Genomic DNA, 57192 nt, shown 5'->3' on the forward strand with positions numbered 1-57192 from the left:
GAGGTGCTGGAAGTGGGCGCGGCGGGGCTGTGTGCGCAGCGGGGTCCGGCGGACGGGGGCGCCGAACGCTTGCGCGCCGCGCTCACCGCGACGGGCGACGCGCCGCCGGCCGAGTACCGCAGGCACGACACCCTGCTGCACCTCACGCTCGCCGAGCTGTCGGGGTCGGCGACGCTGCGGGCGCAGTACGCGTCGGTGCGGGCGCGCGTCAACGACCTGCTGGACTGCGTCCCGCTGCTGGTGCGCAACCTGGAGCACTCGCAGCGGCAGCACACCGCGCTGGTCGAGGCGGTCCTCCAGGGGGACGCGGACGCCGCGCGGGAGACGATGCGCGAGCACTGCTCGGGGACGGCGGCGCTGCTGCGCGGCTTCCTGTCCTGAGCGGAAGCGAGCCGTCCGCCTCTGATGGTATGGACAAAGACCTTTGATGGCCGGTACCGCGGCCGGAAGGAGACGGCATGAAGCCGCTTATCGGCATCAGCACGTATCTGGAGGAGTCGGCCGCGTGGGGCCCGTGGCGGATGGAGGCCGCGCTGCTGCCCGCGGGCTACCCGGCGCTCGTGCGACGGGCGGGCGGCCTGGCCGCGATGCTGCCGCCGGGCGACCCGGCCACCGCGCCCGAGGTCGTGGCGCGGCTCGACGGCGTGGTCATCGCGGGCGGCCCCGACGTCGAACCCGCACAGTACGGCGCACGGCCGCACCCGCGCACGGGCCCGCCCGCGCGGGAGCGCGACGCCTGGGAGCTGGCGCTCATCGGCGCGGCGCTCGACGCGGACAAGCCGCTGCTGGGGATCTGCCGGGGCATGCAGTTGCTGAACGTGGCGCTGGGCGGCTCGCTCGCGCAGCACATCGAGGGCCATGTCGGCGAGGCTCCGGGCCGGTTCGGCGCGCACCCGGTCATCCCGCTGCCGGGCACGCGCTACGCGGGCCTGGTGCCGGGCGAGTTCGGCGTGCCGAGCCGGCACCACCAGTCGGTCGACCGGCTCGGCGCGGGCCTGACGGCATCGGCGGTCGCGGCGGACGGCACGGTGGAGGCCGTCGAACTGGCCGGGAAGCGCTGGGTGGCGGGCGTCCAGTGGCACCCGGAGATGGCGGACGACACACGCGTCATGGCGGACTTCGTCCGCGCCGCGACGCCCTGACGCGCCGCGGTCAGCCCAGCGCTGCCCGCAGCGCCGCAGGCGCGTCCGTCAGGGACGGGCCGTACCAGGTGAGCATCCGGCCGTCGACCAGCGCGGCCGGCAGTCCAGGGAACGCCTCGGGGCCGTCGTCCGCCGTGAAGCGGTACGGCTCGTCGGGCAGCACGACCAGGTCGGCGCCCGCGCCGCGCAGCGCGTCCAGGGGGACGCGCGGGTAGCGCTCCGTGTGGTGCTCGTAGGCGTTGCGGACGCCGAGACGCGCGAGCAGGTCCCCGGCGAAGGTGTCGCGGCCGAGCACCATCCAGGGCCTGCGCCACACCGGTACGATCGCGCGCCTGGCGCCGTGCGGCGACGATGGTACGGCGTCCCAGGCCGCCCGCGCCCGGTCGAGCCAGCCCGGCGCGGCGGCGAGGCCGCATCCGTCCAGCAGTACGCGCGTGAGCTCGGTGAACGCCTGGTCGAGGGTTCTGACCTCGGTGACGAGCACGTCCGCGCCGCCGGCGCGCAGCGCGGCGAGGTCGGGGGCGCGGTTCTCCTCCTCGTTCGCCACGACGAGGTCGGGCCCCAGCGCGAGCACCGCCTCGACGTCCGGGTTCTTGGTGCCGCCGATGCGGGTGACGTCGAGCCCCGCGGGGCGCACGCACCAGTCGGTGGCGCCGACGAGCAGGCCCGGCGCGCTCACCGCGATCGCCTCGGTCAGCGACGGGACGAGCGAGACGACTCGGGGCCGGGCGCGGCGGGCGGGCTCCACGCCGCTCAGCGGTCCCGGTCGAAGGTCGCGTCGATGTGCTCGGCGACGGCGACGACGAGGACGCGGGTGCCCGGCTCCGTCGTGCGCCAGCGGTGCCGTACACCGCCGGAGAGGTACAGCGTGTCGCCGCGCTCCAGCCGGTACGCGCGGCCCTCGGCCTCGACCTCGGCGGCCCCGTCGGCGATGTACATGATCTCGTCGTTGCGGTGCTGGTACTCGCGGCCGGTGTCCTGCTCCCCCGTGTACTCCTTGGCGGCGAGCTGGTGGCCGCCGCGCACCACCCGCCTGATACCCGCTTGCGTGGTGCCGCTCTCGCAGTCGCCGCGCACGACGTCGACGGTGCGCGCGGAGTCCGCCGCGGCGCGCAGCGCGGCCTGCGTCGTCTCCAGGGCGTCGGCGACGCGCTCCAGGGAGCGGGTGCTCGGACGGGCGCGCTCGTTCTCGATCTGGCTGAGGAAGGGCACGGAAAGGCCGCTGCGCGCGGCGACCGCCGCCAGCGTCAGCCCCAGGGACCTGCGCCGCCTGCGGACGGCGGCGCCCACTCTGAGCGCTTCCTTGTCGTCCATGTTCGGGCTCCCTCCCGGCCGGAGTGCCATCCTCTCAGAGGGAGGGCCCCGGCAGGGCGTGTGCCCGGCCGCTGATACGGAACCGCAAGAGGGGTGAGCACCGTCACATCGGGTGCTCACCCCTCTACGCCGTGTTCACGGCCTCACGTCGGGCCGCCGCGTCCGGTTACATCGGGGCCATCTTGTCCACGATGCCCGGGTGCTTGGAGACCCACGCGTTGACCGCGTCCTCCGCGTGCGCCGTGCCACCGGCCTTCTGGATCTGGTTCTCCAGGTCGCCCAGCTGCGAACGGGACATCTTCCAGTTCTTCAGCCACTTGGTGAGCTGCGGGTACTGCTGCGGGAACTTCTTGGTGGCCACCGTGGTCAGGTTGTCACCGGTGCCGAACGCCTTCTTCGGGTCGGCCAGCCGTGTCAGGTTGTACGCGCTGTAGGCCCAGTGCGGCGACCACAGCACGACCGCGACCGGCTTCTTCTTCGCGTAGTCCCGCTTCAGCTCCGAGAGCATTCCGGGCGTGGAGCCGTTGACGACCTTGTACTCCTTGTCGAGGCCGTAGGACGGCAGCACCTTGTTCTTGAGGATGTTCATCTCCTCGGTGCCCGGCTCGATCCCGATGATCTGGTTGCCGAATTCCTTGCCCTTGCCCTTGAGGTCGCTGAACGACTTGACGCCCTTGACGTAGCTGGGCACCGCGACGTCCAGCGAGGTGGGCCCGTACCAGTAGCCGATCTTGGTGAGCTGGTTGTGGTACTTGTCCCAGTAGTGCTTCTGCGCGTGCGGCAGCCAGCCGTCGAACTGGACGTCCAACTGGCCCTGGGAGAGGGCGGTGTACATCGGGCCCACGTCGAACTGCTTGAGGTTCATCGTGTAGCCGCGCTGCTTGAGCACGGCCTTCCACAGGTAGGTGGCGGCGATGTCCTCTTCCCAGGGGAACCAGGCCACGTTGAGCGGGCGCGCCGCCTCCTTGGCGACGGCCGCCTGGGCGTCCTTGTTCTGCTTCGGGACCGGGACCCACTTGTCGAGCACGCCCGGGTTGGCCTTGAGCCAGATCTTGACGGCCTCCAGCTCGTGGCCGGTACCGGACTTCTGGATCTGTGCCTCAAGATCGCTGAGCTGCTTCTCGCTCATCTTGAAGTTCTTGATCCACTTGGCGACCGTCGGGTCGTCCTGGCTGAAGCCCTTGCGGGCGATCATGTGGATGCTGTCGCCCTTGCCCCAGGCGTTCTTGGGGTCGGCGAGCTTCGTCAGCTTGTACGTGCTGTAGGCCCAGTGCGGCGACCACAGCACGACCGCGATGGGCTTCTTCTTCGCGTAGTCGCGCTTCAGCTCCGACAGCATGCTCGGCGTGGAGCCGTTGGTGACCTTGTACTCCTTGTCGAGGCCGTACGCCTTGAGGACCTTGCTCTTGAGCAGGCCCATCTCACCGGCGCTCGGCTCGATGCCGATGATCCGGCCGCCGAACTCGGCGCTCTTGCCCTTGAGGTCGGACATGGTCTTGACGCCCTTGACGTAGCTGGGGACCGCGATCTCCAGCGACGTCTGGTCGTACCACTTGCCCATGTCCTCCAGCTGGCTGCCGTACTTCTTCCAGTACGCGGCGTGGGTGGTGGGCAGCCAGGAGTCGGTCTGCAGGTCGATCTGGCCGTTGGCCTGGCCCTGGTAGAGCGAGCCGGCCTCGTACTGCTTGACGTTGACCTTGTAGCCGCGCTCCTGGAGCATCTCCTGCCACAGGAAGGTCGTGGCGATGCCCTCGTCCCACGGGATGTAGCCCATGCTGATGGACTTGCCGTGGCCCACGTTCGTCGAGTTGCCCGAGGTGGCCGTGTTGGCCGTCGAGCCGTCGGACCCGCCGAAGAGGCCGAGGCCACCCGCCACGAGGGCGAGGACGACCACGCCGGAGAGCGCGACGACGGGCTGCGGCCTGTGCTGGAAGATCTTCATCCCCTTGGCACTGCCGGCCAGCTCCCTGGCCTTGGCGAGGGCGCGGCGGCCGAGCGGCGAGACCTGCTGGCCGAGCGCGCCGGTCATCCGGTCCAGGTAGATGGCGAGGATGACGATGGAGATGCCGGCCTCGAAGCCGAGGCCGATGTTGACGTTGCCGATGGCCTGGAAGACGTCGCCGCCGAGGCCGCCGCCGCCGACCATGCCGGCGATGACCACCATGGACAGGGCCAGCATCACGTTCTGCGTGACACCTGCCATGACCGTCTGCATGGCGAGCGGCAGCTGCACGCGCAGCAGGGTCTGGCGGGGCGGCGTGCCGAACGCGTCTGCCGCCTCGACGAGTTCCTCGTCGACCTGCCGGATGCCCAGCTCGGTCATGCGCACGCCGGGCGGCAGCGCGAAGACGATCGTCGCGATGATGCCGGGCACGACGCCGACGCCGAAGAAGATGACGCCCGGGATCAGGTAGACCATGGCGGGCATGGTCTGCATGAAGTCGAGGATCGGCCGGAAGATCGAACTGACCGTCTTCGACTTGGCCGCCCACACGCCTAGCGGCACCCCGATGACCAGGGTGAGGACCGTCGCGACGAGCACGAGCGACAGCGTCTGCATCGAGTGGTCCCACAACTCGATGGAGTCGATCAGCGCGAAGCCGACGAACGCCAGGATGCCGGCGGTCAGGTTGCGCAGCCACCAGGCGATGACGGCGAGTATGCCCGCGAGCAGAAGGGGCTGGGGGGCCGACAGGACGTCGAATATCCAGCTGTAGAGGTGGTTGACGAGCCAGGAGACGGCGTCGAACAGCCACGACAGGTTGTGCTGGAGCCAGTCGACGGCGCTGTTGACCCAGTCGCCCAAAGGAAGCCTAGGCACTGGCCACCGCCTTGCCCTCGGTGCCCGCCGCAGCGGCACCGCTGCCCGGCGCCGCTGCGGCGTCGGTCGGCGTCATGGGCTCGCCGAGCACGGCGAGCAGCCGCGCCCTCGGTACAACGCCCACGAGCGCGCCGTCCTCGCCGGTGACGGCGACGGCGACGCCGCTGGTCGAGCACGGCGTGAACAGCTCGATGATCGGCGTGTCCTCGGACACGGTCGCGGGCGCGGCCGCGAGGACGTCCTCTGCGGTGCGCAGCGTGCGGCCGTCGTCCGCCTTGCCCCCGAAGGCGGTCTCGGGCTCGGCCATGATGGCGCCGGCGGTGAGCACCCTGGACCGGTCGACGTCCTGCGTGAAGGAGGCGACGTAGTCGTTGGCCGGGGTGACGAGGATGTCCTCGGCGGTCCCCTGCTGGACGATCTCGCCGTCGCGCATCACGGCGATGCGGTCGCCGAGGCGCATGGCCTCGTTGAGGTCGTGGGTGATGAAGACGATGGTCTTCTTCAGCCGCTTCTGCAGGGTCAGCAGCTGGTCCTGCATGTCGCGCCTGATCAGCGGGTCGAGCGCGCTGAACGACTCGTCCATGAGGAGCATGTCGGCATCGGTGGCGAGCGCGCGGGCCAGGCCGACGCGCTGCTGCATGCCGCCGGACAGCTCGTCGGGCCAGGACTTCTCCCAGCCGCCGAGCCCGGTCATCTCCAGCGCCTCACGGGCGTGCTCCTCGCGCTCCTTGCGCGGCTTGCCCTGGACTTCGAGGCCGTAGGCCGCGTTCTCCAGGACGCTGCGGTGGGGGAAGAGCGCGAAGTGCTGGAAGACCATGCTGATCTTCGTCGAGCGCACGTCGCGCAGCCCCTCCTTGGACAGGGCCGTGAGGTCCTGCCCGTCGAAGAGGACACGTCCCGACGTGGGTTCGAGCAGCCCGTTGAGCATCCGCAGCAAGGTGGACTTGCCGGAGCCCGACAAGCCCATCACCACGAAGATCTGCCCCGGCTCGACCGTGAAGGATGCGTCGATGACCGCGGCGGTCGTACCGTCGGCGCGAAGCTCCTCGCGGCCTGAGCCGTTCTGGAGCTTCGTCACGGCTTCATCTGGTCGTCTGCCGAAGACTTTGTACAGGTGTTCGGCTTCAAGCCTGGACACATAAACCTCACGAGTCGAACGGAGAAAACGGCCCACCACCCCCGCCGGGCGGGCCGTGGAGCGGCACGGGTTCGGCCCTCTGACCCGCTGCGGCGTGGTGAAGAGTGCGGGGCGGGTCCGCTCCGCATGCGCGTCTGCCCTCACTTGTACATACCAAACTTTTATGTGAACTACGTCACATCGTCTCGGCGTGTCGCCGTTGCCTGTGGGATGAGGCGTGTGTCAGTGGCCTACGGCATCATCGGCGACGTGACGCGACGCCTGATGCTCCTCGACACCGCCTCCCTCTACTTCCGTGCCTACTTCGGCGTGCCCGAATCCGTGCGCGCGCCGGACGGGACGCCGGTCAACGCCGTGCGCGGCCTGCTCGACTTCATCGCCCGCCTCGTGCAGGACCACCGCCCGGACTCCCTGGTGGCCTGTACGGACGCGGACTGGCGCCCGCAGTGGCGCGTCGACCTGATCCCCTCGTACAAGGCGCACCGGGTCGCCGAGGCGCACCCCGGTGGCACCGACGAGGAGGAGGTCCCCGACACGCTCTCGCCGCAGGTGCCGGTGATCGAGGAGGTGCTCGACGCCCTGGGCATCGCCAGGGTCGGCGTGCCCGCGTACGAGGCGGACGACGTGATCGGCACGTTCACCGCGCGGGCCACGGGCCCGGTCGACATCGTCACCGGCGACCGCGACCTCTACCAGCTCGTCGACGACGCGCGCGGCGTGCGCGTGCTCTACCCGCTCAAGGGCGTGGGCACGCTCCAGGTGACGGACGAGTCCTTCCTGCGGGCGAAGTACGGGGTGTCGGGCGCCGGGTACGTGGACCTGGCCCTGCTGCGCGGCGACCCGAGCGACGGGCTGCCCGGCGTGCCGGGCATCGGCGAGAAGACGGCGGCGAAGCTGCTGGACGCGTTCGGCGACCTGGCGGGGATCATGGCCGCGGTCGACGACCCGCGCTCCCGGCTCACCCCCTCGCAGCGCAAGCGGCTGCACGAGGCGCGGGCGTACGTGGCGGTCGCGCCCGAGGTCGTGCGCGTCGCGTCGGACGTGCCGCTGCCGGACACCGGCGTCGCGCTGCCTCAGCGGCCGTGCGACGCCGAGGCGCTGGAGGCGCTGTCCGAGCGGTGGGGGCTCGGGGGCTCGCTCACCCGGCTCCTTGCCGCCCTGAGCCGATGAGGTGTTAAGTTAGGCAAGCCTAACCGATTTCGACCAGGGGAGATGGCCGTGGCGGAGGAACAGCGCCGTAGGACGCCGAAGGCCCACGAGGCACGGGTCGTGCGCACCGAGCGGCTCACCCCGCACATGGTGCGGATCGTGGTCGGCGGCGAGGGACTCGCCTCCGTCGCCTGCGGCGAGTTCAGCGACCACTATGTGAAGGTCCTGTTCGCCGCGGAGGGCGTCGCGTACCCGGAGCCGTTCGACATGGCCCGCATCCGCGAGGAGTTCCCTCGCGAGCAGTGGCCCGCCACGCGTACGTACACGGTGCGGGCGTGGGACCCGGACGCACTGGAGATGACGCTCGACTTCGTGGTCCACGGCGACGAGGGCCTGGCCGGCCCGTGGGCGGCGCGTGCCGTGCCGGGTGAGACGGTGCGCTTCCTCGGCCCGGGCGGCGGTTACACGCCCGACCCCGAGGCCGACTGGCACCTGCTCGCGGGCGACGAGAGCGCGCTGCCCGCGATCGCGGCCGCGCTTGAGCGTGTCCCGTCCGGCGTTCCGGTGCACGCGTTCGTGGAGATCGACGAGGCGGCGGAGGAGCAGAAGATCGCCTGCCCCGACGGGGTGGACGTGACGTGGCTGCACCGGGGCGGGCGGCCCGTGGGCGAGGCGCTGGTGGCTGCCGTGCGCGATCTTGACTTCCCCGCGGGCGACGTGCACGCGTTCGTGCACGGTGAGGCGGCCTTCGTCAAGGACCTGCGCCGGCATCTGCGCCACGAGCGGCAGGTGCCCAGGGAGCGGCTGTCCGTGTCGGGGTACTGGCGCAGCGGCCACACGGACGAGGCGTGGCGCGCCGTCAAGCGTGAGTGGAACGCGGCGGTGGAGCGGGAGCAGGAGGGCGCCGCCGGCGCCTGAGCCCGCGGCGGCGCCCGAGCCGCGAAACGCGCGCAGCCCCGGCGCGGCCCGTCGGCCCGGACGCGCGGGTGGCGGCAGGATGCCGTGCATGACCGTTTCGGTGGCCCTGTTCACCTCCGACCTGCGCGTGCACGACCAGCCGGTGCTGCGCGCCGCGCTCCGCGCCGCGGACCGGGTGGTCCCGCTGTTCGTCCTCGACCGCGGCATCGCGCGGGCCGGGTTCGACGCGCCCAACCGGCGCGCCTTCCTGGCCGACTGCCTCGCCGCGCTCGACGCGGGTCTGCGGGAGCGCGGCGGACGGCTCGTCATCCGTACGGGTGACACCGCGACGGAGGTGCGCCGGGTGGCCCGTGAGACCGGCGCGCACGAGGTTCACGTAGCGGCCGGTGTCAGCCGGTACGCGCTGGAGCGCGAGGGGCGGCTGCGCGAGGCGCTGTCGGGTGCGGACTGCGAGCTGCACGCGCACGACGCGGTCGTCACGGCCCTGCCGCCCGGCCGGGTGACCCCCTCGTCCGGCGACCACTTCGCGGTCTTCACCCCCTACTTCAGGCGCTGGCGGGAAGCGGGCGTGCGGGACGCGCTCGGCGCGCCCCGTTCCGTCGACGTGCCGCCCCTCGACGGTGAGGCGCTGCCGCGCCGCGACGCGGTGTCCGGCGTCTCCCCCGGCGTCCCCGAGGGCGGCGAGACGGCGGCGCGCGCGAAGCTCACGGCGTGGCTGCGCGACGGCGTCGAGGACTACGAGGACCGCCACGACGACCTGCCGGGCGACGCCACGTCACGCCTCTCCCCCTACCTGCACTTCGGCTGCCTCTCGCCCGTGGAGTCGGTGCACAGGGCGCGGCGCAAGGGCGGCCCGGGGGCGGACGCGTTCGTACGGCAGCTGGCCTGGCGCGACTTCCACCACCAGGTGCTCGCGGCGCGGCCCGCGGCGTCCTGGTCCGACTACCGTGAGCGCGGGGACCGGTGGCGCGAGGACGCCGGCACCGAGGCGGCGGTCGAGGCGTGGCGGCAGGGCCGCACGGGCTATCCGATCGTGGACGCCGCGATGCGGCAGCTGCGCCACGAGGGGTGGATGCACAACCGGGGCCGGCTGCTGGTGGCGAGTTTCCTCACCAAGACGCTCTACGCGGACTGGCGCACGGGCGCCCGGCACTTCCTCGACCTGCTCGTCGACGGCGACATCGCCAACAACCAGATGAACTGGCAGTGGGTCGCGGGTACGGGCACGGACACCCGTCCCAACCGGGTGCTGAACCCGCTCGCGCAGGCGCGGCGGTTCGACCCGCGTGGCGCGTACGTGCGCCGCTGGGTGCCGGAACTGGCGGCCGTCGACGGCGCGGCGGTCCACCAGCCGTGGCGCCTGCCGGAGCGGGAGCGCGCCGCGCTGGAGTACCCGGATCCTGTGGTGGACCTGGCGGAGGCCCGCGACCGCTTCCTGCGAGCGCGCAAGCCCTGACGGCCTTGCGGCTCGGCACCGCTCCCGCGAGAGCCCGCCCGGGCGTGACGGGCCCGCCCCGCCGGGGCACCCGGCAACCGAAAACGGCCGACCGGCGAAGCCGGCCACACACCGCGGCAGGCCGTGGCCGCGGCACACCGGCGGACCGTTGGAGGCCGCCGCGACGGGCGGCACGCCAACGGGCCGCACCGAGGCCGACACGACAGCGACAGGCCGCGGCCGCTGCCAGACAACCCGCCCCGGGCGCTGCCCCCGCGGGCGAACGAACACCGGTCCTGGCCGCCGCCCCGGGGCGTTGCGGCGCTGGTCGAGCGGCGGAGCCGGCCGGACACCACAGGGCCGACTGCCCAGTGCCCGGCACGAGCGGCGCCCTGCGGGCGGCCTGGCACGCCAACGGGCTGCACCGAGGCCGACACGAGAGCGACAGGCCGCGGCCGCTGCCAGACAACCCGCCCCGGGCACTGCCCCCGCCGGCAAACGAACACCGGTCCTGGCCGCCGCCCCGGGGCGTTGTGGTCCTGGTCGAGCGGCGGAGCCGGCCGGACACCACGGGGCCGACTGCCCAGTGCCCGGCACGAGCGACCCTGCCGCGGCAGCGGGCAACACCGGCGGACACACCGGGACGCGGCCCGGCACGCCGCGCGGCCCGGCACGCCACGCGGCTCGCGACTCGCGGCTGCGGCTCGCGGGGGTCAGGTGACCGAGCTGTACGCCACCACCCCGCGCCGTATGCCGTCGATCGCGCGGCGCGCGTTCCTCGCGACCGTGCTGCCGTCGGACGTGGGCGCCGCGGCGGCGATCTGGCCCAGTACGTCGATGACCTGCTTGCACCAGCGCACGAAGTCGCCCGCGGGCATCTCCGCCTCGCGCAGCACCTCGTCGAGCCCGCGCCCCGACGCCCACGCGTACGCCGGCCATGCGAAGCCGAGGTCGGGCTCGCGCTGGCCGACGCCCTCCGCCTGGTTGATGCCTAGGTCCTCCTCCAGGGCGTCGAGGCGGCCCCAGATGCGCACCATCTCGCCGAGCGCCGCCTTGGCCGGGCCCGACGGCGTCTTCGGCACGACCGCGTCGTCGCTCTGGCGCGACTCGAAGACCAGCGCCGAGACGCACGCCGCGAGCTCCGCCGGGCCGAGGCCCTCCCACACGCCGTCGCGCAGGCACTCGCTCGCCAGCAGGTCGAGCTCGCCGTACAGGCGTGCGAGCCGCCGCCCGTGCTCGGTGACCTCGTCGCCCCGCAGGTAGTCGAGTTCCGTGAGCAGCGCCACGATGCGGTCGAACGTCCGCGCGATGGTGTTCGTGCGGCCCTCGATGCGCCGCTCAAGCTGGCGCGTGTCGCGCGTCAGGCGGTGGTAGCGCTCCGCCCACCGCGCGTGGTCCTCGCGCTCGTCGCACCCGTGGCACGGGTGGGCGCGCAGTGCGGTGCGCAGGCGGATGATCTCCCGGTCGTCCGCCGCCGCGGCACGCTGCCTGCGGTGGCGCTCCGGCACGATGTGCCCCGCCTTCGTGCGCAGCGCGGACGCCAGGTCGCGCCGCGACTGCGGGGAGCGCGCGTTGAACGACTTGGGAATGCGCATCCGCTCCAGGGGCTCGACCGGCACCGGGAAGTCGATCGACGCCAGCCGCTTGACCTGCCGCTCCACCGTCAGCACCAGGGGTCTGGGGCCCTCGTGGTACTCGACGCCCGCGTGTCCCCGGTGCCCGTTCGCGCGGCCCGCGGGCACCCCGGGGTCGAGCACCAGCGCGAGCCCGGCGAACTTGCCCGTCGGCACGTGGATCACGTCACCGGGCCTGAGCTTCTCCAGCGAGGTGGCCGCGGCGGCCCTGCGCTGCGCCGCGCCCTGCTTGGCCAGCTCGTTCTCGCGGTCCTTCAGCTCGCGGCGCATGCGCGCGTACTCCTCGAAGTCCCCGAGGTGGCACGTCATGCCCTCGCGGTAGCCCGCGAGGCCCTCCTCGTTGCGCTGGACCTGACGGGAGATGCCGACGACCGACCGGTCGGCCTGGAACTGCGCGAACGACGTCTCCAGCAGCTCGCGCGAGCGGTGCCGGCCGAACTGGTGGACCAGGTTGACCGCCATGTTGTACGAGGGGCGGAAGCTGGAGCGCAGCGGGTAGGTGCGGGTGCCGGCGAGGCCCGCCAGCGCCCCCGGGTCCATGCCGCGCTGCCACAGCACCACCGCGTGGCCCTCGACATCGATGCCGCGGCGCCCCGCGCGCCCCGTGAGCTGCGTGTACTCGCCGGGCGTGATGTCCGCGTGCTGCTCGCCGTTCCACTTGACGAGCTTCTCCAGGATCACCGTGCGGGCCGGCATGTTGATGCCGAGCGCCAGCGTCTCCGTCGCGAACACGGCCTTGACGAGGCCGCGCACGAAGAGCTCCTCGACGACCTCCTTGAACGTCGGCAGCATGCCCGCGTGGTGGGCGGCGATGCCGCGCTCCAGGCCTTCGAGCCACTCGTAGTAGCCGAGGACGTGCAGGTCCTCCGACGGGATCGAGGACGTGCGCTCCTCGACGATCTCACGGACCGTCGTGCGCGCCTCCTCGTCGTTGAGCCGGAGGCCCGCGTACAGGCACTGCTGCACGGCTGCCTCGCACCCGGCCCTGCTGAAGATGAACGTGATCGCGGGGAGCAGGCCGTCCGCGTCGAGGCGCTCGATGACGTCGGGGCGCGACGGCGTCCAGATACGGGTGCGCCGCCTGCGCTCCCGCTCGCGGTCGGCCTCGCGGACCATCTTCCCGCGGCGCCGCTCGCGCGGGTTGTACGTGCGCTGGTTCTCCATCCTGGCCATGCGGACCAGGTCGGGGTTGACCTCGCGCTTGCCCTGACCGCGCCCGCCGTGGTCGGTCTCCTCCTCGAAGAGGTCGTACATGCGGCGCCCGGCGAGCACGTGCTGCCACAGCGGGACGGGGCGGTGCTCGGAGACGATGACGGCCGTGTCGCCGCGTACGGTGTCCAGCCAGTCCCCGAACTCCTCGGCGTTGGACACGGTCGCCGACAGGGACACCAGCGTGACCGACTCGGGAAGGTGGATGATCACCTCTTCCCACACGGCGCCCCTGAACCGGTCGGACAGGTAGTGCACCTCGTCCATCACGACGTATCCGAGGCCGTTGAGCGCCTGGGAGCCCGCGTAGAGCATGTTGCGCAGGACCTCGGTGGTCATGACGACCACCGGCGCGTCGGCGTTCACGCTGTTGTCACCGGTGAGCAGGCCGACCTTCTCGGGGCCGTAGCGGCTCACGAGGTCGGCGTACTTCTGGTTGGACAGCGCCTTGATAGGCGTGGTGTAGAAGCACTTGCGGCCCTCCTTGAGGGCCAGGTGCACGGCGAACTCGCCGACGATGGTCTTGCCGGATCCGGTGGGCGCGGCGACCAGCACGCCCTTCCCTGCCTCCAGTGCCTGGCACGCCTCGATCTGGAAGGGGTCGAGGCCGAACTCGTACATCTCACGGAACGGGGCGAGCGCTGTGGCCTGCACGGCGGCGCGGATGCGGGCGGCGGCGTAGCGCTCGGCGGGAGAAAGGTCCTCTGTCATCTCGCTCACGAGCCTACCCGGCGCCTCCGACACTCACCTCGGTCTTTTGTGCGGGCGCACGGAGGCGGCCCGGGCGCGCCGTGACGCGCGTGAGGCCGGAGCCGCGGGGCTCCGGCCTCACAGAACGCGTGGCGTCCCGGGTGCGTCAGGTGACGTCGTCGTAGCCGTTGACCCGGTGGGTGCCGGCCGCGTCGGCCTGCTCGGGCAGCGCCGGCGTGGCGACCGGCTCCACGGTGTCCGTGTCCTCGGGATCCAGGTCGAGGTCGGAGGCCTCGTCGTCGGCCGGCCCCGCCTCCTCGATGCGGCGCTTGCGCCGGTCGTTCGCCAGGGCGACGAAGCACGCGGCGAAGTACAGGACCCAGATCGGGCCGGCGAGGACCAGCATGGACAGCGGGTCGGTGCTGGGCGTGGCCACGGCGGCGAACACCGTGATGCCCATGATCATGATCCGCCACCAGCCGATCATGCGCTTGCCGGAGAGGATGCCGACGAAGTTGAGCATGACGAGCAGCAGCGGCATCTCGAAGGAGAGGCCGAAGACGACGACCATGCGCGTCACGAGATCGAGCAGCTCGTCCAGCGGCAGCAGGTTGGCGACGTGGTCAGGCGTGAAGCCGAGGAGCACCCTCGCGGTGGTCGGCAGCACCTCGTAGGCGAAGAGGGCGCCGAGGAAGAAGAGCGGCACGCCGCTGCCGACGAAGGCGAGGGCGTACTTCTTCTCGTGCCGGTGCAGGCCCGGCGCGACGAACGCCCAGAGCTGGTACAGCCAGACCGGTGACGCACACACGACGCCGGCCATCAGGGACACCTTCAGCGCCAGGGAGAACGGCGCGATCAGGCCGTCCATCGTGACGTTGGCGCACGCCTCGCCCTTGGTGCGGGCGAGCGAGGTGAAGTCTCCCTTGCAGCCGACCGAACCGAGGATCGGGTTCGTGAAGAAGTTGATGATGTCGTTGTAGAAGTACGCGGCGACGCACGCGACGACGATGATGGCCAGGAGGCCCTTCGCCAACCTGTTGCGCAGCTCACGCAGGTGTTCCACGAGAGGCATGCGCCCCTCGGGATCCTGCGCTTGCGTACGGGCGGACTTGGCCAACCCACTTCCCCATCTCGTGCGGCGGACTCACGCGTGCGGCGTGTCCGCTCCGGCCCCTGGTGTACGCGGTCAGCGCTGCGTGGTCTCCGACGGCTCGGTGACCGGGCGGGCGGTGGTGGCGTCGCCGGGGGCGGCCTTGATGGTCCGCTGGACGTCCTGGCCGTCGTTCGGCGGGTCGGCGGGGGCGGTCTTGCCCTGGTCGGACTTCATCGCCTTGGCCTCGCTCTTGAGGATGCGGGCCGACTTGCCGAGGGAGCGCGCCATGTCCGGGAGCTTCTTCGCACCGAACAGCAGGACGATCACGACGAGGATGAGAATGATCTCGGGGGCGCCGAGCCTTCCGAACATAACTGGTTACCTTCTCACCGAGGCGGCATGGGGGCCTGCGTCACACCGCACGGACGGGTGCCCGACCGGTGTCCTACGCAGGGATCGTAACGCCCAGGGGTGAATCCCAGGCAATCCCTGTGCGGATTTCCACGCGCGGCCCACGCCTCGCTCGCTGGGCCACGAAGGCCAGCGTACCTGCCGAACCTGCGTTGCAGGAGGGGGCGTAGCCGACATACCCCGTCTACCGCAGCGCCTCCCCCGACGCGGCGAGCCGGCCCGCGGCGCGCTCCAGGTCCTCGGCGGCCCGGGTGACGCGCTCACTCGTGCGGGCCACCTGGTGGCCGAGGCGCCGCACTTCGAGGAAGACGCGGACGGCGAGGACGCCGAGTACGGCGATCCCGCAGAACCCGAGGGCGACGGCGAGCATGGGCCAGAGCATGGGCAGAGCCTAGTGGATCGGCTCAGCCCCGCCCGCCAGGGCCGTCGGCGGTGTGCAGGCGCAGTGTCCTGACGCCGCCCTGGGTCAGCAGCTCCACGATCCGCCGGCCCGCCGGCTTGCGTATGGACGCGTCGCACCGCGGGCAGCTGAACGAGTAGGTCGTGGTGCGCCTGCTGGCGCCGATCGCCAGCAGGAACGCGTCCCCCGGCAGTTCGAAGCCGGCGCGGCACTCGGGGCAGGCGACCTTGAAGCGTATGGGGGCGACGGCCGTGAGCCCGTACTCCGGCTCCGAAGCGCCGTCCGGGGGTGCGGGCAGGTCGGAGGCTCCGGGCGTGGGGGGCATGGTCCAGGTCTCCTCAGGCTCGGCCGGCGGCGCCGGGTTCCGCGGACGCCTCGTGGGCGGCGGGCGTGTCAATGGCAGCGGGGGCTTCGTATGCGGCGGCTGCGTCGTAGGCGGCGAGCGCGTCGCGGGCCGCCTGCCGCGCGCTGTCCGCGAGGTCGGGCGGGGAGACGATGCGCCCCTCGCCGCCGAGCCGCAGCGCGAGGCGGCGCAGCGACGCGGGCGCGGGGGTGCGCAGCGTGATGCGCAGGCCGCCGTCGGGGAGTTCCTCCGCGCTGTCGTGGGGGTAGTACTCGGCGACCCAGCGGCCGCCAGGACCCACCTCGACCACCACCTCGGGGTCGTCGGCCGACGGCTGGACGAGACCCTCCGACAGGTCGCGCGGCTCGATCTCAGGTGGCGCCGACACCGCGTCGAGCAGCTTGATCTCGGCGACCCTGTCGAGCCGGAAGGTGCGGCGCGCCTCGGAGAGGCGGCACCACGCCTCCATGTAGGTGTGGCCGACGGCGAACAGCCGGATCGGGTCGACCTCGCGCTCCGTCAGCTCGTCACGGGCCGGCGAGTAGTAGCGGAGCCACAGCCTGCGGCGTTCCGAGATGGCCCGGTCGACGTCGGCGAAGACGCCGCCCTCTGACTCGAACGTCACCGAGAGGCGTGAGCTCGCGCCCGCCGCCTCGCCCGCCGCGGCCTCCAGCTTGGCGGTGGCGCGCAGCAGCGCCTGCTTGTCGCCGTCGCGCAGCCCCGGCAGGGTCGCGACGGCCCGTGCGGCGACGAGCAGCGCGGTGGCCTCGTCGGCGGCGAGGCGCAGCGGCTCGGCGACGTCGTCCGCGTTGTGCCACCAGATGCGGTCGCCGTCGGTGTCGATGTCGAGGAGGTCGCCGCCGCGGAAGCTGGTGCCGCACATGGGCAGGACATCCAGGTCGGAGATGAGCTCGTCCTCGCTGATGCCGAAGGCCCTGGCGACGTCGGAGACCCGGGCACCGGGCCGCTCGCGCAGGTAGGTGACGAGCGACAGCATCCTCCTGGTCCTGTCGATGGCGTTCGCGTTGGTGGTGGCCATGTGAACCCGCCCCTTCAGCCCTTGGCCACGGCGCGCAGCCGGTCCACGACGTCGGCCCGCAGGTCCGCGGGCTCCTGCACGACCACGTCGGGGCCGAACTCGACGAGCCACGCGTCGAGTCCGTGCCCGTACGGGATCTCCAGCTCGTCCCAGCCGTCGACGAGCGCGCGCGAGGTGAGCGCCTTGGCCCGCAGCGGGTAGCCGCAGCCGGCGCGCAGCCGGATCAGCGCCGACCTCGTCGCGGTCTCCCCCGCCCAGGTCTCCACCGTCTCGCGGACCGTCGAGGCGTCGGGCACGGGCGCGGTGAAGGAGCCGGCCCTGGAGCGGACCCTGCCGCTGATCCGGGAGAGCCGGAACACCCGCTCGGCACCGCGGTCGCGGTCGAACCCGGCCAGGTACCAGTGACCGCGCCAGCACTCCAGCGTCCACGGCTCGACCTGGCGCTGCTCGGTGTGGGCCGCGCTGGACTTGCGGTAGTCGAAGACGACGGGGCGCCGGTCGCGGCAGGCGAGCATCAGCGGCTCGAACGCAGCCTCGTGCGCGGGGATGCGCGGTTCGAGCGCGCTGTGCTGCGCCTCGTAGGCGTCCTCCGCCTCGGGCATGCCGGCCGCGCGCAGCTTCTGCAGGGCGCCGCTCGCCGCGCCCGCGAGGCGCGCCTGCTGCCAGACGCGGGCGGCTACGCCGAGAGCGGCCGCCTCCTCGGCGTCCAGGGTGATGGCGGGCAGCCGGTTGCTGTCCCTGCGGGCGACGTAGCCGGTGTCGCCGTCGAGCCCCTCGACCGTCTCGATGACGAGGCCGAGTTCGCGCAGGTCGTCCTTGTCCCGCTCGAACATGCGGTTGAAGCCGTCGTCGGATCCGGCTTCCAGGTATGCCTCGATGGAGCCGCGCAACTCGCGCTTGCTGAGGGGGCGCCTGGCCCCTAGCAGACACAGCGCCAGGTTCATCAGCCGCTCCGCCTTGGCAATGGCCATCGACGCCCTTTCGTGTGGTCCTGTGCCGGTCGACGGTACCGCCCCCGGGTCACCGGGGAAAAGCCGAGGGCCCGCGCCGACCGGCGCGGGCCCTCGGGTGAACGCAAATGATCAGACTGCGACCAGATCGCATACGAAGATCAGCGTCTCGCCGGGCGCGATGCTGCTACCCGCGCCCCGGTCGCCGTAGGCGAGGTGGGCGGGAATGGTCAGCTGCCGGCGTCCGCCGACCTTCATGCCCTGCACGCCCTTGTCCCAGCCGGCGATGACCTGGCCCGCGCCGAGCTGGAACTGCAGCGGCTTGCCGCGGTTCCAGGAGGCGTCGAACTCCTCGCCGCTGGAGAACGCGACGCCGACATAGTGGACGGAGACGTAGTCGCCGGCCTTGGCCGTGGCGCCCTCCCCCTCCCAGAGGTCCTTGATCTCCAGGTCAGCGGGCGGCTCGCCGCCGGGGAAGTCGACCTCGGGCTTCTCGTTCTTCACTGAAGTGCTCCTCGCACGGTGTACTCGGGACCCGGTAGTTGATGGTCCGCTGAACCTGCCAAGTCTTACAGGCCGGTGCGCTGCCGTCCTACTTCGCCCCGAGGATGTCCACCACGAAGACGAGGGTCGAGTTCTTCGGCAGGTCGGGGCTGGGCGACTGGCTGCCGTAGCCGAGGCTCGGCGGGATCACCAGCAGGAGGCGGCTGCCGACCTTCTGGCCCACGACGCCCTGGTCCCAGCCCTTGACGACCGCGCCGGTGCCGATGCTGGTGGCCAGCGGGACGCCGGTGTTCCACGAGCTGTCGAACAGCTTGGCCTTGGTCTTGCCCTCGTTGGGCTTCCACGCCGCACCGCTGTACTGGATGTAGACGGTCTGGCCCTTCTTGACCGTGGCGCCCTTGCCGGGGATCAGCACCTTGTCGACGAGGTCCTTCGGCGGGTCGGCCTTCGGCACGGAGATGGTCGCGGGCGCCGCCTTGTCGGCGTTGACCTGCGGCAGGGACTTCGGGACCGACGCCTGCGACCCGGACACCTTGTTCGGCAGGGTCTTCTTGACGTCGAGCACGAAGACGAGGGTGTCGGTGCCCTTCACGCCGAGCTGCTGGTTGCCCTGGCTGCCGAACGCCGCGGACGGCGGGGCCACCACCAGGACGCGGCTGCCGACCTTCTGGCCCACGACGCTCTGTGAGAAGGCGGGGATGATGCTCTTCGAGCCGGCGGGCACGAGCTGCGGCGCCGCGCCCTTGTCGTACGAGCTGCCGAGTTCCTTGCCGCCCCACACCTTCACGGTGAAGTCGGCCATCACCAGCTGGTTTTTCTTGATCGCAGGCCCGGAGCCCTGGGAGAGGGTGTGGACGACGAACTTCCCGGTCGGCTTGGACGACTTCGGGACGCTGATGTCGGCCTTCTTCCCGGCCGATCCGGTCACGGTGGGCATCGGGCTGTCGGAGGAGACCGGCTTGGGCGGTGCGGGTGCGGACGCGCTCGGGCTGGGCGCAGCCGACGACGCCGCATCGTCCTTCTTCTTGGAGTTGTCGCCGCCGCAGGCAGCGGTCAGCACCAAGGCCGGCACGATGAGCAGGGCTGCAAGACTGCGTCGCACAGTGTGTCCTCGTGGGGGTAGGTGGTGTTGTTCCGGTGGCGGCCCACTCTACGACTCTTGCCCCACCTGTCATTCCCCCATCAGGCGCGTGGGCCCCGTACGCACTCGTACGGGGCCCACGCGGCCGGGGCGGTGACGAGCGGGCGCCGTCACATCCCCGCGATCAGCTTCTCCACCCGGTCGTCCACGGAGCGGAACGGGTCCTTGCACAGCACGGTGCGCTGCGCCTGGTCGTTCAGCTTCAGGTGCACCCAGTCGACGGTGAAGTCCCGCCGCTGCTCCTGCGCCCTGCGGATGAAGTCGCCGCGCAGCCGCGCCCGCGTGGTCTGCGGCGGGACCGACTTGCCCTCGAAGATCCGCAGGTCGTTGGCGACACGCGCGGCCTGGCCCTTCTTCTCCAGCAGGTAGTAGAGCCCGCGGCGGCGGTGGATGTCGTGGTAGGCGAGGTCTATCTGCGCGACCCTCGGGTGCGACATGGTCATGTTGTGCTTGGCCCGGTACCGCTCGATGAGCTTGTACTTCATGACCCAGTCGATCTCGGTGGCGATCTTGTCGAGGTCCTCGGTCTCGATCGCGTCGAGCGTGCGGCCCCACAGCTCCAGCACGCGGTCCACCGTGCCGGTGCGGATGTCGCGGCGCTCGACGAAGTCGACGGCCTTCTCGTAGTACTCGCGCTGCACCTCGAGGGCGGACGCCTCACGCCCGCTGGCCAGGCGCACCTTGCGCCGGCCCGTGATGTCGTGGCTGACCTCGCGGATCGCCCTGATCGGGTTCTCCAGGGTGAGGTCGCGCATCACGGTCCCGGCCTCGATCATGCGCAGGACCAGGTCGGTGGCGCCGACCTTGAGGAGCGTCGTCGTCTCCGACATGTTCGAGTCGCCGACGATCACGTGCAGCCTGCGGTAGCGCTCGGCGTCCGCGTGCGGCTCGTCGCGGGTGTTGATGATCGGCCGTGAGCGCGTCGTGGCCGAGCTGACGCCCTCCCAGATGTGCTCGGCACGCTGGCTCACGCAGTAGACGGCTCCGCGCGGGGTCTGCAGCACCTTGCCCGCCCCGCACAGCAGCTGGCGCGTGACGAGGAACGGGATGAGGATGTCCGCGAGCCGGGAGAACTCTCCGTGGCGGGCCACGAGATAGTTCTCGTGGCAGCCGTAGGAGTTTCCCGCCGAATCGGTGTTGTTCTTGAAGAGATAGACGTCGCCCGCGATTCCCTCCTCGTGCAGGCGCCGTTCCGCGTCGACGAGCAGGCCCTCCAGAATCCGCTCACCGGCTTTGTCGTGCGTGACCAACTCGGTCACGTTGTCGCATTCCGGGGTGGCGTATTCCGGATGCGAACCGACGTCGAGGTAGAGGCGGGCACCGTTGCGCAGGAACACATTGCTGCTACGGCCCCATGACACGACACGGCGGAAGAGGTAGCGCGCCACTTCGTCAGGTGACAGTCGGCGCTGTCCCCTGAACGTGCACGTGACGCCGTACTCGTTCTCCAGCCCGAAAATGCGGCGGTCCATGTCTGAACATTACGCCTGATGGCCTGTGCTGAAACCGTGTTCGGGCGCGTCACTTGGATCATTTTCCGATCGGGCCGCCGCATTGCCGTCCACGTGCCTGCCTGCGAGTACCCGCGGGGTGGCGGCCAGCACGAGCAGGGCGCAGAGCCCGGCGGCCCCCGCGACCGCGAAGCCGGCGGACGTGCCGGCGTGCTGGGCCACGGGGCCCGCGACGCCCGTGCCGAGCGCCGAGCCCACCCCGAACGTCGTCACGAGCCACGAGAAGGCCTCCGTGACGGTGCCGGCCGGCGCCTGCCGGTCCACCACGATGAACGCGCACGCGAGCGCGGGCGCCAGGAAGACTCCGGCCAGCATCGACAGCAGCGTCATGGTGACCGGTCCCGGCGTCAGCACCAGCGGCAGGTAGCACACCGCGAGCAGCACCGCGATCACCCGGAGCCTGCGCTCCGGCGCACCCGTCCAGCGCCGGGCGCCGTAGACCGCGCCGCCGACGAGGGCGCCGAGGCCGAGCGCCGCCATCAGCCATCCGTAGACGGACTCGCGGCCCTGGTCGTCCGCGTACGCCACCCCCGCGACCGTGATCGAGCCGAGCGCGGCGCCGACGAACAGGAACGCGCCCAGCAGCGCCAGCAGCCCGGGAGAGCGCAGCGCGCCGAGCCAGTGGGCCTGCCGTTCGGCGGAGCGCCAGGCACGTGAGGGGCGCGAGACCACCACGGACAGGGCGCCCAGCACGCCCACGGCGTTGAGCACCAGCAGCGCCGCGGCCGGGGAGCGCGCCGCGACGAGGGCGGTGACCAGCAGGGGGCCGACCGTGAACATGACCTCCTGGGCGACGGCGTCAAGCGCGTACGCGCGGTGCACACGGTCCTCGCGGCCGAGCACGCTGGGCCACAGGGCGCGCAGTCCGCCCTCCAGCGGCGGGGTGCACAGGCCGGCGACCGCCACGGCGGCGAACGCCGCCGCGGGCGATCCTGTGCCCACCGCGACGAGCAGCGCCATGCCGAGCGCCGATACGAGGGCGGCGGGCAGCTGGACCCGGGGTTGCCCGTACAGGTCGACGGCGCGGCCGAGCAGCGGCTGGCCGACGGCGTTGGCGAGCCCGTACACGGCGGCGAGCGCCCCGGCGACGCTGTAGCTGCCGCCGTCCGCCCGCGCGAACAGCACCACGGCGATCGGCGCCGTGGCGTTGGGCAGCCGGCCCACCAGCGTGCCGCCGAGCAGCCTCGCGGCGTGCGGCGCGCGCAGCAGCTCCAGGTATCCGGTGGCTCCCACGGCCTCGGCCCTCCCCTGGTGTGCGTCACGCGGTCGTGTGCCGCGGGCTGACGTGTTACGTATAACGAACCCGTCCATACGTACCATGAGCGCCGGCGTCCGGTCCACCGGCCGGCGCGGGAGAGGAGCGCCATGACCCAGCACGCCGCCAGGCCCACCAGCAAGGACGTGGCGCGCACCGCGGGCGTCTCCCAGGCCACGGTCTCGCTCGTGCTCGGCGGCAAGTGGCGCGGCCGCGTCTCGGAGCGCACGGCCGGCCAGGTGCGCGACGCGGCCGGCGCCCTCGGCTACCGTCCCAACCTGGCCGCGCGCAGCCTGCGCCTGGGCACGACGGGCACGGCGCTCCTGGTCGTGCCGGCGCTGACCAACGAGTTCTTCGCGCGCGTCTACACGGGCGCCGCCGCCGTGGCCGCGGCGCACGGCTTCGGGGTGGTCCTCTACCCGTCACCCGCCGGGGTCGGCCCGGCCGTGAGCCCCTTCGACCCGGGACGCACCGCGCTCGACGGCGTCATCGCGTCCTCCATGGCGGCCGACGCCCCGGCCGCCATCCGCGGCAGCCGGCTGCCGCTGGTCATGCTGGACAGCGACCCGGCGGCGCCGGGCCCCGCGGCCTGCGTCAACCTCGACATCGCGGACGGCATGCGGCAGGTCGCCGCCCATGTGCTCGGCCTCGGCCACCGCGAGGTCCTGCACCTCGGTTCGGCCGTGCCGTCCTGGACGTTCGACGTGCGCGCCGACGCGCTGCGGCGTGCCGTGCGCGCGGCGGGCTCGCGGCTGCGCACGGCGCGCTCCGCGCTCGACGTGACGGCGGCCCGCGAGGCCGTCACCGCCGCTCTCGCGGGCCCGCAGCCCCGTCCGACCGCGATCGTGTGCGACGACGACATCCTGGCCGCGGGGGCCTGCAAGGCGCTGCGCCGCCTGGGCCTGCGCGTCCCCGGCGACGTGTCCGTCACCGGGTTCGACGACCTGGCGCTCGCCACCGCAGTCGAGCCGGAGCTCACCACGGTCCGCCTGCCGGCCGAGCGCGTCGGCGAGCGCGGCATGGAGGCGCTGCTCGCCGTGCTCGACGGCCGCGGACCCGAGACAGGCGACCTTCCGGTACGCCTCGTGGTGCGCGGCTCGACGGCGGCCTCGGCGCGCTGAACCATCCGCGGTCACACCGGTGCCCCGGCCGCACGGGGCGGCCGGGCACCGGTGGCAGGGCAGTCGCTACGCGTCGTCCTCGGGGGCGGCGGAGCCCGCGTCCTTCGGCTCCTCGCCGTCCGGGGTGTCCGCGGGCGCCGTGGCTGCGCCCTCCTCCGCCAGCAGGCGGGAGAGCCGTGCCCCCACGATCCGGCGGAACTTGCGCTGCTGCGGCCGCGTGCGGTCGAGGACGGCCACTTCCAGGCGCTCGGCGGGGATCTCCCGCTCGCCGCCGTTGGTGTCACGCGACAGCGCCTGCACGGCGAGCTTGAGAGCCTCGGCGAGCGTCATGCCGTCGCGGTGGCGCTGGTCCAGGTAGGAGCTGATCTGCTCGGAGCTGCCGCCCACCGCGACGGAGCCGTGCTCGTCGACGATCGAGCCGTCGTGCGGCAGCCGGTAGATCTGGTCGCCGTCGGGCGTCGCGCCGACCTCGGCGACCACGAGCTCGACCTCGTAGGGCTTCTCGCCGGCGCTGGAGAAGATCGTGCCGAGTGTCTGGGCGTAGACGTTGGCGAGTCCACGGGCCGTCACGTCGTCGCGGTCGTAGGTGTATCCGCGCAGGTCGGCGTAGCGCACACCGCCGATGCGCAGGTTCTCGTACTCGTTGTACTTGCCGGCGGCCGCGAAGCCGATCCGGTCGTAGATCTCGCTGAACTTGTGCAGGGCACGGGACGGGTTCTCGCCGACGAAGACGATGCCGTCGGCGTACTGGAGCACGACCAGGCTGCGGCCCCGCGCGATGCCCTTGCGGGCGTACTCCGCCCGGTCGGCCATGGCCTGCTGGGGTGAGACATAGAACGGCGTCGACACCGGCTATCCGTCCCTTTCTGTCAGTGGCTGATTCACTCTCACAGCGGTCGATTCACAGCAGCGCGGCGCGCGGTCCGTCGGGCTGTTCGAGCCGGTGATCGAGGACGGCGCGGGCGATCGCCGCCATCTCGTCCTCGGACAGGCGCCTGAAGCCGTCCTCCGTGATCACCGTGACGACCGGGTAGATCTTGCGCGCCACGTCGGGCCCGCCCGTCGCCGAGTCCTCGTCCGCCGCGTCGTAGAGCGCCTGCACGACCAGCGTGGTCGCCTGCTCCTGCGTCAGGTCGTCGCGGTAGAGCTTCTTCATGGCCCCGCGCGCGAAGACCGAACCCGAGCCGGTGGAGGCGTACCCGGTCTCCTCCGACCGGCCGCCCGTCACGTCGTAGGAGAAGATGCGGCCCTTGCCGCGGTCCACGTCGTAGCCCGCGAACACCGGCACGACGGCGAGGCCCTGCATCGCCATGGCCAGGTTGGACCTGATCATCGTGGAGAGGCGGTTGGCCTTGCCCTCCAGGGAGAGCTGGGCGCCCTCGACCTTCTCGAAGTGCTCGAGCTCCAGCTGGAAGAGCTTGACCATCTCCACGGCGAGCCCGGCCGTGCCGGCGATGCCCACCGCCGAGTACTCGTCCGCGGGGAAGACCTTCTCGATGTCCCGCTGGGCGATCATGTTGCCCATCGTCGCCCGCCGGTCTCCGGCGAGCACCACGCCGCCGGGGAACGTCACCGCGACGATCGTCGTGCCGTGCGGCGCCTCGACGGCGCCCTGCAGCGGCGGCAGCGAGCGCTTGCCGGGCAGCAGGTCCGGCGAGTGGTCGCCGAGGAAGTCCATGAACGAAGAGGACCCCGGCGTCAGGAAGGCAGCTGGTAGACGCCCGGTGTCACGAGTATTGGCTTCCACGCGTTTCCCTCCAGATGTGCGGCGGCACGGCGCAAGGCGTCGTGATCGGCTCCCCAGGTGCCGCCTGCCGCATTGCAGTTGAAGCACAGTACGCCACGGACCCTACCCGTCCCCGGGCGGTGATCCACCAGCGATTCGGGAAGGCGAGGGGTGCTGCCGGCAGCGGGAGCACCCCTCCTGCGGCCCCTGCGTCCGTGTGACTACTGGCCGCCCTTTTGCACGAAGCTGCGCACGAAGTCCTCGGCGTTCTCCTCAAGGACGTCGTCGATCTCGTCCAGGACGGAGTCCACGTCGTCGGAGAGCTTCTCCTGACGCTCCTTGAGGTCCTCGGAGCCCTGCGCGTCCTGTGCCTGCTCCTCGGTCTCCTCCGTGGAACGCGTCGCCTTCTGCTGGCCGCCGTCGGTGTCCCTGGTCGCCATTTCCCTCACCCCGCTCGGTTCGCCCCGCTCGATGTGACCTTCGTTGCTCTCAAGATCAGACCCTATCCGCAGGATCCGGAGAAGGCCCCGTTGTCGTACAACGCCGGGGGCCTGCCTCCATGATTCCCTGCGGCGGGCCCTTTCAGCCCTTTTCAGTGCCCGGACAGCACCCGGACCAGGTCTTCCGCCGTGCGGCAGCGGTCCAGGAGCTCCTTCACGTGAGTACGTGTACCGCGCAACGGCTCCAGGGTGGGGACGCGCTGCAGCGAGTCCCTGCCCGGCAGGTCGAAGATGACCGAGTCCCACGAGGCCGCCGCGACGTCCTCCGCGTACTGGTCGAGGCACCGGCCCCTGAAGTAGGCCCTGGTGTCCTCGGGAGGGTTCGTCCTGGCCCGCTCGACGTCCTGCTCGTCCAGCAGCCGCTTCATCTTCCCGCGGGCCGCCAGGCGGTTGTACAGGCCCTTCTCGGGGCGCACGTCGGCGTACTGCAGGTCGACGAGGTGCAGCCGGGCCGCGTCCCAGTCGAGGGAGTCCCTGCGCCGGTAGCCCTCGAGGAGCTCGCGCTTGGCCACCCAGTCCAGCTCGCCCGACAGGCTCATCGGATCGCGCTCCAGGCGGTTGAGCGTGTCCTCCCAGCGGCCGAGCACGTCGCGCGTCTGCTCGTCCGCATCGGCGCCGTACTTCTCCTCGACGTACTTCCTCGCGAGCTCGAAGTACTCCATCTGGAGCTGCACGGCCGTCAGTGTGCGGCCGCTGCGCAGCGTGACGAGGTGGTGCAGCGAGGGGTCGTGCGAGACCTCGTGCAGGGTGCGCACCGGCTGGTCGACCGCGAGGTCGACGTTGATGAAGCCGTCCTCGATCATGGCGAGGACCAGGGACGTCGTGCCGAGCTTGAGGTACGTCGAGATCTCGGAGAGGTTCGCGTCTCCGATGATCACGTGCAGCCTGCGGTAGCGCTCCGCGTCCGAATGCGGCTCGTCGCGCGTGTTGATGATGGGCCGCTTGAGCGTCGTCTCCAGGCCCACCTCGACCTCGAAGTAGTCCGCACGCTGGCTGAGCTGGAAGCCGTGGTCGCGGCCGTCCTGCCCGATGCCGACGCGGCCGGCGCCGGTGACGACCTGGCGGGAGACGAAGAACGGCGTCAGGTGGCGCACGATGTCCGAGAACGGGGTCTCGCGCCGCATCAGGTAGTTCTCGTGGGTGCCGTAGGAGGCGCCCTTGTTGTCGGTGTTGTTCTTGTACAGGTGGATGGGCTGGGCGCCCGGCAGCTGGGCCGCACGCTCGGCGGCCTCCGCCATGATGCGCTCCCCCGCCTTGTCCCACAGCACCGCGTCGCGCGGATTGGTGATCTCCGGCGAGCTGTACTCCGGGTGGGCGTGGTCGACGTAGAGGCGCGCGCCGTTGGTCAGGATGACGTTGGCCAGGCCGATGTCCTCGTCCGTGAGCTGGCTCGAGTCGGCCGTGTCCCTGGCGAGGTCGAAGCCGCGGGCGTCCCGCAGCGGGTTCTCCTCCTCGAAGTCCCACCGCGCGCGCCGTGCGCGGTGCATCGCCGCCGCGTAGGCGTTGACGATCTGGGACGAGGTGAGCATGGCATTGGCGTTCGGGTGGCCGGGCACGGAGATCCCGTACTCCGTCTCGATGCCCATTACTCGCCGTACGGTCATGCGGCCCTCCTTGCCCGGCGGCGGCGCCCCCTGGGGGCGTGGCGCTCAGGTACCGAGCCTAGAGCGCCGCGGGCCTCGCGGGGAGATCATTCGATACGTCGGCCTGGTGAGATGGTACTTCCGGGTAAAGCAACCGGCTGCGGATGCCCGGGGGGACATCCGCAGCCAGGTCCTCGTCCTACAGGTACTGACCGGTGTTCGCCACCGTGTCGATGGAGCGCCCCGTGTCGGCACCCTGCTTTCCGGTGACGAGGGTGCGGATGTAGACGATCCGCTCGCCCTTCTTGCCGGAGATGCGGGCCCAGTCGTCGGGGTTCGTGGTGTTCGGCAGGTCCTCGTTCTCCTTGAACTCGTCCACGCAGGCCTGGAGGAGGTGGGAGACGCGGATGCCCTTCTGGTCGTGGTCGAGGAATTCCTTGATGGCCATCTTCTTGGCGCGGCCCACGATGTTCTCGATCATGGCGCCGGAGTTGAAGTCCTTGAAGTACAGGACTTCCTTGTCCCCGTTGGCGTACGTCACCTCGAGGAAGCGGTTCTCCTCGGACTCGGCGTACATCTGCTCCACGACGGTCTGGATCATCGCGTGCACCGCCGCGTCGGGCGAGTCGCGGTGTTCCGCGAGGTCGTCCGCGTGCAGCGGCAGGGAGGCCGTGAGGTACTTGGCGAAGATGTCCTTGGCGGCCTCCGCGTCGGGGCGCTCGATCTTGATCTTCACGTCGAGCCGGCCCGGGCGGAGGATGGCCGGGTCGATCATGTCCTCGCGGTTGGACGCGCCGATGACGATGACGTTCTCAAGACCCTCCACACCGTCGATCTCGGCGAGCAGCTGGGGGACGATGGTGTTCTCCACGTCCGAGCTGACACCGGAACCGCGGGTGCGGAAGAGCGATTCCATCTCGTCGAAGAAAACGATGACGGGCGTGCCCTCGCTCGCCTTCTCCCTGGCGCGCTGGAAGACGAGCCGGATGTGGCGCTCGGTCTCACCGACGTACTTGTTGAGGAGTTCCGGGCCCTTGATGTTCAGGAAATAGCTCTTGCCGGCCGGCCGGCCTGTCACCTCGCCGACCTTCTTGGCGAGTGAATTCGCCACGGCCTTCGCGATGAGCGTCTTTCCGCATCCGGGCGGCCCGTAGAGCAGAATGCCCTTCGGCGGCCTGAGTTCGTGTTCCTTGAACAGGTCGGGGTAGAGGTACGGGAGCTCGACGGCGTCACGGATCAGCTCGATCTGCCCGCCGAGGCCGCCGATCTTCTTGTAGTCGACGTCCGGGACCTCTTCGAGGACGAGCTCCTCGACCTCGCTCTTCGGGACGACCTCGTAGACGTACCCGGAGCGCGGTTCGAGCAGCAGGGCGTCGCCCGGCCTGATGGTGAGGTCCATCAGGGGCTCGGCGAGCCGTACGACACGCTCCTCGTCGGTGTGGCCGATGACGAGGGCGCGCTCGCCGTCCTCAAGGATCTCCTTGAGGGTGACGATGTCGCCCTGGCGCTCGAACTCCATGGCCTCGACCACGTTGAGCGCCTCGTTGAGCATGACCTCCTGGCCGCGCCTGAGCTCGTCGAGCTCCACGCCTGGGCTGACGTTGACGCGGAGTTTGCGGCCCCCGGTGAAGATGTCGGCCGTGTCGTCCTCGTTCGCTTGCAGGAAGACACCGAAACCGGCGGGCGGCTGCGCCAGCCGGTCGACCTCCTCCTTGAGGGCCACGATCTGGTCGCGGGCCTCACGCAGCGTATTGGCGAGCCGCTCGTTCTGCGCGGACACGCCCGCCAGGTTCGTCTGCAGCTCGACGATTCTCTCTTCGAGGATCCTCGTGTGCCGCGGAGAGTCGGCGAGCTTGCGGCGCAGGACGGCGATTTCCTGCTCAAGATAGGCAACCTGGCCTGCTGGGTCCTCGGACCCCCGCCCGGGCCGGATGCCGCGGTTGATGTCGTCGTCGTGGGCTGCCACGGTCCTCACCTCCTCCAAGGGGAGCTGGACGCTTCCTGACCCTACCTGGGTGGGTGATGATTGAAACCCCTAGATCACAAAGACTGAAGGGCTCTGTCCGATCTTCACCCTTGCGCTCTCCCTCACGCCAGGCAAATACCCACCCTGCGACGTCGGAAAGCGGCCGGTTGTATCGTCGAAGTGTTCAACACCCGCCATGACTGGCGCGACTTGTTCCACCAGGGTCGCACGGCGGCACGGCGAGACGCAGGAAACGGCAGGAGAGATGAGCGTGCAGCAGGATGCCCCGACCGACGACCTGGCGACCCAGGGGCCGCTGGAGGTCTGGATCGATCAGGATCTGTGCACGGGCGACGGCATCTGCGCGCAGTACGCGCGCGAGGTCTTCGAGCTCGACATCGACGGCCTGGCCTACGTGAAGAGCGCGGACGACGAGCTGCTGCAGGAGCCGGGTGCGGCCACGCGCGTGCCGCTGCCGCTGCTGCGCGAGGTGGTGGACTCGGCGAAGGAGTGCCCGGGCGAGTGCATCCACGTGCGCCGCGTGGCGGACGGCGTGGAGGTCTGCGGGCCCGACGCGTCCTGAGGGCCGCGCCTGCTCGGGGCGCGGGTTCCGGGTGCGCCGGCTCAGACGCTCTTGCCGCTGCTCTGTTCGCTGCGGACGAACACCTTGTTGCGCCAGACCCACGAAACCCTGTCCTGGACGTCGGGGCAGCACCTCGGCACGTTCTGGTCCGAGTAGCCGAGCAGGGTCGCGAGCACCGCGCCGTTCTTTATCGTGAACTGCTTGCCGACGGTCTCGCCCGCGTCCGCGCTCAGGAGCGTCGCCACCACGCGCGGGGCGCCCGCCCGGGTCCGGGTCAGGACGTAGATCGCGCTCGGTGGAGTCCCGGACGCCGAGTCGCACCGTACGGCGGCCACGGTCTCGCGCACGCCGTCGCCGTCGAGGTCGCCGCTCGCCTTGGCCGTGACCACCGTGCCCACGGGGCCGCAGTCCAGCGGGAAGCGGACGGCCGACGGGTCGGGGGGCGGCAGCCTGCGCGCGTGCGAGGGCGCAGCCCGGCTGATCGGCGGCCCCTGGCCCTGTGAGCCCGATGCGTCACCCGGCTGGACAAGACCCGCGAGTGCGAGCACACCGGCCATCGCGGTCGCCGTGGCGAGCCAGTGCAGGGGGGTGGGCCTGGTGTGCGCGAGATCCGGGAGCTCGGCGGGGTGCACGCCTAGTGTCTCCTGTTGCGGGGGGGTGCTGGAGAAGCCGACTGCGGGCGGGAGACAGCATCGTGCCACACGTCACACGGCGGCGGAACAGCGGGGTCGGGCCCCGGGGAGAACGGTGGGCGGCCGGCCGCGGTACGCGGCGGCGGCAGGCCGCCCCGAGGGTCAGCGCGAGCCGCTGCCCGGCCCCTCGTAGTCCTCGCCGTACGCGCCCTTCGCGGGGCGGCGGCGGCGCAGCGGCGGCTCCACGCCGTCGGCGAGGCGGCGTGCGGTGACGAGGAAGCCGGTGTGGCCGATCATGCGGTGGTCGGGCCGCACGGCCAGGCCCTCGACGTGCCAGTTGCGGATCATGGACTCCCAGGCGGCCGGCTCGTTGAACGTGCCGGACTCCCGGATGGTCTCCACGGTGCGGGCGAGCTGCGTGGTGGTGGCGACGTACGCGATGAGGATGCCGCCGGGCACCAGGGCCTTGGAGACGGCGTCGACGCACTCCCAGGGGGCGAGCATGTCGAGGATGACGCGGTCGACGTCGGTGTCGGACAGGTTGTCCTGGAGGTCGCCGACCGTCAGCTGCCACGCGGGGTGCGGGCCGCCGAAGTAGCGCTCGACATTGCCGCGCGCGATGTCCGCGAAGTCCTGCCTGCGCTCGTAGGAGTGCAGCATGCCCTCGTCGCCGATGACCCGCAGCAGGAAGCTGGAGAGGGAGCCCGACCCCACGCCCGCCTCGACGACGCGCGCGCCGGGGAAGATGTCGCCGAAGGCGAGGATCTGGCCCGCGTCCTTCGGGTAGACCACGGCGGCGCCGCGGGGCATGGACAGGACGTAGTCGGGGAGCAGGGGGCGCAGCGCGAGGTAGGCGACGTTTCCCGTGGTACGGACAACACTGCCCTCGGGAGCACCGATCAGCTCGTCGTGCGGGAAGGAACCCTTGTGGGTGTGGAAGTTCTTCCCGGCTTCGAGCGTGAACGTGTAGTGGCGTCCCTTGGGGTCGGTGAGCTGGACCTGGTCCCCGACCTTGAAGGGCCCGCGTCGGCGGGCGGCACCGGTCGGTTCGGACATGTGCTCAGCCTATCGGGTTCCGGCGGGGCCCCTGCCCGCCCGGCGGGGGTCCGGGGTCACTGGGGCCTGCCCATGGCGGCGACGAAGGCGCGCTCGACGTCGGCCGTGGACAGCACGCCGTAGATCGAGCCGGTCTCCTCGACGACGAGGTACTCGGTGGCCGGGGTGGCCTTGAGGCGGTCGAGCAGCACCTCACCCGCGAGCTCGGCGGGCACGGTCATGCCGTCGGAGAGGTCCTGGGTGAGGGTGCTGACGGCGACCCAGGGGCGCCGGTGCTGGGGCACGCCGACGATCGACGCCTCGCGGACGATGCCCGTGGGCGCGCCCTGGCCGTCCACGACGACGAGGGCGCGCGCGCCCGCCTCGTTGGCCCTGCGCAGCGCCTCGGAGAGCGGGGTGTGGGACTCGACGGGCACGGCGCGCCTGGTCAGCGTGCGGGCCTTGAGGCGCGGCAGGTGCTCGCGCAGCCGCGCCATGCGCAGGCTGTTGCCGGCGCCGGTCCAGATGATGGCGGCCAGCACCGCCGCGATGAGGGCGTCGGTCACGGTCTCGACGCCGCTCAGCCCGCCGCCGTTCAGCCCGCCGCGGCCGAGCAGGGGCAGGCCGATCAGCACGACGAGGACGACCACGGCCAGCAGCCTGCCGACCCACACGGCCGCGATGGTGCCGCTCATGGGCTTGCCGGTGATCTTCCACACGACGGCGCGCAGCATGCGGCCCCCGTCGAGCGGCAGCCCCGGCAGGAAGTTGAAGACCGCGACGAGCAGGTTCGAGACCATCAGGCCCGCGAGCAGTACGCCGGGCACGGAGCCCGCGTCGACCGTGTACATCGCACCGTAGAAGATCGCGGACAGCACCAGAGAGAGCAGCGGTCCGACGAAGGCGAGGACGAACTCGCGCCCCGGTGTCTCCGACTCCTTCTCGATCTCGGAGACGCCGCCGAAGAACTGGAGCTGGATGCGGCGCACCGGGAGCTTGAAGCGGAGGGCCGCGACGGTGTGGGCCAGCTCGTGCACCAGCACGGAGGCGTAGAAGGCGACCGCGAAGAACAGGGCGACCAGGTAGCGTGCGCCCCCGATGCCCGGCAGCACGCGGTCGAGCTGGCCGCCGAAGATCCAGGTGATCAGCGCGGCGACCACGAACCAGCTGGGGCCGACGTAGACGGGCACGCCGAAGGGGCGGCCCATCAGGATGCCGCCGCCGGGGCCCTGGGGCCGCGTGGGCTTCACGCCGGGGCCGGGGCGGCCGCCGGCGCCCTGCTCCCCGGTCCTGCCGCGCTCGCCCGGCTCGTCGTCTTTCACGGGTTCCTTCCGTCGTCGGCCGTCCCGCCTGCTTGATCATGCAGTGCGAGTGGCCCTGTAGTCGATGGTATGCGGATCGCTGTCGGTGGCGGGTCGTAGGGTCAGCGCCATGAGTACGAGCGTGCCCCCCACCTCCCTGTCGCCTTCGCGGGCCAACGACTTCATGCAGTGCCCCCTGCTCTACCGCTTCCGGGTGATCGACAAACTGCCGGAGAAGCCGAGCGAGGCGGCCACCCGCGGCACGCTCGTCCACGCCGTGCTCGAGCGCCTCTTCGACGATCCCGCGACGGAGCGCACCGCGACGCGCGCGAAGGCGATGGTGCCGCACCAGTGGGACAGGCTGCTCGGGTCGCGCCCGGAGCTGGCCGGGCTGTTCGCGGACGACGAGGGGGGCGAGCGGCTGGCGCGCTGGCTGGGCGAGGCCGAGTCGCTGGTCGAGCGGTGGTTCGGTCTTGAGGACCCGACGCGCCTCGAACCGGCGGAGCGTGAGCTGTTCGTGGAGACGGAGCTGGACTCGGGTCTGCGGCTGCGCGGGGTGATCGACCGGGTGGACGTGGCGCCGTCGGGCGAGGTGCGCATCGTCGACTACAAGACGGGCAAGGCGCCCCGTCCCGAGTACGCGCAGAGCGCGCACTTCCAGATGGCCTTCTACGCGCTCGTGGTGTGGCGGCTCAAGGGCGTGGTGCCGCGGCGCCTGCAGCTGGTCTACCTCGGCAGCGGTGACGTCATCACGTACGACCCGGTACTCGCGGACGTCCAGCGGGTCGAGCGGAAGCTGCACGCGCTGTGGGACGCGATCCGGCAGGCGACGGAGACAGGCGTGTTCCCGCCGCGTCCGACGAAGCTGTGCGGATGGTGCGACCACCAGGCGTTCTGCCCCGAATTCGGGGGCACTCCCCCGGTGTATCCGCCGGCGGCGCCGCGGGAGGACGGGCAGGGCAGAATGAACGTGGTCCATTGAGAGGGGTTCCCGTGGCTGTCGGCACCGTCCGAGTCCTGCTGGTCGACGACCAGCCGCTGTTGCGCACCGGTTTCCGGATGATCCTGGAGGCCGAGCAGGACGTCGCGGTGGTCGGGGAGGCCGGGGACGGCCTCCAGGCCATCGAGCAGGTACGTGCGCTGCAGCCCGATGTGGTGCTGATGGACATCCGCATGCCGCGGATGGACGGCGTGGAGGCCACCCGCCAGATCACCGGGCCCGGACGCGACGGCCCCGCCAAGGTGCTGGTGCTGACGACGTTCGACCTCGACGAGTACGTGGTGGAGGCGCTGCGCGCGGGGGCCAGCGGGTTCCTGCTGAAGGACGCCCCCGCGAACGAGCTGGTGCAGGCGATCCGCGTGGTGGCCGCGGGCGAGGCGATGCTGGCGCCCAGCATCACGCGCCGCCTGCTGGACAAGTACGCCGACCACCTGCCGTCGGGCGAGGAGCCGGTGCCCGACACGCTGAACACGCTGACCGAGCGCGAGGTCGAGGTGCTGAAGCTGGTGGCGCGCGGCCTGTCGAACGCGGAGATCGCGGCGGACCTGTTCGTCAGCGAGACGACCGTCAAGACGCACGTGGGGCACGTGCTGACGAAGCTGAGCCTGCGCGACCGGGTCCAGGCGGCGGTGTACGCGTACGAGAGCGGTCTCGTGCGGCCCGGCGCCCAGTAGGAGCGCGCCCGCGACCGCGACCGCGGGAGCAAGCGGGAGCCCCGGACCGGCGGTGCGCGGTCCGGGGCTCCGGTGCGTTCAGGGCTGCCGGGCCGTCACTGGCCCGCGGTGCCCTTGCCGAGCTCCCACAGGTGGTACGCCTCCGAGGAGTCGACCGCCCACTCGACGCCGGTGATGTCGTCGCGGGCCGCCACGTACTCCTTGCCCTGCCAGAGCGGGAGGATCGGCACGTCCTGGGCCACGATGTCCTGGATCTGGCCGAACGTGGTCGACGCGGCGCCGCGGTCGGTCTCGCGCCGCGACTGCGGGATCAGCTGGCCCCGGATCTTCGGGTTGTCGTAGGGCAGCCCGAGGAAGTTGCCCTTGTCGAGGAACGGCGCCACGAAGCTGTCCGGGTCCGGGAAGTCGGGGAACCAGCCCATGCCGTACGCCGAGTACTTGCCGTTGATCTCCGCGTCCCTGAAGTCCTTCCACGGCGTGCCCTTGACGGTCACGTCGAAGAGCTTGCTGTCGTTGAGCTGGCTCTTGAGGACCTGGAACTCCTTGGCGGTGGCGGAGCCGTAGTGGTCCGTCGTGTAGTGCAGCGTCAGCTTGATCGGCGTGTGGATGCCGGCCTTCTGCAGCGTCTTGGCCGCCTTGGGGACCGAGGGCTGCGCGCCGTACTCGTTGAAGAAGGAGTTGGTGTGGCCCGTGATGCCGGACGGGATCAGCGAGTAGAGCGGCTCGGCGGTGGTCCCGTAGGCCTTGGCCACGAGCGCCTGACGGTCGATCACGTACGCCATGGCCTGGCGCACGGCCTTGTTCTTGACGACGGGAGCGTTGGTGTCGAAGCCGAGGTAGCGGATCTCGAGGCCGGGCATCTCGGTGAGGTTGATGTCCTTGCGCGGGTTGTCGGTCATCGACTTGATCTGCTCGGGCGACATCGAACGGAGCATCACGTCGATCTTGCCCTTGTCGAGCGCCGTGCCCATGGCGTCGGCGTCGGGGAAGGCCCGCATCTCGACCTTGTCGTTGAGGACCTTCAAGTCGCCCTTGTACGTCGGGTTCTTGGTGAAGGTCGCCTTGACGAGCGTGCCGTTCTTGACGTCCGCCTTGAAGGTGTAGGGCCCCGACCCGTCGATCTTGAAGCCGTCGCGCAGCTTCTTCGCCGAGTACAGCTTCGGGTCCACGATGCCCGCTGCCGGCGTGGCGAGCTTGTAGGGGAACGTGGCGTCGGGCGTCTTGAGGTGGAAGTCGATCGTGGCGCCGCTCGTGTCGATCCGGTCGACGTTGGTGAACAGGGCGAACGCGCTGTTCTTGTCGTGGATGGCGACGATCCGCTGGATGGAGTACTTGACGTCGTCCGCGGTGAGGGGGTCGCCGTTGGAGAACTTCAGTCCGGAACGCAGCTTGCAGCTGTAGTCGTTCTCCCCGTGGAACGCGCACTGACTGGCCGCCTCCGGCACCGGCTCGCCGCCGCCGCGCGGAATGTGCATGAGCGTCTGCAGGGTCTGCCGAAGGACGTTCCAGCTGCCCGTGTCGTAGGCGAAGGCCGGGTCGAAGGGCGCCGGACCGGACTTCGTCGCGACGAATTGGTCGGTGGTGCCCACGACTATCGCCTGACCACCGTCGGAGCCGCTGCCCGAGCCGCCGCAGCCGGCCATGACGGGTGCCAACAGGCCAAGGGCTGCCGACAGCACCAGAGTCTTGCGGTTCATCGTGGACTAACTCCTCGTGGGGGAACGCCTGGACGCATCGGCCCGGATGACGCGTGCGGCGCGGGTTGCCTCAGCACGTACTCGCCAGACATTAGTAGCCGTGCGACGGGCCCAGGAACTGACCTCCACGGGCGGGTTGTCACTCAGTTATCGCCCTTAACGGCCTGTGGACATAGGGGCGTCGGCATGTTTCGTACAGTGCTTCACCAACCGGGACACAAGGGCACGCGCGGCAACCGCAGGAGGGCCGGCGAGCGCCCCTTCGGCGCCTTGCGACGTGACGAACGTCACTCACCGTCACCCTTGGTCCGAGACCTGACACGGAGTGTGCGCCTCGCGGACCGAGGCCGTTCACCGCACGGGCTCCGGCCGGGCCGCGGGGCCGTCAGCGGCCGGGCGCGGGCAGGGAGCGCAGGAAGGCGAGGTCGACGTCCTCCAGCGAGGCCACGATGTGCCGGCCCTCCGCCGGGGCGATGGGGGCGACCGACGGCACGGCGACGACGCGGCAGCCCGCCGCCTCCGCGGACGCCACGCCCGTCGCGGTGTCCTCGACGACGGCGCACCGCCCGGGCTCGGCGCCGAGGCCGCGCGCGGCGACCAGGTAGGGGTCGGGGTGCGGCTTGGTGCGGGCCACCTCGTCGCCCGCGACCGTGAGCGCGAAGTTCTCCGCGCCCAGGGAGCGCAGCACCTGGTCGATGATGCGCCGGTGGGAGGCGGAGACCAGCGCGGTGGGCACCCGGTGCGCTCGAAGCTCGGCGAGCAGCCGGGCGGCGCCCGGCATCAGCGGCACGCCCTGGGCGATGCGGTTCTCGAACGTCTCGTTGAACAGCAGCACGATCTCGTCGAGGGTCACGTCGGCCCCGGTGGCCTCGATCAGATAGCCGGCGCTGCGGGCCATCGGGCCGCCGACGACGATGTCCCGCCAGCCCTCGTCGAGTGAGTGCCCGAGGTTCTTGAAGACCTCGATCTCGGTGTCCCACCAGATCCCCTCGCTGTCCACCAGCGTGCCGTCCATGTCGAGCAGCACGGCCTGCAGGGCGGAGCCTTCGGCCGTTCGGGGCAAGGACACGGGGATCGTACTGGTCATCCGGCACACCTCCATGAGGGACGAGAAGGCCGGCCGCGTGCACCTCCGAGGGTTCCCCGGGAGCGCGGCGGCCGGCCTGCGCTGGACTGATCAGTGTACGTCCCGGCGGCGTACGGTGCTCGACGCGCGTGCGCCGCCGGGGTGATCGGGCCGTTACCGTGCGTTGAAGTACTTGGCCTCCGGGTGGTGGATGACGATCGCGTCGGTGGACTGCTCGGGGTGGAGCTGGAATCCCTCGGAGAGGTGCACACCGATCCGCTCGGGCTGGAGCAGCTCGGCGATCTTCGCCCGGTCCTCCAGGTCGGGGCATGCCCCGTAGCCCAGCGAGAAGCGGGCGCCGCGGTACTTGAGGGCGAACATGTCCTCCACGTCGGAGGGGTCCTCGCCCGAGAAGCCGAGTTCGGAGCGCACCCGCGCGTGCCAGTACTCGGCGAGCGCCTCCGCGAGCTGGACGGACAGGCCGTGCAGCTCCAGGTAGTCGCGGTAGGCGTTGGCCGCGAACAGTTCGGCGGTGCGCTCGCCGATCTTCGACCCGATGGTGACGACCTGGAGGCCCACCACGTCCGTCTCGCCCGACTCCTCCGGACGGAAGAAGTCCGCGAGGCACAGGTGGCGGCCGCGGCGCTGGCGCGGGAACGTGAAGCGGGTGCGCTCCGACCCGTCGTCGTTGAGCAGGATGAGGTCGTCGCCCTTGGAGACGCAGGGGAAGTAGCCGTGGACGACGGCGGCTTCCAGCAGGTTCTCCGTGTGCATGCGGTCGAGCCAGCCGCGCAGGTTCGGGCGGCCCTCGGTCTCGACGAGCTCCTGGTACGAGGGGCCGCCGCCGCTGCGGGACTCCTTGAGCCCCCACTGGCCCTTGAACAGTGCACCCTCGTCCAGCCAGGACGCGTACTCCTTGAGCTGGATCCCCTTGACGACGCGCGTGCCCCAGAACGGCGGCGTGGGCACCGGGTTGTCGACCGCCACGTCGGAGCGCGAGACCTTCTCCTCCGGCTGGTCTAGCACGGCCGCGGTAGCCGTGGACTTGACCCTGCGCTGCTTGAGTTCGGGCAGGACGGCGCCGGGCACGCCGCGCTTGACGGCGATGAGGGCGTCCATCAGCCGCAGTCCCTCGAAGGCGTCGCGCGCGTAGCGGACCTCGCCCTCGTAGATCTCGTGCAGGTCCTGCTCGACGTAGGCGCGCGTGAGGGCGGCGCCGCCGAGGATGACGGGGTAGTCGGCGGCCAGCCGGCGCTGGTTCAGCTCCTCCAGGTTCTCCTTCATGATCACCGTGGACTTGACGAGGAGCCCCGACATGCCGATGACGTCGGCCTTGTGCTCGGTCGCCGCCTCGAGGATCGCGGAGACCGGCTGCTTGATGCCGAGGTTGACGACGTCGTAGCCGTTGTTGGACAGGATGATGTCCACGAGGTTCTTGCCGATGTCGTGGACGTCGCCGCGCACGGTCGCCAGGACGATCGTGCCCTTGCCGCCGCCGTCCTCGGACTTCTCCATGTGCGGTTCGAGGTACGCGACGGCGGTCTTCATCACCTCGGCCGACTGGAGGACGAACGGCAGTTGCATCTGGCCGGAGCCGAACAGCTCACCGACGACCTTCATCCCGTTCAGGAGCGTCTCGTTGACGATGTCGAGGGCGGAGCGCTCCTGGAGCGCCTCTTCGAGGTCGGCTTCGAGGCCGTTCTTCTCGCCGTCGATGATGCGGTGTTCGAGGCGCTCGCCCAGCGGCAGGGCGAGCAGTTCCTCCGTCTTGCCCGCGCGCAGGGACTTGGCGGTGGCGCCCTCGAACAGCGCCATCAGCTTCTGCAGCGGGTCGTAGCCCTCGGCGCGCCGGTCGTGGATCAGGTCGAGGGCGGTCTGCACCTGCTCCTCGTCGAGGCGCGCGATGGGCAGGATCTTCGCGGCGTGCACGATCGCGGAGTCGAGTCCGGCCTTGACGCACTCGTCGAGGAAGACCGAGTTCAGCACGATGCGGGCGGCCGGGTTCAGGCCGAAGGAGATGTTGGAGAGGCCGAGCGTGGTCTGCACGTCGGGGTGGCGCCGCTTGAGCTCGCGGATCGCCTCGATGGTGGCGAGGCCGTCGCCGCGCGACTCCTCCTGGCCGGTGCAGATGGTGAAGGTGAGGCAGTCGATGAGGATGTCCGACTCGTTGATGCCCCAGTTGCCGGTCAGGTCGTCGATGAGCCGCTCCGCGATGGCCACCTTGTGCTCGGCGGTGCGGGCCTGGCCCTCCTCGTCGATGGTGAGCGCGATGAGCGCGGCGCCGTGCTCCTTGGCGAGCGCGGTGACGCGGGCGAAGCGTGACTCGGGTCCCACTCCGTCCTCGTAGTTGACGGAGTTGATGACGGCGCGCCCGCCGAGCTTCTCCAGGCCGGCGCGGAGCACGTCGATCTCGGTGGAGTCCAGCACGATCGGCAGGGTCGAGGCGGTGGCGAAGCGGCCGGCGAGCTCCGCCATGTCGGCGGCGCCGTCGCGGCCCACGTAGTCGACGCACAGGTCGAGCATGTGCGCGCCCTCGCGGATCTGGTCGCGCGCCACCTCCACGCAGTCGTCCCAGCGCCCTTCGAGCATGGCCTCGCGGAACTTCTTCGAGCCGTTGGCGTTGGTGCGCTCGCCGATCGCGAGGTACGCGGTGTCCTGCCTGAAGGGCACGGCCTGGTACAGGGAGGCGGCGCCGGGCTCGGGGCGCGGCTCGCGCTCGGTGCGCTCGCCGCCGCGTACCCGCTCGACGACCTGGCGCAGGTGCTCGGGGGTGGTGCCGCAGCAGCCGCCGACGAGGGAGAGGCCGTACTCGGCGACGAAGGTCTCCTGCGCGTCGGCCAGCTCGCCCGGCTGGAGCGGGTAGTGCGCGCCGTCCTTGCCGAGCACCGGCAGGCCCGCGTTCGGCATGCAGGACAGCGGGATGCGCGAGTGGCGTGCGAGGTAGCGCAGGTGCTCGCTCATCTCGGCGGGCCCTGTGGCGCAGTTGAGCCCGATCATGTCGATGCCCAGCGGTTCGAGCGCGGTGAGTGCGGCGCCGATCTCGGAGCCGAGCAGCATGGTGCCGGTCGTCTCGACGGTGACGGAGCAGATGACGGGCAGGTCGGCGCCGGTGGCTTCGAGGGCGCGCCGGGCGCCGAGCACGGCTGCCTTGGTCTGGAGGAGGTCCTGCGTGGTCTCCACGAGCAGCGCGTCGGCGCCGCCCGCGATCATGCCCTCCGCGTTCTGCTGGTAGGCGTCGCGGATCGTCGTGTAGGCGACGTGGCCGAGGGTGGGCAGCTTGGTGCCCGGGCCCATGGAGCCGAGCACCCAGCGCTGCTGCCCGGTGGAGGCGGTGAACTCGTCGGCGACCTCACGGGCGATGCGCACGCCGGCCTCGGACAGCTCGTGCACGCGGTCGGCGATGTCGTACTCGCCGAGGGCGGCGTAGTTGGCGCCGAAGGTGTTGGTCTCGACGCAGTCGACTCCGACCGCGAAGTACTCCTGGTGCACGGACCTGACGATGTCGGGGCGCGTGACGTTGAGGATCTCGTTGCACCCTTCGAGGTCCTGGAAGTCCGCGAGGGTGGGGTCCTGGGCCTGGAGCATGGTCCCCATGGCTCCGTCCCCCACCACCACCCGGGTGGCGAAGGCTTCGCGGAGCGCCGCGACGCGCGTCCTGCTGTCGGTGGAAGGGGTCGGCGACGAGGCCATGGATTCACTCCCGTAGATGCGACGGCTGTCGGCTTTGCCCCCGAGCGGTACGCGGGGCACCCGGCCAGCGTAGCCGGGGACGCGCGATGGCGGGCGGGGCGTCCACGGCGTGGGCGCGGCGGCAGGCGGAGGCCCAGGCGACGAAGTCGGCATGGACCGATAGTGTTCAGCATTGTCGAATAAGGAACGGGGTCCGCAGATGGCGAAGAACATCCAGTCGCTCGAGCGGGCCGCGGCGATGCTGCGGCTGCTGGCGGGCGGGGAGCGCAGGCTCGGCCTGTCCGACATCGCATCCTCGCTGGGGCTCGCGAAGGGGACGGCGCACGGCATCCTGCGCACGCTGCAGGCGGAGGGGTTCGTCGAGCAGGACGCGCTGTCGGGCCGCTATCAGCTGGGCGCCGAGCTGCTGCGCCTCGGCAACAGCTATCTGGACGTGCACGAGCTGCGCGCGCGTGCCCTGGTGTGGACGGACGATCTGGCGCGATCCAGCGGCGAGAGCGTCCATCTGGGTGTACTGCACCAGGGTGGTGTTCTGGTCGTGCACCACGTCTTCCGGCCGGACGACAGCCGCCAGGTCCTGGAGGTGGGTGCCATGCAGCCGCTGTACTCCACGGCGCTCGGGAAGGTGCTCTGCGCCTTCGACCCGGTGGCCCACAGCGACGCGCTGGAGGCGGAGCGGCGTCCGCTGACGCCGCGCACCGTCACCCTGCCCGAGCGGTTCGAGGCGGAGCTGTCGGCCGTGCGGGACAAGGGCTGGGCCTCGGACATCGAGGAGACGTGGCAGGGTGTGGCGGCCGTGGCCGCGCCTATCCGGGACCGGCACGGCATGGCGGTCGGCGCCATCGCGGCGACCGGCGCGACGGAGCGGATCTGCGACGCGCAGGGCGGCGCGGAGCGCGGCGACGGCGGCCCCGGCCGGATCCGCACGGACCTCGTGGCTGCGGTGCGCGACTGCGCCCGTGCGGTGTCGCGCGACATCGGCAACGGGCGGTTTTGATCCGCATAGCGGATCATCGGAAGAGCGTGAGGTTCCGGCCACGGAACCCTTGACGACTATTGCTGACCGGACGAGACTGCCGTATATCGGTCGACATTGTCGAACACCGTCTCCATCGGAGCCCGTGACGGTGCGGCATGGCGACCGGCAGCAAGTGCCCTGCATGAGGGCGCGGACCGCCGGAGATCCGGAGATCCGCCTTTCAGGACAAAGGAGTCTCGGGTGTCCAATCTCGACATATTCGTGGGCGAGACCAGCGGTACCGCCATGCTGATCCTGCTCGGCGGCGGCGTCGTGGCCGGCGTCGTGCTCAAGCGGTCGAAGGCGTTCAACGCGGGCTGGGTAGCCATCGCCCTCGGCTGGGGCTTCGCCGTCATGGTCGGCGCCTACCTCTCCGCACCGAAGTCCGCCGCGTCGCTGAATCCGGCGGTGACGCTGGGCCTGGCCATCCAGGGCGGGATCAAGTGGAGCGACGTGCCGCTCTACATCGGTTCCGAGATCCTGGGAGCGATGATCGGCGCCTTCCTGGTCTGGGTGGCCTACCTGGGGCAGTTCTCCACGTTCCTCACCGATCCCCAGGTGCTCGCGCAGCAGCCGGCCGAGGAGGGGCTCGTCGACCAGAAGAGCGCGCCGAGCGCCGGCCCGGTGCTCGGCGTCTTCTCCACGGGCCCCGAGGTCCGCAACTACTGGCAGAACCTGCTGACCGAGATCATCGCCACGTTCGTGCTGGTCATCGCCATCCTCACGCAAGGCCTCAACCAGAACGGCGACGGTCTCGGCCCGATCGGCATCCTGATCACGTCCTTCGTCGTGGTGGCGATCGGCCTCTCGCTCGGCGGGCCGACCGGTTACGCCATCAACCCGGCCCGCGACCTCGGCCCCCGCATCGTGCACGCCCTCCTGCCGCTGCCGAACAAGGGCGGCTCGGACTGGAGCTACGCGTGGGTACCCGTACTCGGCCCCTTGGCAGGTGCGGCGCTCGCAGGCGGTTTCTACCAGCTCGCCTTCGCGTGAGCCGCATCGTCCCCCATCCCCCGACCCCACTTCACCTTCTCCGACGAAGCAGGAGCTGACACCGTGAGTGACAACACAGGGACTTCCTCCCACGGCACGGGCCCGTTCATCGCGGCCATCGACCAGGGCACGACGTCGAGTCGCTGCATCGTCTTCGACCGGGACGGCCGCATCGTGGCCGTGGACCAGAAGGAGCACGAGCAGATCTTCCCCAAGCCGGGCTGGGTGGAGCACAACGCGGCCGAGATCTGGACCAACGTCCAGGAGGTCGTGGCGGGCGCCATCGAGAAGGCCGGCATCACGCGGGACGACGTCAAGGCGATCGGCATCACCAACCAGCGCGAGACGACGCTGCTGTGGGACAAGAACACCGGCGAGCCGGTGCACAACGCCATCGTCTGGCAGGACACCCGCACCGACGCGCTCACCCGCGAGCTGGGCCGCAACGTGGGCGCCGACCGCTGGCGCCGGGAGACCGGCCTGCCGCTGTCCACCTACTTCGCCGGCCCCAAGGCGCGCTGGCTGCTGGACAACGTGGAGGGGCTGCGCGAGCGCGCCGAGCGCGGCGACATCCTCTTCGGCACGATGGACACCTGGACCATCTGGAACCTGACCGGCGGCACGAACGGCGGCGCGCACGTCACCGACGTCACCAACGCCTCCCGCACGATGCTCATGAACCTGCACACCATGGAGTGGGACGAGCGGATCTGCGAGTCCATGGGCGTGCCGTCCGTGATGCTCCCGGAGATCAGGTCGTCGGCCGAGGTGTACGGGACCGCGAAGGGCGGCGCCCTGGACGGCGTACCCGTCGCGTCGGCGCTCGGCGACCAGCAGGCGGCGCTGTTCGGCCAGTGCTGCTTCACCGAGGGCGACGCCAAGTCGACCTACGGCACCGGCACGTTCATGCTGATGAACACCGCGGGCAAGCCGGTCAACTCCTACAACGGCCTGCTCACCACGGTCGGCTACCGCATCGGCGACGAGCCGGTGGTGTACGCGCTGGAGGGCTCCATCGCCGTCACCGGCGCGCTGGTGCAGTGGATGCGCGACCAGATGGGCCTGATCAAGACGGCCCCGGAGATCGAGACGCTGGCCTCGTCGGTCGAGGACAACGGCGGCGCCTACTTCGTGCCCGCGTTCTCCGGCCTGTTCGCGCCGCACTGGGCGCCGGACGCCCGCGGCGTGATCGCCGGGCTCACCGGCTACGTCACGAAGGCGCACATCGCCAGGGCCGTCCTGGAGGCCACCGCCTGGCAGACGCGCGAGATCAGCGACGCCATGACCAAGGACTCGGGTGTCGAGCTGACCACGCTGAAGGTCGACGGCGGCATGACGGCCAACAACCTGCTGATGCAGACGCTCGCGGACGTGCTGGACTCGCCCGTCGTGCGGCCGCTGGTCGCCGAGACCACCGCGCTCGGCGCCGCCTACGCGGCCGGTCTCGCGGTCGGCTTCTGGCCGGACACCGAGGCGTTGCGCGCCAACTGGCGCAGGGCCGCGGAGTGGACACCGCAGATGGAGTCCGGCATCCGCGACCGCGAGTACAAGAACTGGCTCAAGGCCGTCGAGCGGACCAAGGGCTGGCTCGACGAGGACGGCAGCTGACCCGGCGGCCGCGACACCCGGCCGCCGGCACCCCGGCGGCCGACTGAGCAACGAAGCCACAGCCGGTAGGCGGCTGATGAGGAGTACGCCATGAACACCACCCTGAGCAGCGCCCCGGCACTCGGGACGCACCTGGCCATCGGGTCCCTGCCGACCCGGGCCGAGATCCGTGACCAGATGGACCGCGCGTCCTACGACCTGCTGGTGATCGGCGGCGGCATCCTGGGCATCTCCACCGCCTGGCACGCCTCGCAGTCGGGGCTCAGGGTGGCGCTGGTGGACAGCGGCGACTTCGCCGGGGCCACGTCGTCGGCGTCCTCCAAGCTGCTGCACGGCGGGCTGCGCTACCTGCAGACCGGCGCGGTGAAGCTGGTGGCGGAGAACCACTTCGAGCGCCGCGCCGTGGCGCAGCAGGTGGCGCCGCACCTGGCCAACCCGCTCACGTTCTACCTGCCCGTCTACCGTGGCGGCCCGCACGGCGCGGCCAAGCTGGGCGCCGGCGTCTTCGCCTACTCGGCGCTGTCCGCGTTCGGCGACGGCGTCGGCCACGTCATCAGCCCGGAGAAGGCCAGGCGTGCGGTTCCCGAGCTGCGCACGGAGGACCTGCGGGCCGTCGCCGTCTACGGGGACGACCAGATGAACGACGCGCGGATGGCGCTCATGACCGTGCGCGCCGCCGTCGACTCCGGGGCGGTCGTACTCAACCACGCGGAGGTCACCGGGCTCAGGTTCACCGGAGGCCGCGTGACCGGCGCCGACCTCAAGGACCGCACGGACGGCAGCGAGTTCGGCGTGAACGCGCGGCTGGTACTCAACGCGACCGGGCCCTGGGTCGACCACCTCAGGAAGATGGAGGACGCGGGCTCGGCGCCGTCGATCCGGCTGTCCAAGGGCGCGCACCTCGTGATGCGCAGGTCCGCGCCGTGGAACGCGGCGCTCGCCACGCCCATCGACAAGTACCGCATCACGTTCGCCCTGCCGTGGGAGGACATGCTCGTGCTCGGCACCACGGACGAGGAGTACGAGGGCGACCCGGCCGACGTGTCCGTCACCGAGAAGGACATCCGGCAGATCCTCGACGAGGCGTCGCTGTCCGTGCGGGACCAGCAGCTCTCCCGCGACCTGATCGCGTACTCGTACGCGGGCCTTCGGGTGCTGCCCGGCGGCCCCGGCGGCACGTCCACCGCCAAGCGGGAGACGGTCGTGACCGAGGGAACGGGCGGCATGCTCTCGGTCGCGGGCGGCAAGTGGACCACGTTCCGGCACATCGGCCGCACCGTTCTCAAGAAGCTGGAGACGCTGCCGGGACACCCGCTCGGTTCTGACGTCCAGCCCGTCTCGCAGCTGCCCAAGAAGATGCCGCTGCCCGGCATCGCCAACCCGCAGGCCGTGGCGCACCGGCTGCTGATCGACGAGGGCGTGGCCCAGGGCAGGATCGCGCGCGACACGGCCAGGCACCTGGCGACCCACTACGGCACGCTCGCGTTCGACATCGCGCGCCTGGCGTACGAGAGCCCGGAGCTCGGCGAGCGCATCCACCCGGACGCCCCGGAGATCTGGGCCCAGGTGGTCTACGCGCGCGACCACGAGTGGGCGCAGACCGCCGAGGACGTGCTGCGCCGCCGCACCACGCTGACCATCAGGGGCCTCGACACGGACGACATCAGGGCGAAGGTGGAGGCGACGCTCGCCCGCCGGGGCTGACGACCTGGTGCGACACCGCGTATCCGCCCCCGCCGGGCAGGCCCGGCGCATAATGGGGCGGATACGTCGGATGTCTGGAGGTCGCGCGTGGCTGTCACCGACGAGGCGATAGAGAAGATCAAGGAAATGATCGTCTCCGGTGCGCTGCGCCCGGGTGACCGCCTGCCGAAGGAGAGCGAACTGGCGGCCGGGCTCGGCCTGTCGAGGAACTCCCTGCGGGAGGCGGTGCGCGCGCTCGCCCTGATGCGCATCCTCGACGTGCGGCAGGGCGACGGCACGTACGTCACCAGCCTGGACCCCCAGCTCCTGCTCGAGGCCCTCAGCTTCGTGGTGGACTTCCACCGCGACGACACGGTCCTGGAGTTCCTGGCGGTGCGCCGCATCCTGGAGCCGGCCGCCACGGCGATGGCGAGCGCGCGGATCACCGAGCAGGAGCTCGCGGTGCTCGACCGCGGGCTCGGCGCGCTGGGCGCCGAGCCTTCGGTCGAGGAACTGGTCGCCTCCGACCTGGACTTCCATCGCGGCATCGTGCAGGCGTCCGGCAACTCCGTGCTCCACTCGCTCCTCGACGGCCTCTCGGGCCCGACGACCCGGGCGCGGATATGGCGCGGCCTGACCCAGCAGGACGCCGTCAGCCGCACCCTGCACGAGCACCGGGCGATCCTCGCCGCGCTGCGCGACCGGGACGCGGAGGCGGCCAGGTCGTGGGCGACGGTGCACATCGCGAGCGTGGAGATGTGGCTGCGCTCGACGCTGTGACGCGCTCAGTCCTGCTTCTCGCCGCTCGCGAAGCGCGAGACGATCAGCGCGACGATGATGATCGCGCCGTTGAGGAACTGGTCCCACTCCGGCGGGACACCGGCGAGCGTCATCACGTTCACCACGAGCTGGAGCGTCAGCACACCCGTCAGCGCCCCGAAGACGGTGCCCCGCCCGCCCTTGAGGCTCACGCCGCCGATGACCGCCGCCGCGAACACGTTGAAGATCCAGCCGTTGCCCTGGTCGGCCGCGACCGAACCGTAGTGGCCCGTGTAGAGGATCCCCGCGAACGCCGCGAGCAGGCTCGCCACGCCGAGCACGATCCAGGTGACTCGGTCGACCCTGATGCCGGCCGCACGCGCGGCCTCCGGGTTGCCGCCGATCGCGTACAGGGAGCGCCCGTGCCGGAACCAGGCCAGCACCACACCGCCGGCGGCGAACAGCACCAGGCACAGCCACACGGCGGCCGGCAGGCCGATCCACTCCGTCCTGCCCAGGTAGCGGAAGGACTCGGGCACGTCGGAGATCGACTTGCCGCCCGTGATGCCGATCTGCAGGCCGCGCAGCATGGTGAGCATGCCGAGTGTGGCGATGAACCCGTTGACGCGCAGCCTGAGGATCAGGAACGCGTTGAACGCGCCGATCGCCAGGCCCACCAGCAGGTCGAACGGTATCGCCGTCCAGGTCGGCAGCCCCAGGCCGGTGAACCTGCCGCCGTGCGCGGGCAGCACCAGCCACATGGCGACCGCGGGCGCCACGCCGATCGTCGACTCCAGTGACAGGTCCATCCGCCCGGCGATCAGGACCAGCGCCTCGCCGAGCACCAGCAGGCTCAGCTCGGAGGCCGACTGGAGCACACCGGTGAGGTTGTCGGCGGTCAGGAACGCCGGGGAGACGATGAACCCGATCACCATCAGCACGGCGATCACGGGCAGCAGCGAGAAGTCGCTCCACCTGATGAGCCGCAACCTGCCCCGCGGGCCCAGGCGCTCCGTACGGTCCGCCATCGGCGGACGCATGGTCTCGGTCATCGGCTCTCCCCCACACCTTCCATGGCGGCCACCAGTTCCCTGTCGCTCCACCCGCTCCCGAACGCGGCCACCACACGCCCGTGGAACAGGGCGAGCACGCGGTCGCACACGCGCAGGTCGTCCAGCTCGTCCGAGACGATCACCGCCGCCCTGCCCTCGTCCGCCACCCGGCGCACCACGCCGAGCAGCGAGTCCTTGGACCTGACGTCCACGCCCGCCGTGGGCCGCACGGCGACGAGCACGTCGGGGTCGCGCGCCAGGGCACGCGCCACCACGACCTTCTGCTGGTTGCCGCCGGACAGCCCGGTCACCGGCTGCCCAGGACCTGTCGTCTTGATGTCGAGCGCCTCGATCATCGACCGCGCGAACGCCCGTGTACGGGAGGGCAGTACGGTCCCCCAGGGGCCGAGCCGGCCGGCGACGGTGAGCGTGGCGTTCTCCGCGACGCTGCGGGTCTCGACCAGCCCCTGGCGGTGCCGGTCCTCAGGGATGTAGCCGATGCCCGCCTCCAGCGCGTCGGGCACGCTGCCCGGCCTGACCGTCCGGCCGCGCACCACGACGCTGCCCGACGTGGCCGACCGCATCCCGACCAGGATCTCGCCGAGCGCGGTGGTGCCGCTCGCGGCGGCCCCCGCCACGCCGAGCACCTCGCCGGGCACGACCTCCAGGTCAAGCGGTTCGAACGCCCCGTCGAGCGAGAGCCGCTCGGTGCGCAGGACGGGTCCGGAGCGCGCGGCGGCCGCGTTCCGGCCGGCGTGCCAGGTCGTCGCCGTCTTCGCGGCGTCGCCGGTCATCGCCGCCACCAGGTCGTCCTTGGACAGGTCGGCCACGTCCGCGCTGAGCACGTGCTTCGCGTCGCGGTAGACGGTGACGGCGGAGCAGAGCTCGTACACCTCCTGCAGATGGTGCGAGATGAACAGGAACGCGACGCCCTGCTCGCGCAGTTCGCGCACCTTGCCGAACAGCCTCTGGATGCCTCGCGCGTCGAGCTGCGCGGTCGGCTCGTCCAGGACGATCAGTCGGGCGCCGAACGAAAGCGCCCGCGCGATCTCGACGAACTGCCGCTGCTCGACCGTCAGTTCCCTGGCCCGCACGGTGGGGTCGACGTCCACGCCGTACCCGGCGAGCAGCTCGGCGGCTCTCCCGCGAAGGGCGCGCCAGCCGATGAGACGGCCCGAACCGGCGCCCGATCCGCCGAAGTTGTTGAGGAAGAGGTTCTCCGCGACGGTCAGGTCGGGGACCACCATGGACCTCTGGTAGACGCAGGCGACCTTCGACTGCCAGGCCGCCGTGTCCCCGTAGGCGGGGGCGGGCTCACCGCCGAAGGCCACGCGGCCCTCGTCCGGCCTGTGCAGGCCTGTGACCACACTGACCAGGGTGGACTTGCCCGCTCCGTTGCGCCCGACGAGTGCGTGCGACTCGCCCGGGCGCACCGTGAGCCGTACCCCGTCGAGCGCCACGGTCGAGCCGAAGCGCTTGACGATGCCTTCCGCGTGCACCGCGGCGGGTGCTGCTCCGGTTTCCACGGCTACTTCTTCTTGTCCAGCTGGTTGGCCCACAGGTGCGGGTCGTCGACGTTCTTCCTCGTCACCAGCGGGGCCGGGAGCTGGTCCTCGAACCCACCGGGGATCTTCACGATCGTGGAGTCGTGGTCCGTGGGTCCCGCCTTCTGCTTCTTGCCCTCCAGCGCGTCCTTCGCGTACGTGAGGGCGTACTTGGCGTACAGGTCGGCGGGCTGGGAGATCGTCGCGTCGATCTGGCCCTTGCGGATCGCGTCGAGCTCCTGCGGGATGCCGTCGTTGGAGATGATCGTGATGTGCCCCTTGGTGCCCGCCGGCTTCAGCAGGTGCTTCTGCTGGAGCAGCGAGAGCGTGGGCGCGAGGAAGACGCCGCCCGCCTGCATGTAGAGGCCGTCGAGGTGGGGATTGGCGGCCAGTGTGGACTGGAGCTTGGAGGACGCCACGTCGCCCTTCCAGTCGGTGGCCAGCTCGATGACCTTGATGCCGGGGTACTTCTTGTCCATGCAGGACTTGAACGCCCGTGAGCGGTCGCGGCCGTTGATGGAGGAGAGGTCGCCCTCGAACTCCGCGACGGTGCCCTTCCCCTTCAGCTGCCCTCCGAGGTACTCGCACGCCTTGGTGCCGTAGGCGACGTTGTCGGCGCGCACCACCATGTACACCTTGCCCTTGTCGGGCCTGGTGTCGACGCTGACCACGGGTATCTTCTTGTCGCTGAGCCTGCGGAGCGTCTCGGCGACCGCGCCGGTGTCCTGCGGCGCCATCACGATGGCCTTCGCACCCTGATCGGTCAGTGCCTGCACGTTCGAGGCGAGCTTGCCGATGTCGTTCTGCGAGTTCGTCAGCGGCAGCGCGTCGACGGCGCCGTTCTCTATGTCCTTCTGTATGTAGCTCTGGTACGAGTTCCAGAAGTCGGTGTCGCTGCGCGGCAGGTCGATGCCCACCTTGCCACCGCCCGAGTCGCTGCCGCCGCCCCTGTTGCAGCCCGCGAGGGCCGCGGCGGACAGCAGCACTGCGCAGGCGGCGGCGGTCGTCCGGTGCCTGCCGAAGGGGGCTCGCCCCACGGTGTTTCGGAGCATGGTCGTCCCGTCCTTGGTGGAGTGTGTCGGCTCAGGTGGCGGTGCGGCGGGCCTGCCAGACCGGCCCGTCCGGGTAGCTGTGCGCGGCGATCGACTCGGGCAGCATCCTGGCGGAGAAGCCGGGCGCCGTGGGTGCCAGGTAGCGGCCCGAGACGATCCGCACGGGGTCCTCGAAGTGCTCGTGCAGGTGGTCGACGTACTCGATGACCCGTCCCTCCCTCGTGCCCGAGACGGCGACGTAGTCGAACATCGAGAGGTGCTGGACGAGTTCGCACAGGCCGACGCCGCCCGCGTGCGGGCACACCGGCACCCCGTACTTGGCGGCCAGCAGCAGGATGGCCACGTTCTCGTTGACGCCGGCCACGCGCGCCGCGTCGATCTGGACGAAGTCGACGGCGCCGGCCTGCAGCAGCTGCTTGAACACGACGCGGTTGGCGACGTGTTCGCCGGTGGCGACGCGTACCGGCTGGCCCGATCTGATGGCGGCGTGCCCCAGCACGTCGTCGGGGCTGGTGGGTTCCTCGATCCAGTGCGGCTCGTACGGCGCGAGCGCCGCCATCCAGCGCAGGGCGTCGGCGACGTCCCAGCGCTGGTTGGCGTCGACGGCGATCCGCACGGAGGGGCCGACGGCGGCGCGTGCGAGTTTCATCCGCCGCACGTCGTCGCCGATGTCGCAGCCGACCTTGAGCTTGATCTGCCGGAACCCGTCGGCGACCGCCTGCCGGGCGAGCGCCACCAGCTTGCCGTCCGGGTAGCCGATCCACCCCGGCGACGTGGTGTACGCCGGGTAGCCCTCGGCCCGCAGCGCGGCGGCGCGCTCGGCGCGGCCGGGCCGGGCGGCACGCAGGATCTCCAGCGCGTCGTCCGGTGTGAGCGCGTCGGTCAGGTAGCGGAAGTCGACCAGCGAGACGATCTCCTCGGGCGTCATGGCGGACAGGAACTCCCATACGGGCAGGCCCGCCCGGCGGGCCGCGAGGTCCCACGCCGCGTTGACGACGGCCCCCGCGGCCATGTGCATCACGCCCTTCTCGGGGCCCAGCCAGCGCAGTTGGGAGTCGTGGGTCAGGTCGTGGTGGAGCGCCGCGAGTCGGGCGGCGGTCGTGGGGGCCTGTCTGCCGAGCACGTAGCCGCGCAGCGCCTCGATCGCGGCGGCTGTCACGTCGTTGCCCCGGCCGATCGTGAAGCAGAAGCCGTGCCCTTCCGCCCCGTCCGCGGCACGCAGGACGACGTACGCCGCCGAGTAGTCGGGGTCGGGATTCATGGCGTCGGAGCCGTCGAGCCGCTCGGAGGTGGGGAAGCGGATGTCGTGGACCTCGAACCCGGTGACTCTCTGGCTCATGCACGCGCTCCTTCGAGCAGCGGAAGAACATCGGACCTCTCGGTCATCCGATGTATAGCGTCGCTGACGCGGGACCGTCCAGAGGTTGGACGGGATTCGCCCTCAGGGGTCGGATGAATCGGCGGCAAACGGACCCAGCCCGGCGCCCGCACCGGATCTGCGCCGGTGCACACCCGGCGTACCGGATACGAGGGGTGGGCGGCTGGGAACCCGTAAGGTTGGTCCGTATGGCTAAGAACTTCGGAAGGAGGCCTGGGTGATCGAGCTCGAGGGGGTTCCCGAGCTGATCGACCCGGTCATGGTGGCCGCGTTCGAGGGCTGGAACGATGCCGGGGACGCGGCGTCCACGGCGGTGGCCCACCTGGACCGGGAGTGGAAGGGCGAGGTGTTCGCGGCGCTCGACGCCGAGGACTACTACGACTTCCAGGTCAACCGGCCCACCGTGTTCACGGAAGGGGGCACGCGCAAGGTCCAGTGGCCCTCGACGCGCCTCTCCGTGGTGCGGGTGAAGGGGGAGACCCCCCGCGACCTGGTGCTGGTGCGCGGGATCGAGCCGTCGATGCGCTGGCGTTCCTTCTGCAACGAGATCCTGGGCTTCGCCCACGAGCTGGGCGTGGAGCTGGTCGTCATCCTGGGGGCCCTGCTGGGTGACACTCCGCACACGAGGCCGGTGCCTGTCAGCGGTGTCACCTCCGATCCGGCGCTCGCGCGCACGATGGATCTGGAGGAGACCAAGTACGAGGGGCCCACGGGCATCGTCGGCATCCTCCAGGAGGCGTGCACGCACGTGGGCGTGCCGGCGGTGAGCCTGTGGGCCGCGGTGCCGCACTACGTGTCGCAGCCGCCGAACCCGAAGGCCACGCTGGCGCTGCTGAACCGTCTCGAGGATCTGCTCGGCGTCCGCGTCCCGCTGGGCGAGTTGGCGGAGGACGCGCGCGCCTGGCAGCTGGGGGTGGACCAACTCGCCTCCGAGGACAGCGAGGTGGCGGAGTACGTGCAGTCCCTGGAGGAGGCGCGGGACACCGCGGAACTGCCGGAGGCGTCGGGCGAGGCGATCGCCAGGGAGTTCGAGCGGTACCTCAGGCGGCGGGACGGCGAACCCGGCAGGGGCGGTCAGAACCGGGCGACCGACGGCGGCACGGGCCGCACGTGGCCCAAGCCGCCGAGGAACGGTCACGACCGGGACCAGGAGCCCGGCGGGGACGACAGCGAGAGCGACGGGTCCGGCGAGGCCGGCGATTCATCGGAGGAGTGACCGCGGCGTCCGGTGCGGGAAGGCCGCCTTCCCGCACCGGACGGCGGTGAGCCGCGTCAGAGAGCCACGCCGAGCAGCGCGTCCACGGTCCGGGTGACCAGCCCCGTGGCGCTCTCGTCCGTGCCGCCCGCAGCCTCCTGGCGCTCCACCCAGCGGTCCACGGCGGCGAGCGCCGCCGGCGCGTCGAGGTCGTCGGCCAGCGCCGCGCGCACCTCGTCGACCAGGCCGTCCGCGGGCGGGCCCGCGGGGCGGGAGACGGCGGCGCGCCAGCGCGCGAGCCTGGCCACGGCGTCGGCGAGCACCTGCTCGGTCCACATCCAGTCGGAGCGGTAGTGGTGGGCGTGCAGGGCCAGCCTGATCGCCGCCGGGTCCACCCCCTCCTTGCGCAGCGTGGAGACGAAGACCAGGTTGCCCTTGGACTTCGACATCTTCTCGCCGTCGAGGCCGACCATGCCTGCGTGCACGTACGACTTCGCGAAGGGACGCTCGCCGGTGAGCACCTGCGCGTGCGAGGCGCCCATCTCGTGGTGCGGGAAGGCGAGGTCGCTGCCGCCGCCCTGCACGTCGAAGGCCATGCCCAGGTGGTCGAGCGCGATGGACACGCACTCGATGTGCCAGCCGGGGCGGCCGGGGCCGAGGCCGGCGCCGTCCCAACTCGGCTCGCCGGGGCGGGCCGCCATCCACAGCATCGGGTCCAGCGGGTTCTTCTTGCCCGGCCGGTCGGGGTCGCCGCCGCGCTCGCCGAACAGCAGCCGCATGGCGGCGGCGTCGAGGCGCGAGACCTGGCCGAAGTCGGGGTCGCTCGCCACGGAGAAGTAGGTGTCACCCTCCAACTCGTAGGCGGCGCCCGCCTCCCGGAGTCGCTCCACCAGCGGCACGATGCGCGGAATGGCCTCGACGGCGCCGACGTAGTGCTCGGGCGGCAGGATGCGCAGCGCCGTCATGTCCTCGCGGAAGAGCGTGGTCTCGCGCTCGGCCAGTGCCGTCCAGTCCTCGCCGTCGCGCTCCGCGCGCTCCAGCAGCGGGTCGTCCACGTCCGTCACGTTCTGCACGTAGACGACCTGCCTGCCGCTGTCGAGCCACACGCGCTGCACGAGGTCGAAGGCGTTGTACGTCGCCGCGTGTCCCATGTGGGTCGCGTCGTACGGCGTGATGCCGCACACGTATATCCGGGCGACGGGGCCGGGGGTGAGCGTGACTGGGGAGTCCGTCGAGGTGTCGTGGATCCGGATGTCGCGGCCCTTGCCGGGCAGGGCGGGGACTTCGGAGGCTGGCCAGGCATGCATGCCTTGAGCCTAACCGGACGCGGTATCCGGATACGACCCGGACGGCGGGCCCGTCCCGTCAGACGGGTGGCCAGGGAATGGCGGGCCACTGTCCGGACGGCTCGGGGTGGCGGCCCGTGTGGCGCAGGTCACGGACGCGGGCGCGCAGGGCCTCGGTCTCGGCGGCCGTGATCAGCGTCGCGAGGCGCGTGGCGAGGGGCGCGCCCTGCGCGAGGCCGTCCGCGAGGCGCCCGAGGGCCGCGAGCGCCTCCTCGGGCAGCGGTTCGCCCGCCCACCCCCACAGCAGGGTGCGGAGCTTGTCGTCCACGTTGAAGGTGACGCCGTGGTCGATGGCGTACAGGCGCCCGCCGGGTGCGGTCAGCAGGTGCCCGCCCTTGCGGTCGCCGTTGTTGATCACAGCGTCCAGCACGGCGAGGCGGCGCAGCCGCTCGTCGTCCGCGTGCACGAGCAGCGCGGTCCTGCCCTCGCCCACCTCGGCGAGCCCGATGGCCTTCCAGCCGTCGACGGGCTCCTCGCCGTCCACCAGGGCCAGCAGGGGCGTCAGCAGCGTGACGGCCGAGGGGACGGCGCCGGTGTCCGCGGAGTCCGCCGGCTCCGCGGCGCTCTCCTCGCCGGCCGGCTGCTCGTCGATCCAGAGCTGGCACATGCCCTCGCCGTACGGGCCCTCGCGCAGGACCGTCGGGGGCACCAGGCCCCAGCCCATCGCCTCCGACACCTCGTACGCGGCGACCTCGCGCTGCGCGAGCGTGCCGTCGGGGAAGTCCCACAGGGGCCGCTCGCCCGCGACCGGCTTGTAGACGCAGGACGCCTCGGCGCCCTCGTAGGCGACGGTGCAGTACAGCACCGCGTTGGACGCCTCGCGAATCCGGCCGCGGACCGTCAGCTCGCCCTTGCCCAGCAGGTCGCTCACCCCGGCCCGCTCCCCCCTTCGCACGTCCGCCCCCGTCACGCGCTCCGCCGGTATCCGTTCTGACGCGGGCACACGTGTCCTTCCGGGTCGAGCGGCAGGCTGCACAGCGGGCACGGCGGGCGCCCCGCGTTGACGACGTGCAGCGCGCGCTTGGCGAACGCCCTGGCCTGCGCGCCGGACAGGCGGACCCGCAGCATCGGCGGCCCGTTCTCCTCGTCCTGCAGCAGCGCCTCCTCGGCCTCGGCGAGGTCCTCGTCGCTCTCGGCGTCGAGTTCGACGAGCGCCTGCGCCTCGACGATCATGCGCTGCTCGTCGCCGTCCCAGGCGAGCGCCATCGTGCCGACGCGGAACTCCTCCTCGATCGGTACGTCGAGCGGTGCGGAGTCCCCGACGTCGGACGGCGCGACCGCGGGGACGGGCGCGTTGCCGCCGCTGCGCCGCACGACCTCGTCGAGCAGTTCGTCGATGCGCTCGGCGAGCGCGGCGACCTGCGTCTTCTCCAGGGCGACGCTGGTCACGCGCCCCGCGGCGGACGCCTGCAGGAAGAACGTACGGCGTCCAGGCAGCCCGACCGTACCGGCCACGAAGCGGTCCGGCGGATCGTAGAGGAACACCTGACGGGACACGTCCTGATCTCCCTTGGGAAGTCTCGGAAAAGTCTGTGGTGCGGCGCCCTGGGCGGCCGGGTCCACGGCCGGTGACGCGTGCACGGCGCGTCCACCCTACTGCGCCCGGAGATCACGGCGCGCCCGCGCCGCCTCCCACCGTTCCCGGGCCGTCGCCCTCGGCCTCGCGGGGCACCAGGGCGCCGAGATCGGCCGTGTCGCCGAGCTTGAGGAGGAAGGGCCGCAGCCTGGTGTAGGAGAGGGCCGTCACCGAGCAGGGGTCGGCGTGCAGGCGCTGGAAGAGGTCGAGGTGCATGCCGAGCGCGTCCGCGACGATCGCCTTGATGATGTCGCCGTGCGAGCACATCAGGAAGACGGCCTTCTCGCCGTGCTCGCGCTCGACCCGCTCGTTCCACTCGCGTACGCAGGCGACGGCGCGCGCCTGCATGGCGCGCATGGACTCGCCGCCGGGGAAGACCGCGGCGGAAGGGTGCTGCTGCACGACCTCCATGAGCGGTTCCCCGCCCAGCTCGGACAGCTTGCGGCCGGTCCAGTCGCCGTAGTCGCACTCGCTGATCCGCTCGTCCGTCACCAGCTCCGTGCCGGGGCGCGCGTCCAGCAGGGGCCGCAGGGTCTGGGTGCACCGCTGGAGCGGACTGGAGACGACGGCGGCGAACGGGATGCCGTCGAGCCGCGCGGGCAGCGCGGCCGCCTGCGCGGCGCCGCGCTCGTCCAGCTCCACGCCGGGCGTACGGCCGGCGAGCAGGCCCGAGGTATTGGCGGTGGAGCGTCCATGACGTACGAGGATCAGCGTGGCCATGGCCGCCAGCGTAGCCACCCGTCGCGGGACACCGGGTGGCGCCGGGGGCGTGCGGCGGGGGCGAGCGGGAAGAATGCCCCGCGTGATCGTGGACTGTGCCATCTACCGCAACGGCTGCCGCACGCATGGGCCCGAGGACTTCTCGGAGGCCCTGGAGCAGGCGCGCGCCACCGGGGACGCCTTCCTCTGGATCGGTCTGCACGAGCCGACGGAGAAGGAGTTCGCCCGGGTGACGGACGAGTTCGGGCTGCACCCGCTCGCCGTGGAGGACGCGCTCAAGGCGCACCAGCGCCCCAAGCTCGAGGTGTACGACGACTCGCTGTTCATGGTGCTCAAGCCCACCACGTACGAGCCGCGGCACGACAAGGTCACCACAGGCGAGCTGATGGTCTTCATCGGGGATTCCTTCGTCGTCACGGTCAGGCACGGCCACGGGGCCGCCCTGAGGGCCGTGCGCGAGCACCTTGAGGACCAGCCCGAGATCATGCGCAACGGCCCCACGGCGGTGCTCTACGCCGTGAGCGACGCGGTGGTGGACAACTACATCGAGGTCGCCGCCGAGCTCCAGATCGACCTGGAGGAGGTCGAGGCCGAGGT

The 57192-nt window shown here is 71.3% G+C and carries 50 protein-coding genes and 1 pseudogene (2 of these 51 only partly in view); 16 read left to right on the top strand and 35 right to left on the bottom strand.

Translation table 11 applies throughout. The features are described 5' to 3' along the window. Both IH48_RS0122495 and IH48_RS0122500 read left to right on the top strand, forming a co-directional pair. Positions 1–381, top strand: the 3' portion of a protein-coding gene (locus IH48_RS0122495) for a FadR/GntR family transcriptional regulator (RefSeq protein ID WP_030907533.1). It extends 360 nt beyond the left edge of the window; 381 of the gene's 741 nt are visible here — the last part of the coding sequence; its start codon lies beyond the left edge, outside the window; the stop codon is at positions 379–381. Positions 382–458: 77 nt separating this feature from the next. Further along, positions 459–1142 (top strand): gamma-glutamyl-gamma-aminobutyrate hydrolase family protein, encoded by a 684-nt coding sequence (locus tag IH48_RS0122500; protein ID WP_030907535.1) that lies wholly within the window; start codon positions 459–461, stop codon positions 1140–1142. A gap of 10 nt (positions 1143–1152) precedes the next feature. Here the strand turns inward: IH48_RS0122500 and IH48_RS0122505 are convergent, their stop codons facing one another. From IH48_RS0122505 to IH48_RS0122520, 4 genes are all read right to left on the bottom strand, one after another. After that, complete coding sequence (locus IH48_RS0122505; protein WP_030907536.1) at positions 1153–1890, bottom strand: helical backbone metal receptor; 738 nt, start codon at positions 1888–1890, stop codon at positions 1153–1155. 5 nt (positions 1891–1895) lie between these two features. Further along, positions 1896–2456 carry a helix-turn-helix domain-containing protein gene (locus tag IH48_RS0122510; protein WP_030907537.1) on the bottom strand — a complete coding sequence of 187 codons (561 nt, stop codon included), beginning with the start codon at positions 2454–2456 and terminating at the stop codon, positions 1896–1898. A gap of 166 nt (positions 2457–2622) precedes the next feature. Next, entirely contained in the window at positions 2623–5277 is a 2655-nt protein-coding gene (locus IH48_RS0122515) for an ABC transporter permease/substrate binding protein (RefSeq protein ID WP_030907539.1), read from the bottom strand. After that, a complete protein-coding gene (locus tag IH48_RS0122520; RefSeq protein WP_078849947.1) occupies positions 5270–6415 on the bottom strand; it encodes a quaternary amine ABC transporter ATP-binding protein in 1146 nt (381 codons plus the stop codon). The genes IH48_RS0122515 and IH48_RS0122520 overlap by 8 nt, the downstream gene beginning before the upstream one ends. 225 nt (positions 6416–6640) lie before the next feature. On the opposite strand from IH48_RS0122520, the gene IH48_RS0122525 reads away from it, so the two are divergent. The 3 genes from IH48_RS0122525 to IH48_RS0122535 all read left to right on the top strand — a co-directional run bounded on the left by IH48_RS0122525 (position 6641) and on the right by IH48_RS0122535 (position 9938). Continuing rightward, entirely contained in the window at positions 6641–7585 is a 945-nt protein-coding gene (locus tag IH48_RS0122525) for a 5'-3' exonuclease (RefSeq protein ID WP_420705532.1), read from the top strand. Positions 7586–7633: 48 nt separating this feature from the next. Then, complete coding sequence (locus IH48_RS0122530) at positions 7634–8482, top strand: siderophore-interacting protein (RefSeq protein WP_030907553.1); 849 nt, start codon at positions 7634–7636, stop codon at positions 8480–8482. Positions 8483–8570: 88 nt separating this feature from the next. Then, positions 8571–9938, top strand: coding sequence for a cryptochrome/photolyase family protein (locus IH48_RS0122535; protein ID WP_030907554.1), 1368 nt, complete (start codon positions 8571–8573; stop codon positions 9936–9938). 692 nt (positions 9939–10630) lie between these two features. On the opposite strand, the gene IH48_RS0122540 is transcribed toward IH48_RS0122535, so the two are convergent. The 11 genes from IH48_RS0122540 to IH48_RS0122590 form a co-directional block, all read right to left on the bottom strand. Continuing rightward, positions 10631–13471: a DEAD/DEAH box helicase gene (locus IH48_RS0122540; protein ID WP_030907558.1), complete on the bottom strand. Its 2841-nt coding sequence runs from the start codon at positions 13469–13471 to the stop codon at positions 10631–10633. Positions 13472–13616: 145 nt separating this feature from the next. After that, a complete protein-coding gene (gene tatC / locus IH48_RS0122545) occupies positions 13617–14567 on the bottom strand; it encodes a twin-arginine translocase subunit TatC (protein WP_030907560.1) in 951 nt (316 codons plus the stop codon). A 69-nt stretch (positions 14568–14636) separates the two neighbouring features. After that, on the bottom strand, positions 14637–14915 hold the full coding sequence (gene tatA / locus IH48_RS0122550) for a Sec-independent protein translocase subunit TatA (protein WP_030907563.1): 279 nt from the start codon (positions 14913–14915) through the stop codon (positions 14637–14639). Positions 14916–15138: 223 nt separating this feature from the next. Then, entirely contained in the window at positions 15139–15336 is a 198-nt protein-coding gene (locus tag IH48_RS0122555; protein ID WP_030907566.1) for a hypothetical protein, read from the bottom strand. Between the two features lie 22 nt (positions 15337–15358). Beyond that, positions 15359–15679, bottom strand: a complete 321-nt coding sequence (locus IH48_RS0122560; protein WP_030907568.1) for a hypothetical protein — start codon at positions 15677–15679, stop codon at positions 15359–15361. Positions 15680–15692: 13 nt separating this feature from the next. Beyond that, positions 15693–16736, bottom strand: a complete 1044-nt coding sequence (locus IH48_RS0122565) for a helix-turn-helix transcriptional regulator (RefSeq protein ID WP_078849948.1) — start codon at positions 16734–16736, stop codon at positions 15693–15695. Between the two features lie 14 nt (positions 16737–16750). Then, positions 16751–17707: a helix-turn-helix transcriptional regulator gene (locus IH48_RS0122570; RefSeq protein WP_030907573.1), complete on the bottom strand. Its 957-nt coding sequence runs from the start codon at positions 17705–17707 to the stop codon at positions 16751–16753. Positions 17708–17818: 111 nt separating this feature from the next. Beyond that, positions 17819–18190 (bottom strand): FKBP-type peptidyl-prolyl cis-trans isomerase, encoded by a 372-nt coding sequence (locus IH48_RS0122575; RefSeq protein ID WP_030907575.1) that lies wholly within the window; start codon positions 18188–18190, stop codon positions 17819–17821. An 88-nt stretch (positions 18191–18278) separates the two neighbouring features. Next, positions 18279–19292 carry an FKBP-type peptidyl-prolyl cis-trans isomerase gene (locus IH48_RS0122580; RefSeq protein ID WP_030907577.1) on the bottom strand — a complete coding sequence of 338 codons (1014 nt, stop codon included), beginning with the start codon at positions 19290–19292 and terminating at the stop codon, positions 18279–18281. Between the two features lie 149 nt (positions 19293–19441). Then, complete coding sequence (pafA, locus tag IH48_RS0122585) at positions 19442–20803, bottom strand: Pup--protein ligase (RefSeq protein ID WP_030907580.1); 1362 nt, start codon at positions 20801–20803, stop codon at positions 19442–19444. Positions 20804–20812: 9 nt separating this feature from the next. Then, on the bottom strand, positions 20813–22075 hold the full coding sequence (locus IH48_RS0122590; RefSeq protein WP_030907583.1) for an MFS transporter: 1263 nt from the start codon (positions 22073–22075) through the stop codon (positions 20813–20815). Between the two features lie 132 nt (positions 22076–22207). Here IH48_RS0122590 and IH48_RS0122595 point away from each other — a divergent pair, with 132 nt between their 5' ends. After that, complete coding sequence (locus tag IH48_RS0122595; RefSeq protein ID WP_030907586.1) at positions 22208–23218, top strand: LacI family DNA-binding transcriptional regulator; 1011 nt, start codon at positions 22208–22210, stop codon at positions 23216–23218. A gap of 66 nt (positions 23219–23284) precedes the next feature. On the opposite strand, the gene prcA is transcribed toward IH48_RS0122595, so the two are convergent. The 6 genes and pseudogenes from prcA to arc all read right to left on the bottom strand — a co-directional run bounded on the left by prcA (position 23285) and on the right by arc (position 28993). Next, a complete protein-coding gene (gene prcA, locus IH48_RS0122600) occupies positions 23285–24067 on the bottom strand; it encodes a proteasome subunit alpha (RefSeq protein WP_030907589.1) in 783 nt (260 codons plus the stop codon). Positions 24068–24119: 52 nt separating this feature from the next. After that, the gene (gene prcB / locus IH48_RS0122605; protein ID WP_030907592.1) at positions 24120–24965 is read right to left on the bottom strand and encodes a proteasome subunit beta; all 846 of its coding nucleotides are present in this window, start codon (positions 24963–24965) and stop codon (positions 24120–24122) included. Next, positions 24917–25099: pseudogene (locus tag IH48_RS35190) on the bottom strand (endonuclease domain-containing protein); the annotation flags it as partial. The pseudogene IH48_RS35190 and the gene prcB, both read right to left, overlap by 49 nt. A gap of 66 nt (positions 25100–25165) precedes the next feature. Then, positions 25166–25384 (bottom strand): ubiquitin-like protein Pup, encoded by a 219-nt coding sequence (locus tag IH48_RS0122615; protein WP_030907595.1) that lies wholly within the window; start codon positions 25382–25384, stop codon positions 25166–25168. 152 nt (positions 25385–25536) lie between these two features. After that, positions 25537–27048 carry a depupylase/deamidase Dop gene (gene dop / locus IH48_RS0122620; protein ID WP_078849951.1) on the bottom strand — a complete coding sequence of 504 codons (1512 nt, stop codon included), beginning with the start codon at positions 27046–27048 and terminating at the stop codon, positions 25537–25539. A gap of 178 nt (positions 27049–27226) precedes the next feature. Further along, positions 27227–28993 (bottom strand): proteasome ATPase, encoded by a 1767-nt coding sequence (arc, locus tag IH48_RS0122625; protein WP_030907601.1) that lies wholly within the window; start codon positions 28991–28993, stop codon positions 27227–27229. Positions 28994–29258: 265 nt separating this feature from the next. Here arc and IH48_RS0122630 point away from each other — a divergent pair, with 265 nt between their 5' ends. After that, the gene (locus IH48_RS0122630; protein ID WP_030907604.1) at positions 29259–29576 is read left to right on the top strand and encodes a ferredoxin; all 318 of its coding nucleotides are present in this window, start codon (positions 29259–29261) and stop codon (positions 29574–29576) included. A gap of 41 nt (positions 29577–29617) precedes the next feature. Here the strand turns inward: IH48_RS0122630 and IH48_RS0122635 are convergent, their stop codons facing one another. From IH48_RS0122635 to IH48_RS0122645, 3 genes are all read right to left on the bottom strand, one after another. Next, positions 29618–30208: a hypothetical protein gene (locus IH48_RS0122635; protein WP_030907607.1), complete on the bottom strand. Its 591-nt coding sequence runs from the start codon at positions 30206–30208 to the stop codon at positions 29618–29620. A gap of 162 nt (positions 30209–30370) precedes the next feature. Next, complete coding sequence (locus IH48_RS0122640; RefSeq protein WP_030907610.1) at positions 30371–31264, bottom strand: tRNA (adenine-N1)-methyltransferase; 894 nt, start codon at positions 31262–31264, stop codon at positions 30371–30373. 56 nt (positions 31265–31320) lie between these two features. Next, complete coding sequence (locus IH48_RS0122645) at positions 31321–32565, bottom strand: site-2 protease family protein (RefSeq protein ID WP_030907614.1); 1245 nt, start codon at positions 32563–32565, stop codon at positions 31321–31323. 109 nt (positions 32566–32674) lie between these two features. On the opposite strand from IH48_RS0122645, the gene IH48_RS0122650 reads away from it, so the two are divergent. After that, positions 32675–33526, top strand: a complete 852-nt coding sequence (locus tag IH48_RS0122650) for a RecB family exonuclease (protein WP_420705525.1) — start codon at positions 32675–32677, stop codon at positions 33524–33526. Positions 33527–33603: 77 nt separating this feature from the next. Beyond that, a complete protein-coding gene (locus IH48_RS0122655) occupies positions 33604–34218 on the top strand; it encodes a response regulator transcription factor (protein ID WP_051840412.1) in 615 nt (204 codons plus the stop codon). 95 nt (positions 34219–34313) lie between these two features. Here IH48_RS0122655 and IH48_RS0122660 read toward each other — a convergent pair whose 3' ends face one another. The 3 genes from IH48_RS0122660 to metH all read right to left on the bottom strand — a co-directional run bounded on the left by IH48_RS0122660 (position 34314) and on the right by metH (position 40671). Continuing rightward, complete coding sequence (locus IH48_RS0122660; protein WP_030907623.1) at positions 34314–35915, bottom strand: ABC transporter substrate-binding protein; 1602 nt, start codon at positions 35913–35915, stop codon at positions 34314–34316. 385 nt (positions 35916–36300) lie between these two features. Continuing rightward, positions 36301–37002 carry an HAD family hydrolase gene (locus IH48_RS0122665; protein ID WP_030907625.1) on the bottom strand — a complete coding sequence of 234 codons (702 nt, stop codon included), beginning with the start codon at positions 37000–37002 and terminating at the stop codon, positions 36301–36303. 153 nt (positions 37003–37155) lie between these two features. Further along, entirely contained in the window at positions 37156–40671 is a 3516-nt protein-coding gene (metH, locus tag IH48_RS0122670) for a methionine synthase (RefSeq protein WP_030907628.1), read from the bottom strand. Positions 40672–40870: 199 nt separating this feature from the next. On the opposite strand from metH, the gene IH48_RS0122675 reads away from it, so the two are divergent. The 5 genes from IH48_RS0122675 to IH48_RS0122695 all read left to right on the top strand — a co-directional run bounded on the left by IH48_RS0122675 (position 40871) and on the right by IH48_RS0122695 (position 46753). Beyond that, a complete protein-coding gene (locus IH48_RS0122675) occupies positions 40871–41668 on the top strand; it encodes an IclR family transcriptional regulator (protein ID WP_030907631.1) in 798 nt (265 codons plus the stop codon). 222 nt (positions 41669–41890) lie between these two features. Continuing rightward, positions 41891–42682 carry an MIP/aquaporin family protein gene (locus IH48_RS0122680; protein WP_030907634.1) on the top strand — a complete coding sequence of 264 codons (792 nt, stop codon included), beginning with the start codon at positions 41891–41893 and terminating at the stop codon, positions 42680–42682. Between the two features lie 63 nt (positions 42683–42745). Beyond that, complete coding sequence (glpK, locus tag IH48_RS0122685; RefSeq protein WP_030907638.1) at positions 42746–44290, top strand: glycerol kinase GlpK; 1545 nt, start codon at positions 42746–42748, stop codon at positions 44288–44290. Positions 44291–44380: 90 nt separating this feature from the next. Beyond that, entirely contained in the window at positions 44381–45994 is a 1614-nt protein-coding gene (locus tag IH48_RS0122690; RefSeq protein ID WP_030907641.1) for a glycerol-3-phosphate dehydrogenase/oxidase, read from the top strand. Positions 45995–46081: 87 nt separating this feature from the next. Beyond that, positions 46082–46753, top strand: a complete 672-nt coding sequence (locus IH48_RS0122695) for a FadR/GntR family transcriptional regulator (RefSeq protein ID WP_030907644.1) — start codon at positions 46082–46084, stop codon at positions 46751–46753. Positions 46754–46758: 5 nt separating this feature from the next. Here IH48_RS0122695 and IH48_RS0122700 read toward each other — a convergent pair whose 3' ends face one another. The 4 genes from IH48_RS0122700 to IH48_RS0122715 are packed head-to-tail and all read right to left on the bottom strand — an operon-like array spanning position 46759 to position 51719. Beyond that, a complete protein-coding gene (locus IH48_RS0122700; protein ID WP_030907647.1) occupies positions 46759–47784 on the bottom strand; it encodes an ABC transporter permease in 1026 nt (341 codons plus the stop codon). Then, positions 47781–49310 (bottom strand): sugar ABC transporter ATP-binding protein, encoded by a 1530-nt coding sequence (locus IH48_RS0122705; RefSeq protein ID WP_030907650.1) that lies wholly within the window; start codon positions 49308–49310, stop codon positions 47781–47783. Before IH48_RS0122705 ends, IH48_RS0122700 begins: the two co-directional genes overlap by 4 nt. 2 nt (positions 49311–49312) lie before the next feature. Then, a complete protein-coding gene (locus tag IH48_RS0122710) occupies positions 49313–50380 on the bottom strand; it encodes a sugar ABC transporter substrate-binding protein (RefSeq protein WP_051840369.1) in 1068 nt (355 codons plus the stop codon). Positions 50381–50411: 31 nt separating this feature from the next. Then, a complete protein-coding gene (locus IH48_RS0122715) occupies positions 50412–51719 on the bottom strand; it encodes an enolase C-terminal domain-like protein (RefSeq protein ID WP_030907656.1) in 1308 nt (435 codons plus the stop codon). 256 nt (positions 51720–51975) lie between these two features. On the opposite strand from IH48_RS0122715, the gene IH48_RS0122720 reads away from it, so the two are divergent. Beyond that, the gene (locus tag IH48_RS0122720; RefSeq protein ID WP_030907659.1) at positions 51976–52974 is read left to right on the top strand and encodes a PAC2 family protein; all 999 of its coding nucleotides are present in this window, start codon (positions 51976–51978) and stop codon (positions 52972–52974) included. Between the two features lie 56 nt (positions 52975–53030). On the opposite strand, the gene mshC is transcribed toward IH48_RS0122720, so the two are convergent. From mshC to IH48_RS0122740, 4 genes are all read right to left on the bottom strand, one after another. Next, the gene (mshC, locus tag IH48_RS0122725) at positions 53031–54260 is read right to left on the bottom strand and encodes a cysteine--1-D-myo-inosityl 2-amino-2-deoxy-alpha-D-glucopyranoside ligase (protein WP_030907661.1); all 1230 of its coding nucleotides are present in this window, start codon (positions 54258–54260) and stop codon (positions 53031–53033) included. A 58-nt stretch (positions 54261–54318) separates the two neighbouring features. Then, positions 54319–55242 carry an SCO1664 family protein gene (locus IH48_RS0122730; protein ID WP_037842939.1) on the bottom strand — a complete coding sequence of 308 codons (924 nt, stop codon included), beginning with the start codon at positions 55240–55242 and terminating at the stop codon, positions 54319–54321. Next, a complete protein-coding gene (locus tag IH48_RS0122735; RefSeq protein ID WP_030907668.1) occupies positions 55206–55796 on the bottom strand; it encodes a DUF3090 domain-containing protein in 591 nt (196 codons plus the stop codon). The genes IH48_RS0122730 and IH48_RS0122735 overlap by 37 nt, the downstream gene beginning before the upstream one ends. Before the next feature lie 112 nt (positions 55797–55908). Beyond that, positions 55909–56595, bottom strand: a complete 687-nt coding sequence (locus IH48_RS0122740) for a histidine phosphatase family protein (RefSeq protein WP_030907671.1) — start codon at positions 56593–56595, stop codon at positions 55909–55911. Positions 56596–56668: 73 nt separating this feature from the next. Here IH48_RS0122740 and corA point away from each other — a divergent pair, with 73 nt between their 5' ends. Continuing rightward, positions 56669–57192: the 5' portion of a magnesium/cobalt transporter CorA gene (corA, locus tag IH48_RS0122745; protein ID WP_030907674.1), read on the top strand. 493 nt of this gene lie beyond the right edge of the window; only the first 524 of its 1017 coding nucleotides appear in the window; the start codon lies at positions 56669–56671; its stop codon lies beyond the right edge, outside the window.

It is taken from the genome of Streptomyces sp. NRRL F-5126 (assembly GCF_000721265.1).
In the GTDB taxonomy this organism is placed as follows: domain Bacteria; phylum Actinomycetota; class Actinomycetes; order Streptomycetales; family Streptomycetaceae; genus Streptomyces.

What these genes read in the sequence shown, in the direction of transcription:
- tatA (WP_030907563.1), bottom strand. Translation starts at nt 14,915, where the DNA reads ATGTTCGGAAGGCTCGGCGCCCCCGAGATCATTCTCATCCTCGTCGTG.
- IH48_RS0122615 (WP_030907595.1), bottom strand. Translation starts at nt 25,384, where the DNA reads ATGGCGACCAGGGACACCGACGGCGGCCAGCAGAAGGCGACGCGTTCC.
- IH48_RS0122640 (WP_030907610.1), bottom strand. Translation starts at nt 31,264, where the DNA reads ATGTCCGAACCGACCGGTGCCGCCCGCCGACGCGGGCCCTTCAAGGTC.
- IH48_RS0122510 (WP_030907537.1), bottom strand. Translation starts at nt 2,456, where the DNA reads ATGGACGACAAGGAAGCGCTCAGAGTGGGCGCCGCCGTCCGCAGGCGG.
- IH48_RS0122715 (WP_030907656.1), bottom strand. Translation starts at nt 51,719, where the DNA reads ATGAGCCAGAGAGTCACCGGGTTCGAGGTCCACGACATCCGCTTCCCC.
- IH48_RS0122690 (WP_030907641.1), top strand. Translation starts at nt 44,381, where the DNA reads ATGAACACCACCCTGAGCAGCGCCCCGGCACTCGGGACGCACCTGGCC.
- IH48_RS0122500 (WP_030907535.1), top strand. Translation starts at nt 459, where the DNA reads ATGAAGCCGCTTATCGGCATCAGCACGTATCTGGAGGAGTCGGCCGCG.
- IH48_RS0122540 (WP_030907558.1), bottom strand. Translation starts at nt 13,471, where the DNA reads ATGACAGAGGACCTTTCTCCCGCCGAGCGCTACGCCGCCGCCCGCATC.
- IH48_RS0122560 (WP_030907568.1), bottom strand. Translation starts at nt 15,679, where the DNA reads ATGCCCCCCACGCCCGGAGCCTCCGACCTGCCCGCACCCCCGGACGGC.
- IH48_RS0122710 (WP_051840369.1), bottom strand. Translation starts at nt 50,380, where the DNA reads ATGCTCCGAAACACCGTGGGGCGAGCCCCCTTCGGCAGGCACCGGACG.
- mshC (WP_030907661.1), bottom strand. Translation starts at nt 54,260, where the DNA reads ATGCATGCCTGGCCAGCCTCCGAAGTCCCCGCCCTGCCCGGCAAGGGC.
- metH (WP_030907628.1), bottom strand. Translation starts at nt 40,671, where the DNA reads ATGGCCTCGTCGCCGACCCCTTCCACCGACAGCAGGACGCGCGTCGCG.
- IH48_RS0122535 (WP_030907554.1), top strand. Translation starts at nt 8,571, where the DNA reads ATGACCGTTTCGGTGGCCCTGTTCACCTCCGACCTGCGCGTGCACGAC.
- IH48_RS0122595 (WP_030907586.1), top strand. Translation starts at nt 22,208, where the DNA reads ATGACCCAGCACGCCGCCAGGCCCACCAGCAAGGACGTGGCGCGCACC.
- IH48_RS0122700 (WP_030907647.1), bottom strand. Translation starts at nt 47,784, where the DNA reads ATGACCGAGACCATGCGTCCGCCGATGGCGGACCGTACGGAGCGCCTG.
- IH48_RS0122675 (WP_030907631.1), top strand. Translation starts at nt 40,871, where the DNA reads ATGGCGAAGAACATCCAGTCGCTCGAGCGGGCCGCGGCGATGCTGCGG.
- IH48_RS0122565 (WP_078849948.1), bottom strand. Translation starts at nt 16,736, where the DNA reads ATGGCCACCACCAACGCGAACGCCATCGACAGGACCAGGAGGATGCTG.
- IH48_RS0122650 (WP_420705525.1), top strand. Translation starts at nt 32,675, where the DNA reads ATGAGTACGAGCGTGCCCCCCACCTCCCTGTCGCCTTCGCGGGCCAAC.
- IH48_RS0122555 (WP_030907566.1), bottom strand. Translation starts at nt 15,336, where the DNA reads ATGCTCTGGCCCATGCTCGCCGTCGCCCTCGGGTTCTGCGGGATCGCC.
- IH48_RS0122660 (WP_030907623.1), bottom strand. Translation starts at nt 35,915, where the DNA reads ATGAACCGCAAGACTCTGGTGCTGTCGGCAGCCCTTGGCCTGTTGGCA.
- IH48_RS0122570 (WP_030907573.1), bottom strand. Translation starts at nt 17,707, where the DNA reads ATGGCCATTGCCAAGGCGGAGCGGCTGATGAACCTGGCGCTGTGTCTG.
- pafA (WP_030907580.1), bottom strand. Translation starts at nt 20,803, where the DNA reads ATGGACCGCCGCATTTTCGGGCTGGAGAACGAGTACGGCGTCACGTGC.
- dop (WP_078849951.1), bottom strand. Translation starts at nt 27,048, where the DNA reads ATGACCGTACGGCGAGTAATGGGCATCGAGACGGAGTACGGGATCTCC.
- IH48_RS0122665 (WP_030907625.1), bottom strand. Translation starts at nt 37,002, where the DNA reads ATGACCAGTACGATCCCCGTGTCCTTGCCCCGAACGGCCGAAGGCTCC.
- IH48_RS0122655 (WP_051840412.1), top strand. Translation starts at nt 33,604, where the DNA reads ATGATCCTGGAGGCCGAGCAGGACGTCGCGGTGGTCGGGGAGGCCGGG.
- IH48_RS0122740 (WP_030907671.1), bottom strand. Translation starts at nt 56,595, where the DNA reads ATGGCCACGCTGATCCTCGTACGTCATGGACGCTCCACCGCCAATACC.
- IH48_RS0122630 (WP_030907604.1), top strand. Translation starts at nt 29,259, where the DNA reads ATGAGCGTGCAGCAGGATGCCCCGACCGACGACCTGGCGACCCAGGGG.